The 54,808-nt window shown below is 67.6% G+C and carries 56 protein-coding genes, 1 tRNA gene and 1 pseudogene (1 of these 58 cut by a window edge); 34 read left to right on the top strand and 24 right to left on the bottom strand.

Annotated elements, in window-relative coordinates:
- A protein-coding gene (locus LXN00_RS11685; RefSeq protein ID WP_234508464.1) for an O-antigen ligase family protein crosses the window boundary here: on the bottom strand, nt 1-98 show its start. 1,327 nt of this gene lie to the left of the window's left edge; 98 of the gene's 1,425 nt are visible here — the first part of the coding sequence; it begins with the start codon at nt 96-98; its stop codon lies beyond the left edge, outside the window.
- A gap of 11 nt (nt 99-109) precedes the next feature.
- Nucleotides 110-460 (bottom strand): prepilin-type N-terminal cleavage/methylation domain-containing protein, encoded by a 351-nt coding sequence (locus LXN00_RS11680; RefSeq protein ID WP_234508419.1) that lies wholly within the window; start codon nt 458-460, stop codon nt 110-112.
- Nucleotides 461-611: 151 nt separating this feature from the next.
- Here LXN00_RS11680 and LXN00_RS11675 point away from each other — a divergent pair, with 151 nt between their 5' ends.
- Entirely contained in the window at nt 612-1,739 is a 1,128-nt protein-coding gene (locus LXN00_RS11675) for a VanW family protein (protein WP_234508417.1), read from the top strand.
- Here LXN00_RS11675 and LXN00_RS11670 read toward each other — a convergent pair.
- From LXN00_RS11670 to LXN00_RS11655, 4 genes are read right to left on the bottom strand one after another with little or no spacing between them, the layout of a single operon-like run.
- On the bottom strand, nt 1,681-1,941 hold the full coding sequence (locus LXN00_RS11670; protein WP_234508415.1) for a hypothetical protein: 261 nt from the start codon (nt 1,939-1,941) through the stop codon (nt 1,681-1,683). The two genes, LXN00_RS11675 and LXN00_RS11670, sit on opposite strands and share 59 nt — an antisense overlap.
- On the bottom strand, nt 1,941-4,412 hold the full coding sequence (topA, locus tag LXN00_RS11665; protein WP_234508412.1) for a type I DNA topoisomerase: 2,472 nt from the start codon (nt 4,410-4,412) through the stop codon (nt 1,941-1,943). The genes LXN00_RS11670 and topA overlap by 1 nt, the downstream gene beginning before the upstream one ends.
- A gap of 33 nt (nt 4,413-4,445) precedes the next feature.
- A complete protein-coding gene (locus LXN00_RS11660) occupies nt 4,446-5,774 on the bottom strand; it encodes an acetyl-CoA hydrolase/transferase family protein (RefSeq protein ID WP_234508410.1) in 1,329 nt (442 codons plus the stop codon).
- Entirely contained in the window at nt 5,771-6,832 is a 1,062-nt protein-coding gene (locus tag LXN00_RS11655) for an alanine dehydrogenase (RefSeq protein WP_234508409.1), read from the bottom strand. The genes LXN00_RS11660 and LXN00_RS11655 overlap by 4 nt, the downstream gene beginning before the upstream one ends.
- Nucleotides 6,833-6,918: 86 nt before the next feature.
- Here LXN00_RS11655 and LXN00_RS11650 point away from each other — a divergent pair, with 86 nt between their 5' ends.
- From LXN00_RS11650 to LXN00_RS11600, 11 genes are read left to right on the top strand one after another with little or no spacing between them, the layout of a single operon-like run.
- The gene (locus LXN00_RS11650) at nt 6,919-7,395 is read left to right on the top strand and encodes a DUF456 domain-containing protein (RefSeq protein WP_234508407.1); all 477 of its coding nucleotides are present in this window, start codon (nt 6,919-6,921) and stop codon (nt 7,393-7,395) included.
- Between the two features lie 3 nt (nt 7,396-7,398).
- A complete protein-coding gene (locus LXN00_RS11645) occupies nt 7,399-7,644 on the top strand; it encodes a glutaredoxin family protein (RefSeq protein ID WP_234508405.1) in 246 nt (81 codons plus the stop codon).
- A 15-nt stretch (nt 7,645-7,659) separates the two neighbouring features.
- On the top strand, nt 7,660-8,499 hold the full coding sequence (gene lgt / locus LXN00_RS11640) for a prolipoprotein diacylglyceryl transferase (RefSeq protein ID WP_234508463.1): 840 nt from the start codon (nt 7,660-7,662) through the stop codon (nt 8,497-8,499).
- A gap of 9 nt (nt 8,500-8,508) precedes the next feature.
- On the top strand, nt 8,509-9,870 hold the full coding sequence (glmU, locus tag LXN00_RS11635) for a bifunctional UDP-N-acetylglucosamine diphosphorylase/glucosamine-1-phosphate N-acetyltransferase GlmU (RefSeq protein ID WP_234508403.1): 1,362 nt from the start codon (nt 8,509-8,511) through the stop codon (nt 9,868-9,870).
- A 40-nt stretch (nt 9,871-9,910) separates the two neighbouring features.
- The gene (locus LXN00_RS11630; protein ID WP_234508401.1) at nt 9,911-10,135 is read left to right on the top strand and encodes a TatA/E family twin arginine-targeting protein translocase; all 225 of its coding nucleotides are present in this window, start codon (nt 9,911-9,913) and stop codon (nt 10,133-10,135) included.
- Nucleotides 10,132-10,875 (top strand): twin-arginine translocase subunit TatC, encoded by a 744-nt coding sequence (gene tatC / locus LXN00_RS11625; RefSeq protein WP_234508399.1) that lies wholly within the window; start codon nt 10,132-10,134, stop codon nt 10,873-10,875. Before LXN00_RS11630 ends, tatC begins: the two co-directional genes overlap by 4 nt.
- A gap of 33 nt (nt 10,876-10,908) precedes the next feature.
- Nucleotides 10,909-11,976 (top strand): bifunctional 3-deoxy-7-phosphoheptulonate synthase/chorismate mutase, encoded by a 1,068-nt coding sequence (locus tag LXN00_RS11620; protein WP_234508397.1) that lies wholly within the window; start codon nt 10,909-10,911, stop codon nt 11,974-11,976.
- Nucleotides 11,976-12,920 carry a 4Fe-4S binding protein gene (locus LXN00_RS11615; RefSeq protein WP_234508395.1) on the top strand — a complete coding sequence of 315 codons (945 nt, stop codon included), beginning with the start codon at nt 11,976-11,978 and terminating at the stop codon, nt 12,918-12,920. The genes LXN00_RS11620 and LXN00_RS11615 overlap by 1 nt, the downstream gene beginning before the upstream one ends.
- A 24-nt stretch (nt 12,921-12,944) precedes the next feature.
- A complete protein-coding gene (locus LXN00_RS11610) occupies nt 12,945-14,582 on the top strand; it encodes an FAD-binding dehydrogenase (RefSeq protein ID WP_234508394.1) in 1,638 nt (545 codons plus the stop codon).
- 4 nt (nt 14,583-14,586) lie between these two features.
- Nucleotides 14,587-14,979: a methylmalonyl-CoA epimerase gene (gene mce / locus LXN00_RS11605; RefSeq protein WP_234508392.1), complete on the top strand. Its 393-nt coding sequence runs from the start codon at nt 14,587-14,589 to the stop codon at nt 14,977-14,979.
- A complete protein-coding gene (locus LXN00_RS11600; RefSeq protein ID WP_234508390.1) occupies nt 14,979-15,317 on the top strand; it encodes a VanZ family protein in 339 nt (112 codons plus the stop codon). The genes mce and LXN00_RS11600 overlap by 1 nt, the downstream gene beginning before the upstream one ends.
- Here the strand turns inward: LXN00_RS11600 and LXN00_RS11595 are convergent.
- The 8 genes from LXN00_RS11595 to LXN00_RS11560 form a co-directional block, all read right to left on the bottom strand.
- Complete coding sequence (locus LXN00_RS11595; RefSeq protein WP_234508387.1) at nt 15,271-15,954, bottom strand: SDR family NAD(P)-dependent oxidoreductase; 684 nt, start codon at nt 15,952-15,954, stop codon at nt 15,271-15,273. The two genes, LXN00_RS11600 and LXN00_RS11595, sit on opposite strands and share 47 nt — an antisense overlap.
- Before the next feature lie 4 nt (nt 15,955-15,958).
- Nucleotides 15,959-16,936, bottom strand: coding sequence for a hypothetical protein (locus LXN00_RS11590; RefSeq protein WP_234508386.1), 978 nt, complete (start codon nt 16,934-16,936; stop codon nt 15,959-15,961).
- Nucleotides 16,933-19,401: an LPS-assembly protein LptD gene (locus LXN00_RS11585; protein ID WP_234508384.1), complete on the bottom strand. Its 2,469-nt coding sequence runs from the start codon at nt 19,399-19,401 to the stop codon at nt 16,933-16,935. Before LXN00_RS11585 ends, LXN00_RS11590 begins: the two co-directional genes overlap by 4 nt.
- Nucleotides 19,398-20,441 carry an LptF/LptG family permease gene (locus tag LXN00_RS11580; RefSeq protein WP_234508382.1) on the bottom strand — a complete coding sequence of 348 codons (1,044 nt, stop codon included), beginning with the start codon at nt 20,439-20,441 and terminating at the stop codon, nt 19,398-19,400. Before LXN00_RS11580 ends, LXN00_RS11585 begins: the two co-directional genes overlap by 4 nt.
- Nucleotides 20,438-21,448 carry an LptF/LptG family permease gene (locus LXN00_RS11575; RefSeq protein ID WP_234508380.1) on the bottom strand — a complete coding sequence of 337 codons (1,011 nt, stop codon included), beginning with the start codon at nt 21,446-21,448 and terminating at the stop codon, nt 20,438-20,440. Before LXN00_RS11575 ends, LXN00_RS11580 begins: the two co-directional genes overlap by 4 nt.
- Before the next feature lie 45 nt (nt 21,449-21,493).
- Nucleotides 21,494-21,904, bottom strand: a complete 411-nt coding sequence (locus LXN00_RS11570) for a hypothetical protein (RefSeq protein ID WP_234508378.1) — start codon at nt 21,902-21,904, stop codon at nt 21,494-21,496.
- A gap of 222 nt (nt 21,905-22,126) precedes the next feature.
- Nucleotides 22,127-23,161: an alcohol dehydrogenase family protein gene (locus LXN00_RS12755; protein ID WP_234508376.1), complete on the bottom strand. Its 1,035-nt coding sequence runs from the start codon at nt 23,159-23,161 to the stop codon at nt 22,127-22,129.
- On the bottom strand, nt 23,158-23,550 hold the full coding sequence (locus tag LXN00_RS11560; RefSeq protein WP_234508374.1) for an SCP2 sterol-binding domain-containing protein: 393 nt from the start codon (nt 23,548-23,550) through the stop codon (nt 23,158-23,160). Before LXN00_RS11560 ends, LXN00_RS12755 begins: the two co-directional genes overlap by 4 nt.
- 53 nt (nt 23,551-23,603) lie before the next feature.
- Here LXN00_RS11560 and LXN00_RS11555 point away from each other — a divergent pair, with 53 nt between their 5' ends.
- Complete coding sequence (locus tag LXN00_RS11555; RefSeq protein WP_234508371.1) at nt 23,604-24,056, top strand: hypothetical protein; 453 nt, start codon at nt 23,604-23,606, stop codon at nt 24,054-24,056.
- Here the strand turns inward: LXN00_RS11555 and hrpB are convergent.
- On the bottom strand, nt 24,013-26,295 hold the full coding sequence (gene hrpB, locus LXN00_RS11550) for an ATP-dependent helicase HrpB (RefSeq protein WP_234508369.1): 2,283 nt from the start codon (nt 26,293-26,295) through the stop codon (nt 24,013-24,015). The two genes, LXN00_RS11555 and hrpB, sit on opposite strands and share 44 nt — an antisense overlap.
- Complete coding sequence (locus LXN00_RS11545; RefSeq protein ID WP_234508366.1) at nt 26,296-28,203, bottom strand: DNA topoisomerase subunit B; 1,908 nt, start codon at nt 28,201-28,203, stop codon at nt 26,296-26,298.
- 129 nt (nt 28,204-28,332) lie between these two features.
- On the opposite strand from LXN00_RS11545, the gene LXN00_RS11540 reads away from it, so the two are divergent.
- Complete coding sequence (locus tag LXN00_RS11540; protein ID WP_234508364.1) at nt 28,333-28,719, top strand: hypothetical protein; 387 nt, start codon at nt 28,333-28,335, stop codon at nt 28,717-28,719.
- Here LXN00_RS11540 and LXN00_RS11535 read toward each other — a convergent pair.
- A complete protein-coding gene (locus LXN00_RS11535; RefSeq protein ID WP_234508362.1) occupies nt 28,716-29,930 on the bottom strand; it encodes a TaqI-like C-terminal specificity domain-containing protein in 1,215 nt (404 codons plus the stop codon). The genes LXN00_RS11540 and LXN00_RS11535 overlap by 4 nt on opposite strands.
- Nucleotides 29,931-31,118, bottom strand: coding sequence for a glycine C-acetyltransferase (locus LXN00_RS11530; protein ID WP_234508359.1), 1,188 nt, complete (start codon nt 31,116-31,118; stop codon nt 29,931-29,933).
- A 107-nt stretch (nt 31,119-31,225) separates the two neighbouring features.
- Between LXN00_RS11530 and LXN00_RS11525 the strand changes: the two genes are divergently transcribed.
- From LXN00_RS11525 to trpD, 9 genes and pseudogenes are all read left to right on the top strand, one after another.
- Entirely contained in the window at nt 31,226-32,128 is a 903-nt protein-coding gene (locus LXN00_RS11525) for a DUF4032 domain-containing protein (RefSeq protein WP_234508357.1), read from the top strand.
- A gap of 186 nt (nt 32,129-32,314) precedes the next feature.
- On the top strand, nt 32,315-32,974 hold the full coding sequence (locus tag LXN00_RS11520; protein ID WP_234508356.1) for a CsgG/HfaB family protein: 660 nt from the start codon (nt 32,315-32,317) through the stop codon (nt 32,972-32,974).
- Nucleotides 32,946-33,752 (top strand): hypothetical protein, encoded by an 807-nt coding sequence (locus LXN00_RS11515; protein ID WP_234508354.1) that lies wholly within the window; start codon nt 32,946-32,948, stop codon nt 33,750-33,752. Before LXN00_RS11520 ends, LXN00_RS11515 begins: the two co-directional genes overlap by 29 nt.
- Before the next feature lie 78 nt (nt 33,753-33,830).
- Nucleotides 33,831-34,493 carry a GntR family transcriptional regulator gene (locus LXN00_RS11510; protein ID WP_234508352.1) on the top strand — a complete coding sequence of 221 codons (663 nt, stop codon included), beginning with the start codon at nt 33,831-33,833 and terminating at the stop codon, nt 34,491-34,493.
- Nucleotides 34,490-35,413: a proline dehydrogenase gene (locus tag LXN00_RS11505; protein WP_234508351.1), complete on the top strand. Its 924-nt coding sequence runs from the start codon at nt 34,490-34,492 to the stop codon at nt 35,411-35,413. The genes LXN00_RS11510 and LXN00_RS11505 overlap by 4 nt, the downstream gene beginning before the upstream one ends.
- Before the next feature lie 11 nt (nt 35,414-35,424).
- Entirely contained in the window at nt 35,425-36,975 is a 1,551-nt protein-coding gene (pruA, locus tag LXN00_RS11500) for an L-glutamate gamma-semialdehyde dehydrogenase (RefSeq protein ID WP_234508349.1), read from the top strand.
- 140 nt (nt 36,976-37,115) lie between these two features.
- On the top strand, nt 37,116-38,504 hold the full coding sequence (gene trpE, locus LXN00_RS11495) for an anthranilate synthase component I (protein WP_234508346.1): 1,389 nt from the start codon (nt 37,116-37,118) through the stop codon (nt 38,502-38,504).
- The gene (locus LXN00_RS11490) at nt 38,505-39,083 is read left to right on the top strand and encodes an anthranilate synthase component II (RefSeq protein WP_234508345.1); all 579 of its coding nucleotides are present in this window, start codon (nt 38,505-38,507) and stop codon (nt 39,081-39,083) included.
- Nucleotides 39,074-39,993: pseudogene (trpD, locus tag LXN00_RS11485) on the top strand (anthranilate phosphoribosyltransferase). The gene LXN00_RS11490 and the pseudogene trpD overlap by 10 nt, the downstream one beginning before the upstream one ends.
- On the opposite strand, the gene LXN00_RS11480 reads toward trpD, so the two are convergent.
- Genes LXN00_RS11480 through LXN00_RS11455 form a run of 6 tightly spaced genes read right to left on the bottom strand, consistent with a single transcriptional unit; the run spans nt 39,990 to nt 44,801 of the window.
- On the bottom strand, nt 39,990-41,216 hold the full coding sequence (locus LXN00_RS11480; RefSeq protein ID WP_234508343.1) for an adenylosuccinate synthase: 1,227 nt from the start codon (nt 41,214-41,216) through the stop codon (nt 39,990-39,992). The pseudogene trpD and the gene LXN00_RS11480 sit on opposite strands and share 4 nt — an antisense overlap.
- Nucleotides 41,217-41,226: 10 nt before the next feature.
- Nucleotides 41,227-42,114 (bottom strand): aldo/keto reductase, encoded by an 888-nt coding sequence (locus LXN00_RS11475; RefSeq protein WP_234508341.1) that lies wholly within the window; start codon nt 42,112-42,114, stop codon nt 41,227-41,229.
- On the bottom strand, nt 42,111-42,779 hold the full coding sequence (locus tag LXN00_RS11470; RefSeq protein ID WP_234508339.1) for a queuosine precursor transporter: 669 nt from the start codon (nt 42,777-42,779) through the stop codon (nt 42,111-42,113). The genes LXN00_RS11475 and LXN00_RS11470 overlap by 4 nt, the downstream gene beginning before the upstream one ends.
- Nucleotides 42,776-43,312, bottom strand: coding sequence for a hypoxanthine phosphoribosyltransferase (gene hpt, locus LXN00_RS11465; RefSeq protein WP_234508337.1), 537 nt, complete (start codon nt 43,310-43,312; stop codon nt 42,776-42,778). Before hpt ends, LXN00_RS11470 begins: the two co-directional genes overlap by 4 nt.
- A 5-nt stretch (nt 43,313-43,317) precedes the next feature.
- The gene (locus LXN00_RS11460; RefSeq protein ID WP_234508461.1) at nt 43,318-44,013 is read right to left on the bottom strand and encodes a pseudouridine synthase; all 696 of its coding nucleotides are present in this window, start codon (nt 44,011-44,013) and stop codon (nt 43,318-43,320) included.
- Nucleotides 44,013-44,801, bottom strand: a complete 789-nt coding sequence (locus LXN00_RS11455) for an enoyl-CoA hydratase/isomerase family protein (protein WP_234508335.1) — start codon at nt 44,799-44,801, stop codon at nt 44,013-44,015. The genes LXN00_RS11460 and LXN00_RS11455 overlap by 1 nt, the downstream gene beginning before the upstream one ends.
- 45 nt (nt 44,802-44,846) lie before the next feature.
- Between LXN00_RS11455 and truB the strand changes: the two genes are divergently transcribed.
- The 11 genes from truB to fusA all read left to right on the top strand — a co-directional run bounded on the left by truB (nt 44,847) and on the right by fusA (nt 54,680).
- Nucleotides 44,847-45,785: a tRNA pseudouridine(55) synthase TruB gene (gene truB / locus LXN00_RS11450; protein WP_234508333.1), complete on the top strand. Its 939-nt coding sequence runs from the start codon at nt 44,847-44,849 to the stop codon at nt 45,783-45,785.
- Between the two features lies 1 nt (nt 45,786).
- A complete protein-coding gene (gene ald, locus LXN00_RS11445; protein WP_234508331.1) occupies nt 45,787-46,896 on the top strand; it encodes an alanine dehydrogenase in 1,110 nt (369 codons plus the stop codon).
- Nucleotide 46,897: 1 nt separating this feature from the next.
- On the top strand, nt 46,898-47,239 hold the full coding sequence (locus LXN00_RS11440) for an Asp23/Gls24 family envelope stress response protein (protein WP_234508329.1): 342 nt from the start codon (nt 46,898-46,900) through the stop codon (nt 47,237-47,239).
- Nucleotides 47,232-48,797: a DAK2 domain-containing protein gene (locus LXN00_RS11435; RefSeq protein WP_234508327.1), complete on the top strand. Its 1,566-nt coding sequence runs from the start codon at nt 47,232-47,234 to the stop codon at nt 48,795-48,797. The genes LXN00_RS11440 and LXN00_RS11435 overlap by 8 nt, the downstream gene beginning before the upstream one ends.
- A gap of 78 nt (nt 48,798-48,875) precedes the next feature.
- Complete coding sequence (locus tag LXN00_RS11430; RefSeq protein WP_234508325.1) at nt 48,876-49,658, top strand: hypothetical protein; 783 nt, start codon at nt 48,876-48,878, stop codon at nt 49,656-49,658.
- A gap of 195 nt (nt 49,659-49,853) precedes the next feature.
- Nucleotides 49,854-50,279, top strand: coding sequence for a 3D domain-containing protein (locus tag LXN00_RS11425; RefSeq protein WP_234508323.1), 426 nt, complete (start codon nt 49,854-49,856; stop codon nt 50,277-50,279).
- Between the two features lie 13 nt (nt 50,280-50,292).
- Nucleotides 50,293-51,408 carry an ABC transporter permease gene (locus tag LXN00_RS11420; RefSeq protein WP_234508321.1) on the top strand — a complete coding sequence of 372 codons (1,116 nt, stop codon included), beginning with the start codon at nt 50,293-50,295 and terminating at the stop codon, nt 51,406-51,408.
- Nucleotides 51,409-51,448: 40 nt separating this feature from the next.
- A tRNA-Thr gene (locus tag LXN00_RS11415) sits at nt 51,449-51,523 on the top strand.
- 195 nt (nt 51,524-51,718) lie between these two features.
- Complete coding sequence (gene rpsL / locus LXN00_RS11410) at nt 51,719-52,123, top strand: 30S ribosomal protein S12 (RefSeq protein WP_234508459.1); 405 nt, start codon at nt 51,719-51,721, stop codon at nt 52,121-52,123.
- Between the two features lie 7 nt (nt 52,124-52,130).
- Nucleotides 52,131-52,601: a 30S ribosomal protein S7 gene (gene rpsG / locus LXN00_RS11405; RefSeq protein ID WP_234508319.1), complete on the top strand. Its 471-nt coding sequence runs from the start codon at nt 52,131-52,133 to the stop codon at nt 52,599-52,601.
- 3 nt (nt 52,602-52,604) lie between these two features.
- Complete coding sequence (gene fusA, locus LXN00_RS11400) at nt 52,605-54,680, top strand: elongation factor G (protein WP_234508316.1); 2,076 nt, start codon at nt 52,605-52,607, stop codon at nt 54,678-54,680.
- Nucleotides 54,681-54,808 lie beyond the last annotated feature (128 nt).

Raw genomic sequence — 54,808 nt, 5'->3', positions numbered from 1 at the left:
TCGTGCCCCTGGCCCCAAGGGTTGATGGCGGTGAGGCCTGCGAACAGGCTCAGTAAAAGAACCCCCTCGAGGAGGGTAGGCCTCGAGGGGGTGCCCATAGCCACGAGGATCAGTTGATTGCGTAGCTGAGAGTGACGGTCTTGGTGCCTCGGGTGATGGTCAGCGTGTCGTTAGTGGCATTGCAGCTTACACTCGTTCCCCCATCGCTGGAAGTCCAGGTATTTCCGCTGGCTGAGCCACCTTCCAAGTTAGCGAAGATCTGAGCACAGGTGGGGACGCCTTTGGCCTGAACAGTGGCGATAGCGTAAGCGGAGCGCACTGCAGCTGCGGTAGCGTTGACATTGGCTTCGTTGGCTTGGTCGGTGAGGTCCACAAACCGCGGCACGGCGATGGCCACCAGGATCCCGATGATGACGATTACGATAGCGAGCTCTATCAGCGTGAAGCCTTTTGCCTTCATCTCTGCACCTCCCTTACAGGTCCCAGTATGGGCGTGGCGTGTGAAAACGGTGTGAAAGCTGGGACCTAGGCCGGAGATTACCATGGGGTTGCGAGGGGCGCAAGGGGCATCCTTCACAGGGCTTTCACCGGGGGCGTGCTACCCTTGGGGCATGCGCCAGGGGCTATGGCTTCTTCTCCTTCTCGGGCTTGGCGGGGCCTGGGGGCAGGGTTCGCCTCTGGAGGCTCTTTTGGTGCTTCAGGAGGACGTTATAGAGGAGGGGAGGCTTGTGGCCTACACGGGGGTAGAGCGTTACCCCGTGGCCTCGGAGGCGGAGCTAAAAGCCCTCCTCAAGCGCCTCGCCCGCCCACCCCGCCCGCCCCGCTTTGTCTACCAGGAAGGCCGGTGGCGGGGGGTGGAGAAGAAGGGGCTCGCCTTTGACGAAGCTTTGGCCCTACAGGCCTACCGGGAAGCCCTGGGCCAAGGGAAGAAGAGCTTCCGGCTTCCCGTACGCTACACCCCGCCAAGCCCAAGCCTAAAGGACCTTTACGCCCTGGGGGTGCGGGAGCACCTGGCCACGGGAGAGACGGACTTCAGGGGGTCCAGCCGGGAGCGGGCCCATAACCTCCTTCTCGCCTCCAGCAGGCTGGACGGCCTCCTCATCCCCAGAGGGACCTTCTCCTTCAACCAGGCCCTGGGGCCCATCACGGAGGAGGAAGGCTACAAGGAGGCCTTCGTCATCGTGGGGGACCGCACGGAGGAGGGGGTGGGGGGCGGGGTGTGCCAGGTGTCCACCACCCTTTTCCGCGCCTTCTTCTTCGCCGGCCTGCCCATCCTGGAGCGCCACGCCCACAGCTACCAGGTGGCCTACTACAAGCCCCCCGGCCTGGATGCGGCGGTCATCCAGCCCTACAAGGACCTAAAGGCCCTAAACGACACCCCGGGGCACATCCTGGTCCAGCGCTCCGTGGTGGGCACCAAGCTCCGCTTCCACCTTTTCGGGACCAAGGACCGGGAGGTTTCCTGGGAGGGCCCCTTCCTCAGCGAGCGCAAGCCGCCCCTTCCCCCCAAGGAGGTCCTGGACCCGTCCTTGCCCCCGGGCGTGCGCAAGCAAGTGGATTTCGCCGCCGAAGGGGCCCGGGTGGAGGTACGGCGCAAGGTGCGCTACGCCGACGGCCGGGTGCGGGAGGACCGCTTTGTAAGCGTCTACCGCCCCTGGGGGGCGGTCTATCTCGTGGGGCCTAGCCCCACTCCAAAAGCACCGCCCGTTCCACCGGCAGGAGGCGGTGGGGCTCCGTGACCCGGGCGGCTTCCCCTTTTCTGAGGTGCAGGTAGCGCCCCTCGGGGAGGTCTATGACGAGCTCCCCTTCCAAGAGAAGGTAAAAAGCGACCCCTTGGCGCTCTTCCGCCTCGAGGAGGGGGTAGGCCTTGAGGGGGGTGCCCGGCACCTCCACCCTTTCCGCCCGGGCCAGGCGCAGGAGGTGGAGCTTGTAGCTTTCCATCAGGCGGGGGCCACCTCCTTCTTGGCCCGGCCCTTTTGCATCCGGAGCTTAAAGAGGGCCCGCTTGGCCAAGGCGGCTTCCTCTGGGGAAAGCTTCTTCCCCTGGGCTAAGGCCTCCACCGCCTGGCGTTCTTCCTCCTTCAGGCTTGGGAGAAAAGCCTTTAAGGCCTCAAAGTCCTGGGGGAGTTTGGGGGCGCTTGGGGCCTTTCGCTTGCCCTTGGCGGGGCCTGGGGTTTTGGGGGCGGGAAGGAGCTTGGGGTCGTGCGCCGGGCAGCCCGGGTTGATGCAGGCGCCCTCCCCCTTTTTGACCAAAGGCCAGCCGCAGCTTGGGCAGGTTTGGTCCAGGAGGGGATAGAAGGAGAGGAAATCGCAGGCGTTTTCCTCGCACTTGTAGTAGGGCTTGCCCCGCTTGCTCCTTTTTTCCAGTACCCGGCCGCCGCACTTGGGGCAGGTGTGCCCCGTGGGCCGGCCATCGTCCCGGGTGTAGTCGCACGCCGGGTAGCCCGAGCAGGCGATGAAGCTCCCGTAGCGGCCTTCCTTGCGCAGAAGGGGCTTGCCGCACTTGGGGCAGGCTTCCCCTATGGGCTCCGCCTCCCGCTTTTCCAGGGGCTCGGTGTAGGTGCACTCCGGGTAGCCGGTGCAGCCCAGGAACTGCCCGTAGCGGCTCACCTTGAGCTCCAAGGGGCGGCCGCACCGGGGGCAGGTCTTCTTGGGCACCTGGGCCAGTTCCCCCAAGAAGGGCTCGTAGAACTCCCAGACCACCTGGGGCCAAGGGGCCTTGCCCTCCTCCACCTGGTCCAGGCGGTCTTCCATGCGGGCGGTGAACTCGTAGGCCACCACCTGGGGGAAGCGCTCCTTCAGGTAATGGGTCACCTCCCGGCCCAAGGGGGTGGGGAGGAGGGTGCGCCCCCTGCGCTCCACGTACCCACGTTTTTCCAAGGTTTCCAGGGTGGGGGCGTAAGTGGAGGGGCGGCCGATGCCCAGCTCCTCCATGGTCTTCACCAGGCTGGCGTCCGTGTAGCGGGGCGGGGGCTCGGTGAAGCGCTCTTCGGGGGTGATTTCCAGAAGCTGGGCCTCGGAGCCTTCCGGCACCGGGGGCACCGGGGGTTCCTCGTCCTCTTCCTCCTTGCCCCAGGCCTTCAGGTAGCCCTCAAACTTGAGCACCGAGCCCGAGGCACGGAAGAGGAGGCGGGGGGTTCCTTGGCCCTCGAGGACCACCGCCGTCTGCTCGTAGAGGGCGTCCTTCATCTGGCTCGCCAAAAACCGCCGCCAGATGAGGTCGTAGAGGCGGTACTCCTCCTCAGAAAGGTACTTGCGCACGCTTTCCGGGGTGCGCCTTGGGTCGGTGGGACGGATGGCCTCGTGGGCATCCTGCACGCCTTCCTTGCGGTTTTTGTAGACCCGGGGGGCCTCGGGGAGGAAGCTTGGCCCGAAGCGCTCGGCGATGACCTCCCGGGCCAGGGCCAGGGCCTCGGGGGAGATGCGCACCGAGTCCGTGCGCATGTAGGTGATGAGGCCCACGGTGCCCTCGGGGAGGTCCACCCCCTCGTAGAGGCGCTGGGCAATGCGCATGGTGCGGCTTGCCGTGTAGCCCAAGCGGCTGCTTGCCGCTTGCTGGAGGGTGGAGGTGGTGAAGGGGGGCGGGGGGGACTTGCGCCTTTCCTTCACCTCCACCCGGACCACCCGGTAGGGGCGCTTCCGGGCCTCCTCCGCCAGGGCCTTGGCCTCCGCCTCCGTCTTGAGGTGGAGCTTCCCCTCCTTCTCCCCTTGCCCCGCCCAAAGGCGCTTGCCGTCCACCTCGTGGAGGAGGGCGGGGAAGGTCTTTCCCGCCGCCTGGAAGAGGCCTTTGAGGAGCCAGTACGCCTCCCGTTGGAAGGCCTCAATCTCCTCCTCCCGCTCCACCACAAGCCTCAGGGCCACGCTCTGCACCCGGCCGGCGGAGAGGGCCCGCTTGCGGAACTCCAGGGAGAGGAGGGGGGAGAGGTTGTAGCCCAAGAGGCGGTCCAAGACCCGGCGGGCCTGCTGGGCGTCCACCAGGTTCTGGTCAATGGGGCGGGGGTGTTCCACCGCTTGGCGCACCACCTTGGGGGTGATCTCGTGGAACTCCACCCGGATGGGCTCTTGGGGGTTGCGGCCCAAAAGCCTCGCCACGTGCCAGCCGATGGCCTCCCCTTCCCGGTCGGGGTCGGTGGCGATGAGGAGGCGCTTGCCCTGGGCCGCCCGCTTGAGCTCCTCCACCACGGGCTTCTTGTCCTTCTTCACCTCGTAGGTGGGGGCGAAGTCCCGCTCCACGTCCACGCCCAAATCCCGCTCGGGGAGGTCGGCCACGTGGCCGCGGCTTGCCCGCACCTCGTAGGCGGGGCCCAGCATCTTCTGGATGCTCTTGGCCTTGGCGGGGGACTCCACCACCACCAAGGTGGTGGCCCCGCCCTTGGCCGGTGCGCTGGTCCCTTGCGTGCGCTTCTTCGGCATCGCCCCCTATTTAGGGGGGTGGGGGCGGGGTTGTCAAGAGTTGGGCCCGCTTTTGCCCTTCAGGTCGGCGCCGGGGTAGCTCCGGGGAAGGAGCTTCCTTTCCCAGGCGGCCCGGGTGAGCTCTTCCCGGAAGTCGGGGTGGGCGACCTCTATGAGGGCCTTGGCCCTTTCCCGCAAGGAGCGGCCGAAAAGCTCGGCGATACCCCACTCCGTCACCACGTAGTGCACGTCGGCCCGGGTGGTCACCACCCCCGCCCCTGGCCGGAGGTAGGGGACGATGCGGCTATGCCCCTTGGCGGTGGAGGGGAGGGCGATGATGGGCTTGCCCCCCTCGCTCCGGGCCGCTCCCCGGATGAAGTCCAACTGGCCGCCGAAGCCCGAGTAGATGCGGGTGCCGATGGAGTCCGCCACCACCTGGCCCGTGAGGTCCACCTCAATGGCGGAGTTGATGGCCACCATCTTGCGGTTTTGCGCCACCACGAAGGGGTCGTTCACGTAGTCGGCGGGGTGGAGCTCAAAGAGGGGGTTGTCGTGGACGAAGCGGTAAAGCCTTTCCGAGCCCAGGACGAAGGTGCCGATGATCTTGCCCGGGTGGAGGGTCTTCTTGGCCCCGGTGATGAGGCCCTTTTCCCAGGCCTCGAGGACCCCGTCGGAGATCATCTCCGTGTGCACGCCCAAGTCCCGCCGCCCCGAGAGGCTGGCCAAGACGGCGTCGGGGATGGCCCCGATGCCCATCTGCAGGGTGGCCCCGTCCTCAATGAGGCTCGCCACGTGCTCCCCGATTTTCCGCTCCACCTCGCCGAAGCCTTCCCGCTTTAGCTCGGGCAGGGGCCAGTCCACCTCCACGATGGCGGTGAGGCGGGACACGTGGACGAAGGTGTCCCCCAGGGTTCTCGGCATCCTGGGGTTCACCATGGCGATCACGATGGGGGCCGCCTCCACCGCCGCCTTGGTGGCGATCACCTCCACCCCCAAGGAGCAGAAGCCGTGCTCGTCCGGCGGGGATACCTGGATGATGGCGGCGTCCAGGGGCAGGATGCGCCTTTTGAAGAGCCAGGGCACTTGGTGGAGCATGATGGGCACGTAGTCCGCCCGGCCCTGGTTCACCGCTTCCCGGTCCGCCGGGCCCACGAAGAGGGAGCGGCGGCGGAAGTGCCCCTCCATCTCGGGGCTTGCGAAGGGGTCTTCCCCCATCTGGAGGAGGTGGACGAGCTCCACCCCTTCAAGCTCGTCCTTGCGGGCGGCGAGGGCCTTGAGGAGGGGCGTGGGGGTGGCGGCGTTGCCGGAAACGAAGACCCGCATCCCCGAGCGGATGAGGGTCACGGCGTCCTCGGGGGAGGTGAGCTTCTTGCGGTAGCTCATTCTAGGTGGCCTCCTTTCTGGCCCAGGAGGAGGTAGGCCCCTTGGCGCAGGGCGGGGACCTTAAGGGGGTCCTCCTCCACCTGGAGCAGGAAGGGAAGGAGCGTGGCGGTGAGGGCGTGGCTCGCCGTGCGGGGTACCAGGGCGGGGACGTTGGGCAGGCAGAAGTGGGTGACGCCGAGCTCCTGGTAGATGCCAAGTCGGCTCGTTTCCGCCACGCCCCCTTGGTCAATGGCGAAGTCCAAGAGCACCGAGCCCCGGCGCATGCGGGAAAGGAGCTCCCGGCTGAGGAGCACGGGGGCCCTTTCCCCCGGCACCGCCACCGCCCCCACCAGGACGTCGGCGAAGGCCACGTACCGCTCCAGGCGGCTTTGGGTGACCAGGGCGGTGATGGCCCCGGGGGCCTCCCGGCTCGCCTCCTCCAGGGCGGAAAGCTCCTTGTCCAGGAGGTAGACGGAAGCCCCGGCCCCCAGAAAGGCCCGGGCCGCCGCCCGGCCCAGGGTGCCCGCCCCCAGGATGACCACGTCCGCCGGGGGGATGCCGGGGAGGCCGGAGAGGAGCATGCCCGGGCCCAGGGGGGCCTCGAGGAGCCTCCCCGCAATCTGCGGGGCCATGCGCCCGGCGATCTCGCTCATGGCCTTGAGGATGGGGCGCTTGGCGCCTTCCCCGATGAGCTCGTAGCCGATGGCGCTAAGGCCCTTTTCCGCCATGGCCTCCAGGAGACCCGTTTCCGCCACCGCCAGGTGCAGGAAGCCCATGAGGGTGGCCCCGGGGCGCAGGAGGGCGATCTCCTCGAGGGTGGGCCGCCCCACCTTGAGCACCACCTCGCCCCGGCCGAAGGCCTCCTCCCGGCTCACCAAGGTGGCCCCTGCCTCCTCGTAGGCCTCGTCCGGGAAGCCCGCCCGTTCCCCGGCCCCCCGCTCCACGTAGACCCGGTGGCCCCGGGCCACGAGCTCCCGCACCCCTTGAGGGGTGAGGGCCACCCGGCCTTCCCGCACCTCCTCCCCAAGCGAAGGGGGGATTTTTAGGCGCGTCCGTTCCTTGGGTAGGCCAAAGTCCATACCGCCTCCTACCCCTGAGCTTACGGCCTTTAGGGGTGGCGGATGTCCCTTGCCCTTCTCATCTCCCCTTGCCCTAGGCTTGGGCCGTGGAGGCCTTTGCGGACTGGCTCTTCGTGGTCCTTTGGGTGGCGGGGGTTCTCCTCACCTTCGTGCCCTTCGTGCCCGCCACCTTGGTGATCCTTTTCGCCGCCTTCGTGCACGAGCTCCTCTTGGGTTTCCGGGAGCTTTCCCTGGGGCTTTGGCTTGGCCTCGGTGCCCTGGCCCTTTTGGCCATGACCCTGGACAACCTGGCGGCCCTCTGGGGGGCCAGGCGCTACGGGGCGGGCCGGGCGGGGTTATGGGGGGCCTTTCTGGGGGGCGTCCTGGGCCTTTTCCTGGGGGTGGTGGGGGTCTTGGTGCTCCCCTTCCTCCTGGCCTTTTTCTTGGAGTACCTGGCGGGCCGAAAGCCGGAGGAGGCCCTGAGGGCCGCCTGGGGCACCCTGGTGGGCCTCATGGGGGGCGTGGTGGCCAAGGTCCTCGTCCACCTGGCCATGGGCCTCTTGGTGGTCCGGGCCGTCTTCTAGCGTATGCTTGAGGGCATGGAGCTTGTCTTCGTCACCCGCCAGGGGTGCGGGCTTTGCGAGAAGGCGGAAAGGGCCCTCTGGACCTTGGGAGTGCCCTACGTCCGCCGGGATGTGGACCAAGACCCGGAGCTTTTCCGCCTCTATACCTTCCGGGTCCCCGTGCTCCTCCTAGGGGATGAGGTGCTTTTGGAGGGGGCTTTTGGGGAAAAGGAGCTCGTGGCCCTGATAAAAGAGCGCCTAAAGGGGTGAGCCATGGACCCCACGATGATCCAGATCGGACCCTTGCGCATCCAGTGGTACGGCTTCCTCCTGACCCTCGCCATCTTTATCGGCTTTGAGCTCGCCAAGCGCCGCCTGAAGGCGTGGGGCTTGGATGCGGAGCGGTTTGAAACCGTGGCCTTTTGGGCGGTGGTCTTTGGGGTGGTGGGGGCCAGGCTCGGCTACGTCCTCACCTCCCCCGGCTACTTCCTGCAAAACCCCCTGGAGGTCCTTTACGTCTGGCATGGGGGGCTTTCCTTCCACGGGGCGGTTTTGGGCGGGGCGCTGGTCTTCTTCTACTACCACCGGAAAAAGGGCTACCCCCTTTGGCCCTACCTGGACGCCGCCACCCCCGGGGTGGCCTTGGGGATCATCGCCGGGCGGATCGGCAACCTCATGAACGGCTCGGACACCGTGGGCCGCCTGACCACCTTGCCCATCGGCTTCACCTGGCCGGAGTGGGCCAAGGGGTTTCCCGGGGTCTGCCCGGGGGTTGACGACATCTCCCAGGTCTACCGGTGCGCCGAGCTCTTAAGGGGGCCCGTCCACCTCACCCAGGTCTACGGGGCCTTGGTGGGGGTTATCCTCCTCCCCCTTTCCCTCTACTGGCTGCGGAAAAACCCCTTCCCCGGCTACGCCTTCTGGAACTTCCTCCTTTGGTATAGCGTCCTCCGCTCCGTCTTGGAAGAGCCTTTCCGCCTGAACCCCCTTTGGCTTCCCGTCTACCGCAACGACGAGCTGGGCATCGGCCTCTTCACCGCCACCCAGGTGGTGAGCCTGCCCCTCATCCTCTTGTCCCTCTACATGCTTAGGCGCCTGGGCCAGGGAAAGGTGGCCTCGGGGTAGCATAGCCTTATGCATGCGCACGTGATCCTGGCCGCAGGGCAGGGGACCAGGATGAAGTCCCGCCTGCCCAAGGTCCTGCACCCCCTTTTGGGCAAGCCCATGCTCCTATACGCCGTGGAAACCGCCTTGGCCCTGGGCCCGGAAAGGCTTGTGGTGGTGGTGGGCCACGGGGCGGAGGAGGTGGAGGCGGCCCTAAGGGGCTACCCGGTGGAGACGGTCCGCCAGGAGGCGCAGCTCGGCACCGCCCACGCTCTCTTGCAGGCGGAGGCTCTCCTTAAGGACTTCGCCGGCCCCTTTTTGGTGACCCAGGGGGATACCCCCCTCCTTTCCCCGGAAACCCTAAAGGCCCTACTGGCCAAGGTGGCGGAAGGGGCGGGGATGGCCCTCCTCACCGTGGAACTGGAAAACCCCACGGGCTATGGCCGCATCCTCAGGGATGGGGAAGACGTGGTGGCCAACGTGGAGGAGAAGGACGCTTCCCCCGAGGTCAGGGCCATCCGGGAGGTGAACGCCGGGGCCTACGCCTTTGACGGCTTCCTCTTCCAGGCCCTCAAGGAGGTGAAAAACGAAAACGCCGCCCAGGAGTACTACCTCCCCGACCTCATCGCCATCTACCGGGCCCACGGCAAGCGGGTGGTGGCGGTGCGGGGCGAGGCGGCGGAGGCTTTGGGGGTGAATACCCGCGAGGAGCTGGCCCGGGTGGAGGGGGTGCTCTTGGCCCGCCTGCGCGCCGAGTGGATGCGAAGGGGCGTGCGCATGGTCCTCCCCGAAACCATCTACCTGGAGCCCTCGGTGGAGCTCGCCCCCGACGTGACCCTCTGGCCTGGGGTGGTGCTTAAGGGGAGGACGCGGATCGGGGAGGGGTGCGAGGTGGGGGCGTACGCCCTCCTGGAGGACACCACCCTGGAACCCGGGGCCAAGGTCCACGCCCACACCGTGGTCCAGGGGGCCCACCTCTTCCCGGGAGCCGACGCCGGGCCCTTGGCCCGGCTCCGCCCCGGGGCGGTGCTCAAGGAGGGGGTCCACGTGGGGAACTTCGTGGAGGTGAAGAATAGCCTCCTCCACCCCGGGGTCAAGGCGGGGCACCTGGCCTACCTGGGGGATGCGGAGGTGGGGGAGGGGACCAACGTGGGGGCGGGGGTCATCACCGCCAACTACGACGGCAAGCGCAAGCACAAGACGCTGATCGGCAAAAACGCCTTCATCGGCTCCAATAGCGTCCTGGTGGCCCCGGTGCGGGTGGGGGATGGGGCCATGGTGGGGGCGGGGAGCGTCATCACCCACGACGTGCCGGAGGACGCCTTGGCCGTGGCCCGGGGGCGGCAGCGGAACCTCGAGGGCTACGCCAAGCGGAAGCGGGAGGAGGGCTAGGGCTTCATTCCTCCTTCAGGAGGGGTGCTAAACTGGGGCTATGAACCTGGGCATGCCGGAAATCCTGGTGATCCTGGTGGTGGCCCTCCTCATCTTCGGGCCCAAGAAGCTTCCTGAGCTGGGCCGCTCCTTGGGCCAGAGCATCCGGGAGTTCAAGCGGGGGGCGCAGGAGATCCGCGAGGAGCTGGAGAAGGCGGTGGACGTGAAGGAAGAGGTGAAGCCTAAGGCGGAGCCCGCCCCGGCCAAGGAGGAGCCCAAAGCTTGAAGGAAGCCCCGTTGGTGGAACACCTGGAGGAGCTTAGGGCCCGGCTCCTCTGGGCGCTTTTGTCCTGGGCGGTGGGCACGGGGGTGGCCTGGTCCTTCCGGGTGCAGCTTTTGGACTGGCTCAAGCGCCCCTTGGACCTGGCGGCCAAGCAGAACGGCATCCAGGTGAACCTCATCGTCCTGGACATCACCGAGCCCTTTTTGGTCTCCTTGAAGGTGGCGGCCTTCGGCGGCCTGGTCCTGGCCTTGCCCTTCATCGTCTACCAGGTCTGGGCCTTCATCGCCCCGGGGCTATACGAGCACGAGAAGCGCTTGGCGGGCCCTTTTCTCTTAGGGGCGGGGTTTAGCTTCGCCCTGGGGGCCCTTTTCGCCTACTACGGCTTCCTGCCCTTCGCCATCCCCTTCCTCTTGGGCTTTCTGGGGGATGTGGTCACCCCCCAGATCTCCATCGGCCGCTACATGGGCCAGGTCCTCATGATGATGACCGTCATGGGCCTGGTCTTTGAGATGCCCGTGGTGAGCTACCTCCTGGCCCGCTTGGGCCTCCTCTCCTCCGCCTTCCTGGCCCGGAACTGGCGGGTGGCCGTGGTCCTCCTCCTCAGCCTGGCGGCGGTCATCACCCCCACGGTGGACGTGGTTTCCCTCTCCATCGTCACCCTGCCCCTTCTCGTCCTCTACTGGGTTTCCGTCCTGGTGGCCCGCTTGGCCGAGCGGCAAAGGCCCAAGGAAGAAGCCGCTTGACACCCGAAGGGGCTTTGCCCCATAGAATAGCCCATGGACGAGCGCATCCTGGCCCTGCGCAAAGAGGTGGACCGGGTGAACCGGGAGTTGCTTCGCCTCCTTTCCGAGCGGGGAAGGCTGGTGCAGGAGATCGGCCGCATCCAGACCGAGCTTGGCCTCCCCCACTACGACCCCAAGCGGGAGGAGGAGATGCTTGCCTACCTCACGGCGGAAAACCCCGGCCCCTTTCCCAACGAAACCATTCGCAAGCTCTTCAAGGAGATCTTCCAGGCGAGCCTGGACCTGGAAGAGCGCCAGGACCAGAAGAAGTTCCTCTACTCCAAAAAGCACAAGCCCGAGCCCACCCGGGTGCGGGTGAAGGGGGTGGTCTTTGGGGAGAGGCCGCTCCTCATCGCCGGGCCCTGCTCCATTGAGTCGGAGGAGCAGATGATGGAAACCGCCCGCTTCCTGGCGGGCCGGGGGGTTAGGGTGCTCCGGGGCGGGGCCTTCAAGCCCAGGACGAGCCCCTACGGCTTCCAGGGCCTGGGCCTCGAGGGCCTAAAGCTTGGCCGCAAGGCGGCGGACGCCTTCGGCATGGTCTTCGTCACCGAGGTCATGGACACCCGGGACGTGGAGCTCGTGGCGGAGTATGCGGACATCCTCCAAGTGGGGGCCCGCAACATGCAGAACTTCGCCCTCCTCAAGGAGGTGGGCCGCGCCGGGAAGCCGGTCCTCCTCAAGCGGGGGCTTTCCGCCACCATGGAGGAGTGGTTCTACGCCGCCGAGTACATCCTTTCCCAAGGAAACGAGCAGGTGATCCTGGCGGAAAGGGGCATCCGCACCTTTGAGCGCTGGACCCGGAACACCCTGGACCTCTCCGCCGTGGCCTTGGCCAAGCAGGAGACCCACCTCCCCGTCGTCGTGGACGTGACCCACGCCGCCGGGCGCACGGACCTCCTCGCCCCCTTGGCCCGGGCGGCCTTGGCCGTGGGGGCGGACGGGGTGCACGTGGAGGTGCACCCGAACCCCAAGGTGGCCCTCTCGGACAACCAGCAGCAGATGGACTTCGCCCAGTTTGACCGCTTCCTGGAGGCCATCCGGGACCTCCTCCCCGAGGGCTAATGGGCCTTTTGGACAACCTCCTCAACGCCTTCCTCAAGGCCACGGACCCCAGGCCCCGCTACACGGAGGCCCGCTGCCTCCTCTACAAGAACAGCGTGGGGGGGTGCGACCGCTGCTACCAGGCCTGTCCCAAGGGGGCGGTGCGTTTGGAGGGGTGGCGGGTGGAGCTGGACGAGGTCCTGTGCACGGGCTGCGGCCTCTGCACGGGGGTCTGCCCCGGCCTCGCCCTGGAGTACCCCTTGGGGGCCATCCAGGAGGCCCTGATCCGAGGGAAGGGACAGCTTCGGTGCTCCAAGGCGGAGGGGAAGGGGGAGGAGGTCCTTTGCCTGGGCCGGCTCACCCCCGGGCTTCTCGCCGAGGCGGGAAGCCGTTTCGGCCGGGTGGTCCTCGCCCGGGGGGACTGCGCCCGTTGCCCCATCGGGGGGCCCTCGGTGCCCGAGCACCTTAGGCGGATGGCGGAAGAGGCCCAGCGCTACTTCCCCGTGGTGGTGGAGGTGCGGGAAGGGGAGCTTCCCGGGGAGAAGGTGGGGAGGCGGGAGCTATTCCAGGCCCTTTTGGGAAGCGCCAAGCGCACCGCCGCTGACCTCGTCCCCGAGCTTCCCCTGCCCCAAGCGCCCGAGGAGGAAAAGGGCCTGCCGGCGGAGCTTCGCCTTCGCCTTCTCGCCGCTTCCCGGGCGGAGGCGGTGGCCTGGCCCAGCATCCGGGTGGAGGAGGGGTGCACCCTCTGCCCGGTCTGCACCAACGTCTGCCCCACGGGGGCGGTCTACCGGGTGCGGGAAGGGGAGGAGTACGTCCTGAGGCTCAGGGTGGAGGCCTGCACCGGGTGCGGGGCCTGCGTGGAAAGCTGCCCGCCCCAGGTGATCCGCCTCGAGGCCGCCCCCAAGGAGGCGCTGGGCCAAGAGCTAGAACTTTTCCGGGGCAAGCCCCCTTGGTACGACCTTTGAACCTGGTATAATCCCCGCCAAGCTATGGATGCGGACGTGGTGGTGGTGGGCGGGGGGCTCGCCGGTCTGGTGGTGGCCACGGAGGTGGCGGCCCGGGGGAAGCGGGTCTTCCTCCTGGAGCAGGAGCCCCACCTGGGGGGGCAGGCCTTCTGGTCCTTTGGGGGGCTTTTCCTCGTGAACTCCCCCGAGCAACGCCGGCTCGGCATCCGGGACTCCGTGGAGCTCGCCTTCCAAGACTGGCTGGGCTCCGCCGGCTACCACCGGGAGGAGGACTACTACGGCCAGCTTTGGGCCCAGGCCTATTTGAGCTTCGCCGCCGGGGAGAAGCGGGCCTGGCTCGCCTCCTTGGGCGTCCGCTTTTTCCCGGTGGTGGGCTGGGCGGAAAGGGGCGGGGGCTTGGCCACGGGGCACGGCAACTCCGTGCCCCGCTTCCACATCGTCTGGGGCACGGGGCCTGGGCTTTTGGAGCCCTTTCTCCGCCGGGTGGAGGCCTTTGCCGCCGAGGGGCGCCTGAGGGTCTTCCTCCGCCACCGGGTGGAGGAGGTCCTGGTGGAAGGGGGGAAGGCGGTGGGGGTGGCGGGGGTGGTCCTGGAGGAGGACCCCAAGCCTCGAGGGGTGCCCACGAGCCGCAAGCCCCTAAGGGACTTCGCCTTCCGCGCCCAGGCGGTGGTCCTGGCCACGGGGGGGATTGGGGCCAACCTGGACCTGGTGCGCCGCTACTGGCCCGAGCGCATGGGGAGGCCCCCAGAGAGGATGCTCGTCGGCGTGCCCGACCACGTGGACGGCTCGGGCCTCTTCCTGGCGGAGCGGGCGGGGGCGCGCCTGGTCAACCTGGACCGCATGTGGCACTACCCCGAGGGGGTGGAGAACCACACCCCCATCTGGACGGGCCACGGCATCCGCATCCTCCCCGGTCCCTCGGCCCTCTGGGTGGACGCCACAGGCAAGCGCCTCCCCCCGCCCCTCTTCCCCGGGTTTGACGCCCTGGAGACCCTGCGCCACCTGCGCCATACCGGTTTTGACTGGAGCTGGTTCATCCTGGACCTGCGCACCCTGAAGAAGGAGTTCGCCCTCTCGGGGTCCGAGCAGAACCCGGACCTCACCGGCAGGCGCTGGCTCCAGGTGATCCAAAACCGCCTTCTGGGCCCCGCCGCCCCCGTGCGGGCCTTTTTGGAGCGGGGAAAGGACTTCCTCGTGGCGGACCACCTTTCCGACCTCCTGCGGAAGATGGACGCCCTGGCTCCCGGGGTTTTGGACCCCGTGCGCCTCGAGAGGGAGGTCAAGGCCCGGGACCTAGAGCTCCTAAACCCCTTCGCCAAGGACAGCCAGATCCTCGCCCTCCACGCCTTCCGCCGCTACCGGGGCGACCGGATTTTCCGGGTGGCCAAGCCCGCCCCCTTCCTTTCGGGGAAAAGCCCCTTGGTGGCGGTGCGCCTTTGGACGCTTACCCGCAAGACCCTGGGGGGCATCCAGACCGACCTCAAGGCCCGGGCCCTAACGCCGAGGGGCGAGCCCCTTCCCGGGCTCTTCGCCGTGGGGGAGGCGGCGGGGTTCGGGGGCGGTGGGTTCCACGGCTATAAGGCCTTGGAGGGCACCTTCTTGGGGGGGTGTCTCTTCACGGGGCGCCAGGCGGCCAGGGCGCTTCTGGAGGGGCTAGAATAGCCCCATGCGGCTTCACCACGTGGGCATCGCCGTGGAGGACCTGGAGAAGGCCAAGGGGCGCTACCTCCTTTTGGGCTACCGGGTGGTGGCGGAAGGGGAGGTTCCGGCGCAAGGGGTGCGGGTGGCCCTCCTTAGGGGGGAAGGGGAGGCCCTTTTGGAGCTCCTCGCTCCCCTGGGGCCCGAAACCCCCGTGGGCCGCTTCCTGGCCAAGCGGGGGCCTGGCCTCCACCACCTGGCCTTCGCCACGCCCGATATTGAAGGGGAGCTCGCCCGGCTGAAGGCGGCGGGGGCGAAGCTTATTGACGAGGCGCCTAGGCCCGGCTTTGGGGGGCACAGGGTGGCCTTCCTCCACCCCTCCTTTGGCCTTGGGGTCCTTTGGGAGCTGGTGGAGGCCTAGTGCGCCCCCTTTTCCTCCTCTTGGCTCTCCTCCACATGGGCCTCCTCTGGTGGCTTTCGGACCAGCCCCAAACCGGGCTTGGGCTTCCCCACCCCTGGGACAAGGGGGCCCACTTCCTGGCCTACGCCCTCTTGGGCCTTCTCCTGCGCTTGGGCCTAGGCCGCTTTCCCTGGGCCTTTCTCCTGGGGGCGGCCTACGGGGTGGTGGACGAGTACCACCAAAGCTTCATCCCCGGCCGGGAGGCCTTCGGCCTAGACCTGGTGGCGGACGCCTTGGGGGCCTTTTTCGGGGCTAAAGCGGGGGGTAGATGGGAAGCTCCAAAAACCTCCCGCCCCTAGCCGAGGCGGCCCGCACGATGGCCTCCGCCACCAGTTCGGGGGCGATCCAGCGGCTCGGGTCCGCCTCGGGCATGGCCCGGCGGTTGGCCTCGGTGTCCAGGGTGCCCATGGGGTAGACCACGAGGAAGCGCACCCCCTCCACCTCCCCTTGGAGGGATTTCAGAAGGCTCGCCAGGGCGGTTTTGGCCATGGCGTAGAGGGCCCGGCCGGGGCCCGCCCCCGTCCAGGCGGGGCCGGCGGCGATGGCGGCGAAGAAGCCTTCCCCCCGCCTTTCCATGTAGGGGAGGACGGCCTTTAGGAGGTTGTAGGCGGTGCGGAGGTTGAGGTCTAGCATCCAGTCGTAGAGTCCCGGGTCGGAGTCCAAAAAGCGCCCGGCGGCGAAGCCGCCCACGGTGTGGACCACGCCGTAAAGGGGAGCTTCCCGCTCCACGAAGCGGGCCAGGGCCTCGGCTTCCTCGAGGCGGGTGAGGTCGGCCACGAAGGTCTTAGCCCCCACCTTCTCCGCCCTCTCCGCCATGCGCTCAAGCCGGGGGTCGGAGAGGAAGAGCCTCGCTCCCGCCTGATGGAGGGCGGGGATAAGGGCCCGGGCCAGGGCCCCGCCCGCTCCCGTGACCAAGAAGGCTTTTCCTTGGAGCATGGCTTCATTCTACGGGGATGAAGGCGAGGGCGTTGGGGCTAAACCCCATGGAGGCGGTCGCTTGGGGATAGGTGGGGAGGGGGTTTTGCTGGAGATCGTAGACCTCCAGGAAGCTCCCCCGGGCCAGGTAGAGGTAGGCGTCCTGGCCCACGGCGGCGGCGGCGTAGGCGGTATAGGCGTTCCGCGCCCCCGAGTCCCGGGGGGAGAGGACCCGGAAGCCTTGGCCATAGGCCACCAGGCCCTGCACGGGGTCCAGGGCCAGGCGGACGGGGCCTGGGAAAAGCCCGAGGCTTTGCGAGGTGGGGTTTTCCACCCCGTTCCAGGCGAGGAAAAGGGTGTCCGTGGCCGTGCGGCCCGCCCCTAAAAGCCTTCCCCCCGGGTCCAGGCGGAGCTCGGTGGGGGTGAGGCTCGGGAGGGAAACCTCTTGGAAGGGGGTGCCCGTGGGATCTGCGGCGGGGCGGTAGCCCAGGGTCCCTTCCGCGAGGTAGGCGAGGAGGTCTAACCCCCCTTGGGGGAAGAGGGCGAGGCGCACCCCAGAAGGAAGCCCCGTGAGGTCGGCCTCCCTTGGGCTTCCCAGGTCGGGGAGGGCGAAGAGGAAGGCCCGGTTGGCCCCTGGGCAGTGGGCCAGGGCCTGGTTCGCCCCCAGGCGCAGGTAGCCCCCGGTGCAGTCCACCCCCAAGGAGGCCGTGGCCGGGGTGCCCTGGGGGGCGGCGCTTTCCGTGAAGCCCGCCGTGGGGTAGGCCTCGAGGCGGTCGGGGAAGAGGAGGAAAAGCCTTCGGAAGGCGTTGCTGTAGGCCAGGTCTTGGAGGTTCGGGGCAGTCCAGGTGGCCACGGGGCTTCCCGTGCCCCGTTGCAGGTCCGAGGCCTTATAGAAGTGCACCTCCCCGCTTCCTCCCGCCGCCACCAGGGCGGGCAAGGGGGGTTCTTGGCTTCCCGTGCAGGCGGCCAGGACCAGGGTTAGGAGGAAGAAAAGCCTTCTCACGGAAGACCTCCCAAGCGCACGCCCTCCTCGCCCATGAGGACCTCCGCCGCCTGGCCCCCGTAGAGGAAGGCCAGGCGCACCTCGCCCTTGGCGGCGTCCAGGGTGTAGCGCAAGGCCCAGCAACACCGGTCTAAGGTAAGGATAAACTTGGGCCTTAGCGTTTCTCCCGGCAGGTCCTGCGTGAGGAGGGCGGTGAGGTGGAGTTTGGTGTTCTCCCGGCCCAGGAAGGTGAGGGTGGGGCCGAAGGCCCTTAAGGCCAGGGTGTACCCTTCGGGCCTAGTGGGCTGGCGGAGGTAGCTTAGGCTTCCCGAGAGGGAAAGCCCCGGAAGCACCCCTTCGTCCAGGGGGATGGGTTGCCAAAGTTCCACGCCCCCGCTAAAGGTGGCGTCCTTCAGGTAAATCTCCCGATCCTGCACCTCCGGGAGGTGAAGGTTCGCCCCAAAGCGAAAGCCTGCTTCAGGCAGGGCCTGGGAGAGGGAAAGCCGGAGGTTGGTCCCTCGAGGCCCCTCCTGGAAGCGGCCCGAAAGGAGAAGGTCCAGAAGGGGCCCCGGGGCCACCCCCGTGCGGAAGCCCAGGGCGTAGCCCAGGGCCTCCCGGTCCAGGGTGGCCTGGAGGGAGAGGCTTTGGGGGCCCAGGATGGCCTGGCCTTGGAGGGAAAGGGTATCCTTCTGCCAGTCCCGCCGGCCCTGGAGGGTGTAGGCGTCCCCGCTTTCCCTGAGGGCGAAGGTGAGGTCGGTGGTGAGGGCTCCTTCCCCGTTTAGGCCGTGGCGGTGGGTGAGGGAGAGGCTTCCCGCCGGCAGGGCGTAGGCCCCCTGGAGGGTGAGGGGGTCAAAGCGGGCCTTGGCATGGTCGTAGCGGAGGCTTGCCCGGAGGGAGAAGGGGTAGGGGGTGAGGCTGGCCTCGGCCTGGGTTTCCAGGGGGCCTTCCTCCTCCAGGCCCCGCTTGTGGTAGAGCCGCAGGGCGTACCCCGGGTCCTGGAGCCTCGCCTCGGCCTCGAGGGGGAGGTACCTGTTCCCCTCCAGGTCCCGCCCCCCCTTGAGGCTTAGGGAAAAGGGCCTTTCCTGGAAGCCCAGGGCCAGGGTGGCCTGGTGGCTTCGCCGGGTGGGGAGGGCGTCAAAGCGGAAGGGGCTTTCCCCCTCCTGGACGCTCCGCCCGTAGGCCCCTTCCAGGCTAAAGCCCCCAAGGGTTTGGCGGAGGCTAACGCTTAGGCTCCAGTCCACCTGCCGCTCGTACTCCCCATCGGGGTTTTGCGTGGTGTAGTAGAAGCCCCGGAAGCGGCCCTCCGCCCGGAGCGCGCCCCCAGGCCAGGGGCTCAAGGCGAGGCTTTCCGCATGGGCAAAAAGGGCCCTCCCCGCCTCGGCGTAGGGCCCTAGGGCGCGGGCCGAGCGGTTTAGGGGGTTGGTCTCCGCCAGGTAGCGGCCCACCGTAAGGCTTGCCTGGAGGCTAAAGGGGCCTTCCCGGAAGGTGGGGGACTGGACCTCGAGCTCGGGGAGGCGTTGCAGGGTGCGGGGGGGCGGGGTGCTTTCGTCGTGGTCCAGGAAGCCCTCGAGCCTTAGGGCGTAGCGGAGGTCCTGGGGGGTAGGGGTGCCGGGAAGGAGGGCTTCTAGGCGGAAGCGGGAAAGCTTCTCCCGGGTGTCGTCCCGCTCCAGGAGGGCCGTGAGGGAAAACTCCCGCTTCTTCAGGGCGTACTCCCCCCGGTACTGGAAGGTGTCCGGTGGGGTGTGGAGGAAGAAGTAGCGCTCCTTGGCCTCCCCCACGCCCTGGTGGTCAAAGCCGAGGCCAAACCCCCGTCCCTGGTAGTAGCGGAAAAGGGTGTACCCGAGGCCGAAGGCGGCCACATAGGGTAGGTCGGCCTTGAAGAAGAACCCCCCCTCGTCCTGGCCCACCTCCAGCCGGGGCCGCCTTTCCGAGAGGTAGAGGAGGAGCACGGGAAGCTCCAAGAGGGGTTCTTCCCGCCAGAGGAGGACCACCCCCCGGGCCACCACCCGGTCCCCCGGGTACAGGACGATCTCCCGGGCGCGGAAGGCGTAGTCCGGCACCTCCTGGCCGCAGGAGGCGCAAGGGGTGGCGTAGCCCCTTTCCAGGAGGATGGCCCCCGCCGCCCGTTGGCAAAGGGGTCCGGTGAGGAGGAGGTCCTTGGCCTCTATGCGCACGGAGAGGGCGTCAAAGCTCTCGTCCTTCAGGTCCACCTGGAGCTCTTCCGCCTCAATGAGCCGGCCCTCCTTGTCCCGGTAGCGCACCTTCCCCGAGAGGTAAAGGAGCCTCCGGGCGCGAAAGTAGGTGACCCGCTCCGCCTCTAAAGCCTCCCCGTTCCGCTCCAGGCGCACGGGGCTTCCTACGAGGACGTAGACCTCCTCTCCCCCTTCTTCCCGTAGCTCCAGCCTCTCCGCCTCCAGGACCTTGAGGACGTTCTCCTCCGCCCAGGCGAAGGGGAGGAGGAAGAGGAGGAGGAGGGCCCACCTCACCTTCTACCCCCGAGGAAAAGGAGGAGCCCGAGGAGGCCGTAGACCAGGATGGGCCCCCAGGCGGCGAGGATGGGGTCCAGGGCGTTCTGCTCCCCCATGATGCGCCCCACGCTCCAGGTGGCGTAGTAGAAGAAGGTGAGGACCGCCACCCCCACGAGCCCCAGGCTCCGGCTCCCCCCGAGGAGGTAGAAGGCGAGCCCCGTGGCGAAGAGGGCGAAGACCAGGGCGGCGGCGGGCTCGGCGAAGCGGCGGTAGTAGGTGGTGGCCTCGAGGCCCGCCCGCACCCCCTGGGCCCGAAGCCTCTGGACCTCCTGCCGGAGCTCGGCCAGGGTCATCCGGTTCGCCGGGTTCTGCCAGGGCTCAAAGGTGAGGTCCTTGAGCACCAGCTCCCCCCGCCGGAAGCGGGTCAGGGTGCGGGGGCGGTCCCCTTCGTAGGTGAGGCGCTTCCCCTCCTCCACCCTTAGCACCCCCCCTTGGAAGCTCCCCTTTTCCGCCAACAGGACCTCCTCCCGGGAAACCACCCGGAGCTTCCCAATCCTATCCCCCGCCACCTCCCCCACGTACACCACCCGGCCCTTTGCGTCCTGGAAGGTGGCCCCGGGGGTGAGGAGGGTGCGGGGCCTTTCCAGGACCTGCCGCCTCAGGAGGTCCTGCCCCTGGGCGAGCGCCCTAGGCACCAGGCTTTCCCCCAGGAGAAAGGTGAAGAGGGCCACGCCGCTTCCCAAAAGCAGAAAGGGTAAGAGCACCCGCTCCCGCCGCACGCCTAGGGCCAGGAGGGCTTTGAGCTCCGAGTCCTCCGCCATACGGGAAAGGAGGAGCAAAAGGGCGAAGAGGTAGGCCACCGGGGCCCCCCGGGCCACGGCCTCCGGGGTGCGGTAGAGGAGGTAGGCAAGGAGGGTGTAGGGGTCAGCCCCCTTGGCCACCAGGGGGGCCAGGACCTCGTAGACCGCCCCCGCCAGGAAGAGGAGGACGATGAAGAGGAGGCCCAGGCCGAAAAGCCCCAAGGCTTCCCGGAGAAGGTAGCGGTCCAGGGTCTTCACCGTAGCCTCCAGGTGAGGAAAAGGGCCAAGGCCCCGTAGAAGAGGTTGGGCAGGTGGGCCAGGAGGGGGCTCACGTCGTAGCGGGCGAGCTGGGCGCTCAGGGTCCAGAGCACGTAGTAGCCGAAGATGAGGAGGACCACGGCCAAAAAGGCCCAGGCCGCCTCCCGGAAGGAAAGGCCCAGAGCCGCTGCCACCCAGCCCAGAAAGAGGGCCCCCAGGGCGTCCGCCAGGCGGCGGTGCAGGGCGAAGCGGGCCGAGGCCTCCACCTTCCCCCGTTCCCAAAGCTCCCTTAGGGTGGTGGTGTCGTAGGGGTCGCGGGAGCCCAGGCTTTCCTTGGGGCGGAAGCTTGCGGGGAAGGGGAGGGTGCCCTGGAAGGCCCGCACCTCCTCGCCCTCCAGCACGTGGCCCTTGAGGTGCCAGCCCGTGTTGTCCCACACGCCTTCGGCGGCGCTATAGACCCTGCCCTCCCCGTCCACCACCCGCACCCCATACAGGCGGTTCGCCGCCCCCTCGGGGTGGATCTCCTCGGTGTAGTACACCCCAAGGCCCGGGGGGGCGTAAAGCTCCTTGCGCAGAACCCCGCTTAGGGCTCCTTCCCCGTAGAGGAGGCGGGAAAGCGCAGCGTCGTAGGCCTCGAGGGCCCTGGGCCTCACCTCCGCCAGGTTCGCCAGGTTCAAAAGGGCGATGAAGAGGGAAAGGAGAAGGAGGGGCCGGAGAAGGGCCCAAGGGGGCACCCCCCCGGCGTAGGCCGCCTTGAGCTCCGACCCCCGGATCAGGCGGGATAGCCCCACCAAGAGGGCGAAGACGAGGCCCAGGGGCAAGGCCAGGCTCAGGGTCCAGGGGAGACGGAAGAGGATGAGGCGGAGGATATCCTCCGCCCCCGCCCCCCGGCTGAGGAGGACCCCCGAGAGGCTGGAGAGGAGGTCAAAGGTGAGGAGGGCGACGAAGAGGAGCACCCCCACCAGGAAGGGGAGGAGCACCTCCCGCAGCACGTAGCGGCCCAACACCCGGCCAAGTATACGGAAAGAGCATGAGAAAGGCGAAAGAGGCCCCTAGGGATGGGCGATCACGTGGATCACGGGGAGGCCAAAGCGCTCAGCCTGGGTGTGCACGTCCAGCCTGAGCCAGCGGGATAGCCCCGGGGGCAAAGTGGCGAGGACGATGGCCTGGTAGGCCCCCGGGTGGGTGGCGAGCTCTTCCTCGAGGGCGAGGAGGGGGGAAACATCCCCCGCCTTGGCCTCGGCGATGGGGATACCCTGGGCTTCCAAGGCCCTTTTGGCCGCCTCCGCTTCGGCCTCCGCCCGCCTTTTCACCTCTTCCTCCTCGTACACCCAGCCCGGCGGGGGCACGGCGGGCACCAACAGGGTGAACTGGGCCTCGGGGTCTTGGGCCAGGATTTCCCGGAGTTTGGCCGCCAACGCAGGGCTTTTGGCCGTGCGGTGGGCCACCACCAAGTACCGCATGGTACCACCCCCTTTCCCTAAGCCTAGCCGGGAAAGCCCGGGGGCGTGGGGCGAAGGCGCACAATGTACCGGGAATGGTTCTCAAAAGCTTCGCCGCACCCCACAGGAACCCCCTCCGGGCCGGGTTTTTCTGCATAGCACTTTACATATCGGCAAAGCGTGGTATACTAAAGGAGTCAGACGAAGAAGGAAGGCCGCCCGCAAAGGCAGCGGGTTTGTTTTTTAGGGCACCAGGGCCACCTTGGTGGCTTGGCGCTCGTGGAAGAGCCGGTAACCCTCCGCCGCCTCCGCCAGGGGAAGGCGGTGGCTGAAGACGAAGCTTCCCTTTAGCCTCCCTGCCCTTTGCAGGGCCAAGACCTCGCCGATGTAGCGGGGGATGTTGGCCAGGGCGCTCCGGAAGGTGATGCCCCGGCTGAAGGCGGAAAGCCAAGGGTACTCCACCTTCTCCGCCGTGGGTACCCCGAGGCTGGACACAGTCCCTCCAGGCCCCGCCAGGCGGAAGGCGAGGCGCAACGCCTCCCCATCCCCTCCCACCGCCTCCACCACCAGGTCGGCCCCCTGGCCCTCCGTGTCCTTGCGCAGGCGGGCCACGGGGTCTTCCGCCTTGGGGTTTAGGGGGAGGCTTCCCAGGGCCTTGGCCTTTTCCAGGCGGCTTTCCTCGGGGTCTATGGCGTAGACCACCCCCGCCCCCAGGGCGTGGGCCACCATCTGGGCCATGAGGCCCACGGGCCCCGAGCCCACCACCGCCACCACCATCCCCGGCTCCAAGAAGGGCCTCACCCCCCCGTAGGCGGTGGTGAGGATGTCCCCCGCCAGGATGGCCTCCTCCGCCGGGAGGTCCCCGATGGGAAAGAGGCTTGTCCGGGCGAAGGGGACCCTTACCCGCTCGGCCTGGGCCCCTTGCAGGTTGCCCAGGGCCAGGCCGAAGCCGTAGACGCCGCCCTTCAGGCAGGCGAAGAAGCGCCCCTTGCGGCAGGCCACGCAGTCCCCGCAGGCCACCTGGAAGCTCCCCACCACCCTTTCCCCTAGGGCGAAGGGCACCAAAGGCCCCTTCTCCACCACCCGGCCCACGAACTCGTGGCCGAGGACGGTGCCCGGCAGGACCCCGGCGATCTTGCCGTGGTAGATGTGGAGGTCCGAGCCGCAGATGGCGGCGAGTTCCACCTCCACGATGGCGTCGGTTTCCGCCTCCAGCTTGGGCTCCGGGACCTCTTCCACCGCCACCTGGAAGGGCCCCTGGTACACCACCCCTTTCACGCTACCTCCTGGGCCACCTTTACCAGCTCCTGGGCCGCTTGGGCGTAAGGGGCCAAGGCGGCGAGGGAGCCTTTTTTGAGCTCCAAGAACCCCCGCATGAGGGCGGTGAGGGGCTCAAGCCTCCCCTCCAAGACCTCCTGCCAGGTGGCGAGGTCGGCCTCTATGACGAAGTCCGCCTCCGGTTCGCCCTCCACCACCCTCGCCCCCCGGCAGGCCCCGTGCCAGAGGTCCAGGACCACGGCGACCCCCTGGGGCAGGCCCGCCCCTGGGTCGGGGCGGACGCTAAGGGCCAGGCTCCCCTCCCAGGTGGCCGCCGCCTTGCGGTAGGCCTCGCTTTGGGAAAGCTTCTCGCAGTACGCCTTCGCCCACGCCTCGCTAAAAAGCTCCATGCCCTACCTCCGTTTGCACCGAGTATAACCCTAGAAGGCTTAGGCTAGGAGGCGTGGTCTACCTCTTGGACCTCTCGGGGGTGTACTGCGAGCCGGTGGAGCCCCGCCTCATCCGGCTCCTGGCCGAGGCGGGCGGGGAAAGCCCCTTTTACGTGTCCCAGGCCTTCTATGACCTCCTCCCCCGCCTAAAGGAGGAAGGCCCAGGGGTCCTGGACACCCTTTTCCCGGGGGCCTCGAGGCTCTACCCCCGGGCCTTCGTCCCCCGGCCCCTGGCCTTCCCCACGCCCTTTTACCTGGTTTCCGACCTGCCTCCTCCGGAAGGGCTTGCCGCCTTCTTCCACCCAAACAAGCTAGAGGCTTTGGCCCAGGCGGTGGCCGTTTTGGGCGAGGAGGCCCTTTACCTGGACGATAACCCCCTCCTGGTGGAGCGGGCGAGGGAACGGGGCTTTCGGGCGGAGCTTTTTAGGGGTTTTCCGGCCACGGGTGCTTGGGGTAGCGGCGCATGAGCTCCCGCCGCACCTCGGGGTAGCGTTTTTCCCAGAAGGACTGGAGGTCCTGGGTCACCTGCACCGGGCGCCGGGCGGGGGAGAGGAGCTCCACCGCCACGGGGACCTTCCCCCCCAGGACCCTGGGGGTTTCCCTGAGGCCGAAGGCCTCTTGGATGAGGAGGGAGAGGAGGGGTGGGGCGCTCTCCCGGTATTGGAGGCGCTTTCGCTTGCCGGAAGGGAGGGTGAGGGTTTCGGGGGCCAGGGCCTCGAGGGCTTTCCTCGCCTCCCCTAGAAGGCTAAGGAGGATCTCCTTCCAGGGGAGTTCCCGAAGCTCTTCCACCCGCCTAACCCCTTGCGTCCAGGGGAGGAGCCAGGTGAGGTCCTGAAGGAGGGTTTCTTCCGTGAGCTCGGGCACCTCCACCCCGTGGTCCCTAAGGAAGGCGAGGCGGAGGAGGACCTGCCGGGCCTCCTCGGGGAGGGGGAGGCCCTCTTTGAAGACCTCCCTTAGCTGCGCTGGGGTGGGGGGGCCGGGGTCGGTGGGAAGCCTCTCCAGGAGAAGGGCCCCGTACCGCCTCTCCAGGTACCCCCGTAGCCGCCCCTCCTCCCATCCCGTCCAGGCGCCCACCTCCGCCCGCTCCAGGAGGTCTTCCCGGGCCAAGGGGGCGTGGAGGAGGACCCGTCCCGGTAGCTCCGCCCCCACCGCCACCAGGTACGGGGGGCCGTCCCCTTCCAGGTGGAGGAGGGGGCCGGTGCACAGGCGGTAGCGCCCGGGGCCTACCCGCATGGCCGCCCGGTCGGGGTAGGCGAAGAGGAGAAGCCGCCCCACCGCTTCCGGGTGGGGGAGGCTTTCCAAAGGTTGGGTGCCGAGCCGCCTTCGCCAAAGGGCCGAGGCCCGCTCCACCCCCAGGAAAGCCCCCCGCCCCTCCTTACGGGCCAGGAGGAGGGCTTCCAGTTTGGCGAGGAGGTCCCTTTCCCCTTCCAGGGGGTCCCGCTCCTCCAGGAGGGCCATGAGGTCCGCCGCCAAGGGGAGGAGGCCGAGCTCCTCGGCCGCCAGGGCCATCCGGGCCAGGCGGGGGTGGGTGGGGAGGCGGAGCATCCGCTGGCCCAAGGGGGTGAGGCGGCCTTCCCGCACCGCCCCCAGGAGGTGGAGGAGGGCATGGGCCGCCTCCAGGGCCCCCTTAGGGGGCGGGGTGGGGAGGGGGAGGTCTTCTAGCCTTTCCCCGAAGGCCAAGGCCAGGAGGACCGCCCGGGAGAGGTCGGCCTCGAGGATCTCGGGCCGCTTGGGGGGGAAGGGGCCCATGGGGTAGAGGCGGTACACCTTCCCCGGGCCAAGCCGCCCCGCCCGCCCCGCCCGCTGCCGGGCGGAGTCCTCGGGGATGGGGGCGAGGGCCAGGCGGGTGAGGCCCGTCCTCGGGTCAAAGCGGGGTTTCTTGGCCAGGCCCGTGTCCACCACCGCCCGCACCCCGGGCAGGGTGAGGCTCGTTTCCGCCACGTCCGTGGCCAGGACGATCCTCCGGGGCCCCGGCCTGAGGAGGGCCGCCTGCTCCGCCAAGGGAAGCCCCCCGTGGAGGGGAAAGGCGGGAAGGTCCAGGAGGAGCTTGCGCGTCCTCTCTATCTCCGCCTTCCCCGGCAGGAAGACCAGGACATCCCCTTCCCCTTCCAGGAAGGCTTTCCGGGCGTAGCGGGCTACCAGGGCCTCTAGGGGGCCTTCCGGCACCCTTTCCAGGTGAAGGATCTCCACGGGGTGGCTTTCCCCTTCCACCGCCAAGGTGGCCCCGGCCAGGGTCCTTTCCAGGTCGGGGTCGGGGGTGGCGGTGAGGAGGGCGAGCTTGAGGTCGGGCCTTAGGGTTTCCTGCACCCTTAGGAGGAGGGCGAGGGCCAGGTCCCCTTCCAGGTGGCGCTCGTGGGCCTCGTCCAGGAGGACGGCGGAAACCCCTTCCAGGGTGGGGTCCTCCAGGAGGAGCCGGGTGAGGAGGCCCTCCGTCATGACGAGGAGCCGGGTTTCCGGGCTCTCCCTGGCCTCGAGGCGCACCCGGTAGCCCACGGTCTTGCCCAAGGGTTCCCCCAGGTTTTCCGCAAGCCTCGCCGCCACCGCCCGGGCCGCCACCCGCCTGGGCTCAAAGAGGAGGATCCGCCCGGGTAGGGCCTTGAGAAGCCTCAGGGGGAAGAGGGTGCTCTTCCCCGCCCCAGGGTAGGCCTTGAGGAGAAGGCGGCCCCTTTGGAGGAGCAGGGCCACCGCCTCGTCCAGCCACGCCATCTAGATGTCCAGCTCGGCGTAGCGGGCGTGCTCTTCAATGAAGTCCCGCCTGGGGGCCACGTCCTGGCCCATGAGCTTCTCAAAGAGCTCGCTGGCCTCCAGGGCGTCTTGGAGCTCCACCCGCTTGAGAACCCGCTTTTCCGGGTTCATGGTGGTTTCCCAAAGCTGCTCGGGGTTCATCTCCCCCAGGCCCTTGAAGCGCTGCACCTCGTAGCTTTTGCCCTCTAGCTCCTTGAGGCGCTCTGCTAGCTCCTCCTCGGAGTAGAGGTACTCCACCTTCTTCCCCACCTGGAGGCGGTAAAGGGGCGGCTGGGCGATGTAGACGTGCCCCCGCTCAATCAGGGGGCGCATGTAGCGGTAGAAGAAGGTGAGGAGGAGGGTGCGGATGTGGCTCCCGTCCACGTCGGCGTCGGTCATGATGATGATCTTGTGGTAGCGGAGGCCTTCCAGGTCAAAGTGGGCCTCGTCCCCCGTGCCCCCAATCCCCGCCCCGATGGCCGCCACCATGGCCCTGACCTCGGCGTTCTTTAGGGCCTTGGAGAGCCCCGCCTTCTCCACGTTGAGGATCTTCCCCCGAAGGGGCAGGATGGCCTGGAAGCGCCTATCCCGGCCCTGCTTGGCGCTTCCCCCGGCGGAGTCCCCCTCCACGATGAAAAGCTCCGCCTCCTCGGGGTTTTCCGTCTGGCAGTCGGCGAGCTTCCCCGGGAGGTCGTCCGACTCCAGGGGGTTCTGCCGCCGCACCAGTTCCCGGGCCTTCCGGGCCGCCTCCCGGGCCTGGGCCGCCCGCAGGGCCTTCTCGTAAAGGGTCTTGGCAATGCGGGGGTTCTCCTCCAGGAGCTCTAAGAGCTTCTCGTAGACCACCTGGCTCACGGCGCTTCCCGCCTCGGGGTTTAAGAGCTTCCCCTTGGTCTGCCCTTCAAACTGGGGCTGGGGGAGCTTCACGCTCACCACGGCGTAGAGGCCCTCCAGGAGGTCGTCCCCCGTGGGCTGGGGGCCTTTCTCCTTGTTGAGGCCCGCTTTTTTGGCGTACTGGTTTAGCGCCCGGCTATAGGCGGTCTTGAAGGCGGTGAGGTGGGTGCCCCCGTCCCGGGTGGGGATCATGTTGGCGTAGGTGAGGATTTCCGCCGTGTAGCCCTTGGTGTGGATGAGGCCCACCTCCACCTCCACGTCCCCTTCCTGGCCCCGGATGAGGAAGGGCTTCTCGTAAAGGAGTTCCTCCCCTTCCGCCAAGGCCTTGGCGAAGGAGGCCACGCCCCCCTTGTCCAGGAAGACCTCCTCTTTGCCGTGCTGGAGGTCTTTGAAGACGAGCTTGAGCCCCGCCACCAAATAGCTCACCTCCCGCAGGCGGGTCCGGATTTTGCTCGGGTCAAAGGCGAGGGCGCCGAAGATCTCGGGGTCGGGCTTGAAGGTGACCCGGGTCCCCGTCTTGCCCTTGGGGGCCTCGCCCACCACCCGGAGGGGTTCGGTCACCTCGCCCCGGCTAAAGGCGATGCGGTGGTGCAGGCCGTTTCGGAAGACCTCCACCACGGTCCACTCGGAAAGGGCGTTCACCACACTCGCCCCCACCCCGTGGAGGCCGCCCGAGACCTTGTAGGCCCCGCTTTCAAACTTCCCCCCGGAGTGCAAGGTGGTGTAGATGACCTCCACGGCGGGCTTCCCCTCCTCGGGCATGAGGTCCACGGGGATGCCCCGACCGTTGTCCTCCACGGTGAGGGAGCCGTCGGGGTTCAGGGTGGTGACGATCTCCGTGGCGTAGCCCGCCAGGGCCTCGTCCACGGCGTTGTCCAGGATTTCCTTAAAGAGGTGGTGGTACCCCTCCACCCCCGTGCCGCCGATGTACATGGCGGGGCGGTGGCGCACCCCTTCTAGCCCTTTGAGCACCTTAATGGCGGAAGCGTCGTAGCTCACCCCTCCAGTATACCACACCTAGCCGGGCGGGGATTTTGCCCTTGCGCATGGGCAGGACGGCGGCCTTGGGGTAGGGGTGTTTATGGAGGGAATATAACTAGCTCCCTCTTTCCCCGGTATGATGCGGCCATGCCGGTCCTGCTCTTCCTCCACGCCCTTTTGGGCCTCCTTTTGCTGGTAGCGGTGCCCGCTTTGGCCCTGGTGGGGCTAGCGGGGTTTTTCCGCCCCTTGCCTTCCCGCTTTTATGCGGCGCTCCGGGGGGTGGCCTGGGTGGCTATCCTCCAGGTGGCCTTGGGTTTTTGCCTTCTCCTCTTGGGCCTGAGGCCCAAGGAGGGGCTCCACCTCCTCTATGGCCTTCTCTTGGCGGCGGGGCTCCACTACCTGGGGGGCCTCGAGCCCGGGGGGTGGTTCCACCGGAGCCTCAAGGACCCCCCCAAACGGCCCGAGGTCTTCGTGGCCCTGGGGCTTCTCTTCGCCGTGGGGCTCGTGCTTCGGGTCTATCTCACGGGGCGCTAGAGGAGGTGGGGCGGTACGGGAAGCCTCTCCAGCATGGGCCGGGTGAGGTGGGGGACCATCTCCCGGTAAAGCCCCCGGTAGTAGGCCTGGACCTCGGGGCCGTTCAGGTAGTCCACGAGGCCCGCCAGGTCCACCTTCACCCCATCCTTGGGCACCAGGTGGAACTCCTCCCGCCACGGGTAGGCCCGCTCGTCCAAGGCCGCCACCACCCGGTAGTGGCGGGTGTGGCCCACCACCAGGTGGGGGAAGGCGTAGAAGGGCTTGAGGAGGGGGGCGGCTTCCTTGGGGAAGTAGAGGCCGGAATGGGGGGTTTCGTAGTCCACCCTCCCCGGCAGGAGGTTCCGCCCGGTGAGGACGGGCACCAGGCCGGGCCCCGGCTCGAGGCGGGTCAGGGGGTGGGCCTTCACCTCGGGGCTGCGGGCGGCGAAGTGGAGGTGGAAGAGGCTTCCCAAAGGCAAGCCCTTTTTTTCCAGGGCCAGGGCCTCGGGGTGAGGGAAGCGCACCATATCCCCTTGCCAGAAGGGGTCTTCTAGGAGAAGGGCAGGGGGCTTACCCGCGGCGAGGCCTTCGGCATCGTAAAGCGCAAGGCCCCTCCCCCCCTTGCGGAAGCGGAGGACCGTGGCCCGCACCTTGAGCCTGGGAAAGGCCCGCCCCAGATAGAAAACCTCCAAGGCGCCTTCCTCGGCCAGGAAGCGGCGGAGCTTTTGAAACTCTTCCAGGACCATCCACCCCGCAGGCACCACATAGACCAGGCTTCCGCCTTCCCGAAGGAGGCGCACGCCCTGTTCGAGGAAAGCCCCATAGAGGTTGTACCGCCCCCGCCACGTGGCGAAGCGTTTCCGGTAGAGGCGGCGAAGCTCTCCAGGAAGGCGCGCCCCTGCCCCTAGAGCGCCGTAAGGGGGATTTCCCAAGATCAGGTCAAACGCCTCCCTAGGCTCCAGGAGGAGGAAGTCCGCCAGGAGGCCCTCCGCCCAAGGGGGGAGGTCCAGGGCGCTTGGGTCTATCTCCACCCCATAGAAGCGGTAGCCCGTGCCGTGGGCCTCCCGGAAAGCCTTGAGGAAGGGCCCGTGGGCGCAGGCGGGCTCTAGGACCTTTCCCCCTAGGGGGGCTTCGGCCAGGCCCACCATGAAGCGCACCACCTCGGGGGGGGTTTCCACCCGGCCCAGGCTCTTTCCGGTGGCTCCTTGCGGGAGGGGAGGGGGAAGGAGCATTTAGCGGATTATACCGAGCCTCCGCCCCACCTTGGCGTAGGCCTCGAGGGCCTTGTCCAGCATCTCCTGGGTGTGGGCGGCGGTGACGATGTTGCGGATCCTGGCCTTTCCCCGAGGCACCGTGGGGAAGCCGATGCCCACGGCGAAAACCCCTTCCTCCAGGAGGAGGCGGCTCGCCTCAAAGGCCAAGGGCGCTTCCCCGAAGAGGACGGGGGTGATGGGGGTTTGGCTTCCCAGGGTGTCGTAGCCCAGGCGGGCGAGCTCTTCCTTGAAGTAGCGGGTGTTCGCCCAAAGCCTATCCACCCGCTCGGGCTCCTTCTCAATGAGCTCCAAGGCCCCGAGGAGGGCCCCCACCACCGCCGGGGGGTGGCTCGTGGAGAAGAGGAAGGGCCTGGCCTTGTTGATGAGGAGGTCCTTGAGCTCCAAGGCGCCGGCGGCGTACCCCCCCACCACGGCCCAGGCTTTGGAGAGGGTGGCCACCTGGATTACGTCGGGGTCCTGGTGGAAGCCGAAGTGGTGCACGGTGCCCTTGCCCTTCTCCCCCAAGACCCCGGAGCCGTGGGCGTCGTCCACGTAGACCACCGCCCCGTACTTCTTGGCCAGGGGCACGATGCGGTCCAGGGGAGCGATGTCCCCGTCCATGGAGAAGACCCCGTCGGTGACGATGAGCTTGAGGCCCTCGGTGTCGTGGGCCTTGAGGAGTTCCTCCAGGTGCTCCACGTCGGCGTGGCGGTAGACGAGGCGGGTGGCCTTGGTGAGGCGCAGGCCGTCAATGATGGAGGCGTGGTTGAGCTCGTCGGAGAAGACCAGGTCCCCCTCCTGGAGCAAGGCCCCCAGGACCCCCTGGTTGGCGGTGAAGCCGGACTGGAGGACCAGGGCGCTTTCCGTGCCCTTGAAGCGGGCGAGGGCCTCTTCCAGCTCCAGGTGGTAGGTGAAGGTGCCGGCGATGGTGCGCACCGCCCCGCTTCCCGCCCCCCACCGCTCCAGGTACTGCTTGGCCTTTTCCTTGAGGTAGGGGTGGTTGGCGAAGCCCAGGTAGTTGTTGGAGGCTAGGTTGACCACCTCTTTCCCCTCCACCCGGGTCACGGGCTCCTGGGGGGCCTCGAGGACCTTGGGGCTGATGTAAAGCCCCTCGCGCTTTAGCCGCTCCAGCTCGCTTTGCACCCTGGCACGCAAGGAAAGGCTCATGCCCCTATCTAACCCCTTGGGTTTCGCCTTTGTCCAGGCCTTGGTCCTTTCTTCACCTTCTTCTGACCCGAAGGGGCTACCCTAAGGGAAGGGGTGGTAGCGGTTCCATGCGGGGCTTCCTACAGGCGGAAACCGAGGCGGAGCGCCTAGAGCGCCGGGCTAGGCTTTTAGAACTCCTGGACCGCTTCCGGGGGGAACCCTCGGAGCTTTTGCCCTTCCACCAGGTCCTGGCGCTCAGGCCCAAGGGGGAGCACCACCTGGGGCTAAAGACCATTGAAGTGGACAAGGTGGTGGGCTCGGTGGACCGCTACGAGGACTTTGACCGCCGTTTCCTGCCCAAGACCCCGCACACCCTGGAACGCTGGAAGCGGCTTAGGGCCTTGCAGCTAGAGGGGTACGAGTTTCCCCCCATAGAGGTCTACCAGGTGGGGGAGGTCTACTTTGTCAAGGACGGCAACCACCGGGTGGCCCTGGCCAAGGCCACGGGGCAGAAGTACATAGACGCCTACGTGATCGCCCTGGATGTCCCCGTGCCCGTGGAGGCCAAGGACACCTTGAAGGACCTGATCCTGAAGGCGGAGTATGCCAACTTCCTAGAGAAGACCCGCCTGAAAGCGCTCGTGCCCGAGGCGGAAGACATCCTCTTTTCCACCCTGGGCCGCTATGACATCCTCCTGGACCACATCGCCACCCGGCGGTATTTCCGGGGCCTCGAGGAGGGCCGGGAGATCCCGTGGGAGGAGGCGGTGGTGGACTGGTACCAAAACCTCTATAGGCCAACCCTAGAGGCCATCCGGAAGCTTGGGCTCCTGGCGGAGTTCCCTGGGCGCACGGGGGCGGACCTCTACCTCTGGATCATGGACCACCGGTACTTCCTGGCCCAGGAACTTGGGGTGGAGCTATCCCCCGAGGAGGCGGCCCGAAGCTACGGGGCCCGGTTTGGGCCCTGGTGGAAGCGGATGGGGAGCGGGCTCAAGGCCTGGTTAAGCCATAGGGGGAAAAACCCTTAAGCTTAGCCTCAGGCAGTTGTAAGCCGCGTGCATTTGCACTTGACCCTATTTGTTCCGTGGCAATAAGTTAGGATCGGGCGCCTAGAGACCCCTTAGGTGCCTAGAAGTGAGGTGAAACCTATGAGAAAAAGCTTTGCTCTGCTTGCTCTTGCCCTATTGGCGTCTTTGACAGCGTGTGCCCCCAGCGTGACCACCAAGACCTCTTCGGGTTTGGAGGGGGAAAACCCCTATGCCAACTACACGGGGCCACGGGCTAAGGCGGTGGTGGCCAACTTTATCTGCGCTGCTGCCCAGTGCCCTGCGGGGGTGGGGGCTTCCATTTCGGAGCTTTTGATGACCGCCCTCATCAACACCAACCACTTCATCCTTTACGACCGTTCTGTGTTGGCGCAGATCCAACAGGAGGCTTACCTCGGGGGTAAACCCCTCAACCTCCAGGGGGCTGAGCTTCTGGTTGTAGGCTCCATTACAGCCTTTGAGCCCGATGCCGGTGGTACCCGGGGAGGGGGCGGAGGGATTTTGGGAGGCCTCCTGGGTGCCTTTGGCGGGGGGCAGAAGCGCTCTTACGTGGCGGTGGATATGCGCATCGTGGATGCCCAAAGCGGCGCCATCATTTCCGCTTTCCGCGTGGAGGGGGAGGCTACGGATGTGGACTACGGGGGGCTCCTAGGCATTCTGGGGCCGGGGGCTGCCCTTGTGGGTGGGTTGAAGCAATACGAGAAGACCCCCATGGGTAAGGCGTTGGCTGTGATGACCTCCAAGGCGGTGGAGGAGATCATCAAGCGCACGCCTAGGAGTTACTTCAAGTATGCTCCGGATGGGAAGCCTTACCAGCAGCAGCCTTAGGCGCTTCGTTCTTCTCCTGATCCCCCTTGTTCTAGGGGTCACCCTTGGCCAAGGGCCCAAAACCCTAATCCTGGTGAGCCAGGGAGAGTACTGGTGGGATGAAGAGGCGGGTCTTTACGAGGCGGCCTTGCGGGAGGAGCTTCTCCAGGGGGGGTTTCGGGTGCTGGACGCTGCGCAGGTGCAAAAGGTAGCGGACCGCCAGCTCCTCACCCGCTTGGTGCAGGGGGATGCTTTGGCAGCCATTACCCTGGCCACCAACTTTAAGGCCGATGCCGTGGTGGTGAGCCGCGTCTTCACCTCCCGCGTCCTGGCCACCCGCACCAACGTGGCCACCTTCTACACCTATAAGGCCACGGCGGACGTGCGGTTGGTGATGGCCAGCACGGGCCAGGTGGTGGGGAGTTGGAGCCCTTCGCAGACGGGGACAGGCACCTCTGAGCGGGAAGCGGCCTTTGCGGCCCTGCGCAACCTGGGCAAGCAGGTGGGGCAGGAATTGCGCAAGCAGAACTTCGCTGCCGCCGGGGCTAGCCCCGTGGTCCGCCTGACGGTGACCGGCCTTAAGAGCTTTACGGACGCTTCGGTGTTGCTAAGGGAACTGGGAGCCCAAAAGGGTGTGGTTTCGGCGGAGCGCAAGAGCTTCGCCAACGGCGTCCTCGAGGCCGAGGTGGTTTTCCAGGGGTCCGTGGACGAGCTTGCGGCGCTTTTAGAGGGCCTTCGGCTTCTTCCCTTGGAGGTTACGGAGGTGAGCGGTTTTGCCATAGAGGCGCGGGTCCGTTAGGCCGATCCAGCCTAGGGCCGGGGGCGGGGGAAACCCCGCCCTTGATTGTGGCCCTGGGTCCCCTATATTGTATACAGGATGCAGACCTTGGGCTTCCGCCGACCCAACCAGGTGCGCGAGGCGGTCTACAGCCACCTCAAAGACCTCCTCCTCTCCGGGCGTTTCGCCCCTGGGGAAAGGCTTTCCGAGCCCCTTCTGGCCCAGGAGCTCGGGGTTTCCCGCACCCCGGTGCGGGAGGCCCTGATGCGTCTCGCCGAGGAGGGCCTTGTAGAGCTGGTGCCGGGCAAGGGGGCGAGGGTCAAGGCCTTCACCCCGGAGGAGGTGGAGGAGGTCTACGGGGTGCGGGCCCTTCTGGAGGGGGAGGCAGCGCGGGAAGCGGCCCTACGGGCCGCGCCTTGGGAGCTGGATGCCCTGGAAGAAAGCCTCCGGGCCATTGACGAGGCCCTCCCCGAGGACTACCCCGAGCAGATGCGCCGGGATTTGGAGTTCCATCGGGCCTTGGTGCGCCTTTCCGGGAACCGGACCCTGTACCGGCTTTACGAGGACCTGCTCTCCACACTGGCCCTGGCCCGGAGCGCCCTCCCCACCCTTTCCCAGGACGAGGCCACAAGGCGGGAGCACCGGGCCATCCTCTCGGCCCTGAGGCGGAAGGACCCCGAAGGCGCCAAGCGGGCGGTGGAGGCCCACGTGTACCGCTTCCGCGACCTGGTGGTGGCGAAGCTTCGGAAAGGAGGCGTATGAACCTGGACCTCATCTATCGGCAGACGGTGCTCTCCGTGGCGGGAAACCCCCGGGTGGAGGCCCTCATCAAGGGGCGGGCGAGAAGCCTGGTGCGCCGCTATGTGGCGGGGGAGACCCTGGAGGAGGCGCTTGAGGTGGCGGAGGCCCTCGAGGCCCAAGGGGTCCACGCCATCCTGGACCTCTTGGGCGAGATGGTGCGCTCGGAGGAGGAGGCCCGGGCCTTCCAGGAGGGGATTCTGGGCCTGGTCCGGGCCCTTGCCGAAAAGCCCTGGCCCAAGTACGTTTCCGTCAAGCCCACGCAGCTCGGCCTGGACCTTTCGGAGGGCCTCGCCCTGGAGCTTCTAAGGGGCATCCTGCGGGAAGCGGAGCCCAAAGGGGTCTTCGTCCGCCTGGACATGGAGGACTCCCCCCGGGTGGAGGCCACCTTGCGCCTCTACAAGGCCTTAAGGGAGGAGGGGTTTAGCGGGGTGGGGGTTGTGCTCCAAAGCTACCTTTTCCGCACGGAGAAGGACCTTTGGGACCTCCTGCCCTACCGCCCCAACCTGCGCCTTGTCAAAGGAGCCTACCGGGAGCCCAAGGAGGTGGCCTTCCAGGACAAGCGCCTCATTGACGCCGAGTACCTGCACCTGGGGAAGCTCGCCCTAAGGGAGGGGCTATACGTGGCCTTCGCCACCCACGACCCCAGGCTCATCGCCGAGGTGAAGCGCTACACCGAGGCCTTCGGTATCCCCAGGACCGCCTTTGAGTTCCAGCTCCTCTACGGGGTGCGCCCGGAGGCGCAGCGGCGCCTGGCCCAGGAGGGCTATACCGTGCGGGCCTACGTGCCCTACGGGAAGGACTGGTACCCCTACCTAAGCCGGCGCATCGCCGAGAGGCCGGAGAACCTCTTCTTGGTGCTAAGGAGCCTCTTGGGAGGCTAAAGGAGGAAGCCATGACGGTGGAGCCTTTCCGCAACCAACCCATAGAAACCTTCCAGACCGAGGAAGCCAAGCGGGAGATGAAGGAGGCCCTAAAGCGGGTCCGGGCCGAGTTTGGCCGCCACTGGGGCCTCTACATTGACGGGGCTTGGGTGGACACCCCGGCGAGGATCCTCTCCCTAAACCCCTCGGCCCCGAGCGAGGTGGTGGGGAGCACCGCCAAGGCGGGGCGGGCGGAGGCGGAGGCTGCCCTCGAGGCCGCCTGGCGGGCCTTCCGCGCCTGGAAGGACTGGCCCCAGGAGGACCGGAGCCGCCTCCTCCTCAAGGCCGCCGCCCTCATGAAAAGGCGCAGGCGGGAACTGGAGGCCACCTTGGTCTACGAGATCGGCAAGAACTGGGTGGAGGCCAGCGCCGAGGTGGCGGAGGCCATTGACTTCCTGGAGTACTACGCCCGCCAGGCCCTCAAGTACAAGTACCCCTCCGTGGAGGTGGTGCCCTACCCTGGGGAGGACAACGAGAGCTTCTACATCCCCTTGGGGGCCGGGGTGGTCATCGCCCCCTGGAACTTCCCCATCGCCATCTTCACCGGGATGATCGCCGGGCCCGTGGCGGTGGGGAACACCGTGGTGGCCAAGCCCGCCGAGGACACCGTGGTCATCGCCGCCAAGGTCTTTGAGATCTTCCACGAGGCGGGCTTCCCCCCGGGGGTGGTGAACTTCCTGCCCGGGGAAGGGAAGGAGGTGGGGGCCTACCTGGTGGAGCACCCCAGGACCCGGTTCATCAACTTCACGGGGAGCCTCGAGGTGGGGCTTTGGATCCAGGAGGCGGCGGCCAAACTGGCCCCTGGGCAGCGGTGGATCAAGCGGGTCTTCCTGGAGCTCGGCGGCAAGGACGCCATCATCGTGGACGAGACCGCCGACCTGGAGGCGGCCACGGAGGGCATCCTGGTTTCCGCCTACGGCTTCCAGGGGCAGAAGTGCTCGGCGGCAAGCCGCCTCATCGTCACGGAGAAGGCCTTTGAGCCTTTGATGGAGCGGGTCTTGGCGCGGGCGAGCCGCTTGGTGGTGGGCCCGGCGGAGGAGAACCCCGACCTCGGCCCCGTGGCCTCCAAGGCCCAGGAGGAGAAAATCCTTTCCTACATTGAAATCGGCAAGGGGGAAGGCCAGCTCGTCCTCGGGGGTAAGCGCCTGGAGGGGGAGGGCTACTTCATCGCCCCCACGGTCTTCACCGAGGTGCCGCCCAAGGCCAGGATCGCCCAGGAGGAGATCTTCGGCCCGGTGCTCTCCGTGATCCGGGTGAAGGACTTCGGCGAGGCCCTGGAGGTGGCGAACGATACCGTCTACGGCCTCACGGGCGGGGTCTACTCCCGCAAGCGGGAGCACCTGGAAAGGGCCAGGCGGGAGTTCCACGTGGGGAACCTCTACCTCAACCGCAAGATCACGGGGGCCCTGGTGGGGGTGCAGCCCTTCGGCGGCTTCAACCTCTCGGGCACGGACACCAAGGCCGGGGGGCCCGATTACCTCCTCCACTTCCTGCAGATGAAGACGGTGGCCGAGCGCTTCTAGCCCCCTAGACCCCAAGGGGCCCTTTGGGCTATCCTTGGGGCATGACCCTTCCCTCCGTCCTCTGGTGGCCCGGCTAGGCCCCGGGGCGGAGGCGGTCTTTCCCCCGGGGTACACCCGGGGGGCTTTTTGTAGGAGGTGGGATGGAGACCCTAAGGCCCTTTCGCAAAACCCTGCTCGCCGACCTGGAAACCCCCGTGACCGCCTACCTCAAGCTCGCCGAGAAGGCCCCGGTGAGCTTCCTCCTGGAGTCCGTGGAACGGGGGCGGCAAAGCCGCTTCTCCATCGTGGGGGTAGGGGCGAGGCGCACCTTCCGCCTGAAGGACGGGGTCTTTACCGTAAACGGGAAGCCCTTGCCCACCCGAGACCCCTTGCGCACCCTCTACGAGGCGGTGCACGCCCCCCTGGAGCGCCACCCGGACCTTCCCCCCTTCTTCGGGGGGGTGGTGGGGTACGCCGCCTACGACCTCATCCGCTACTACGAGCGCCTTCCCGCCCTCAAGCCCGACGACCTGGGCCTGCCCGACCTCCTCTTCGTGGAGCCCGAGGTGGTGGCGGTCTTTGACCACCTGAAAAACCTCCTCCACCTGGTGGCCCCGGGGGTGGACCCCGAGGAGGCGGAGGCCCGCCTAGCCTGGGCCGAGGGGCGGCTTAAGGGGCCCTTGCCCGGGGTCCCGGGGGAAAGGCCCGGGGGGCGGGCCCGGTTCCAGGCGGACATGACGGAGGCGGCGTACCTAGAGGCGGTGGGGCAGGCTCTGGAGTACATCCGGGCCGGGGATATCTTCCAGGTGGTCCTCTCCCTACGGCTTTCCTCCCCCCTTACCGTCCACCCCTTTGCCCTCTACCGGGCCCTGAGGAGCGTGAACCCAAGCCCCTACATGGGCTATCTGGACCTGGGGGAGGTGGTTCTGGTTTCCGCCAGCCCCGAAAGCCTCCTGCGCTCCGATGGCCGCAAGGTGGTGACCCGGCCCATCGCCGGCACCCGGCCCCGGGGCAGGGACGAGGAGGAGGACCGGCGGCTTGCGGAGGAGCTTCTACAGGACGAAAAGGAGCGGGCGGAGCACGTGATGCTTCTGGACCTTTCCCGCAACGACATCGGCCGGGTGGCGGCCTTTGGCAGCGTGCGGGTGGTGGAGCCTTTGCACGTGGAGTATTACTCCCACGTGATGCACCTGGTGTCCACGGTGGAGGGGGTCTTGGCGGAGGGGAAGACCCCCTTGGACGCCCTGGCCAGCGTCCTCCCCATGGGCACGGTTTCCGGGGCCCCCAAGATTAGGGCCATGGAGATCATTGAGGAACTGGAACCCCACCGCCGGGGGCCCTACGGGGGGAGTTTCGGCTATCTGGCCTACGATGGGGTCTTGGACGTGGCCCTCACCTTGCGCACCTTCGTCATCGCCCACGGGCGGATGCACGTGCAGGCGGGGGCGGGGATCGTGGCGGATTCCGTGCCGGAGAGGGAGTACCAGGAGTGCCTGAACAAGGCCAAGGCGCTATTGAAAGCGGTGGAGATGGCGGAGGAGGGGCTTTAGATGCGGGTTTTGGTGGTGGACAACTACGATAGCTTCACCTACAACCTGGTGCAGTACCTGGGGGAGCTTGGGGCGAGCCCCGTGGTCTGGCGGAACGACCAGTTCGCCCTCGAGGACGTGGAGGCCCTGGACCCGGACCGCATCCTGATTAGCCCCGGGCCCTGCACCCCGTTGGAGGCGGGGCTTTCCCTGCCCCTCATCGCCCGCTACGCCCCCCGCTACCCCATCCTCGGGGTCTGCCTGGGCCACCAGGCCATCGGCATGGCCTTCGGGGGGAAGGTGGTGCCGGCTCCCCTCATCATGCACGGCAAGGTGAGCGAGATCCACCACGACGGCACCGGGGTCTTCCGGGGGCTCCATAGCCCCTTCCCCGCCACCCGCTACCACTCCCTGGTAGTGGTGGAGGTGCCCGAGGAGCTTCGGGTGAACGCCTGGGTGGAGGAGGCGGGGGGGCGCACGGTGATGGGCTTTCGGCACCGGGCCTACCCCACCCACGGGGTGCAGTTTCACCCGGAAAGCTACCTCACCGAGGCGGGTAAACTCATCCTCAAGAACTTTTTGGAGGACCCATGGAAGTAGTGCGGAAGGCGCTTCTGGGCGAGGTGTTGGAGGAGGAGGAGGCCTATCGCCTCATGCAGGCCCTGATGCGGGGGGAGGTTTCCCCGGTGCGGGCGGCGGGGGTGCTCACCGCCATGGCCCTAAGGGGGGAAAGGCCCCACGAGATCGCCGCTATGGCCCGGGCCATGCGGGAGGCGGCGAGGCCCTTGAGGGTGGGCCGGAGGCCCCTTCTGGACATCGTGGGNTGGCGGTGGCCAAGCACGGGAACCGGGCGGCGAGCTCCCAGGCGGGGAGCGCCGACCTCTTGGAGGCCTTGGGGGTGGACCTGGAGGCCCCGCCCGAAAGGGTGGGGGAGGCCATAGAGGCCTTAGGCTTCGGCTTCCTCTTCGCCCGGGTCTTCCACCCCGCCATGCGCCACGTGGCCCCGGTGCGGGCGGAGCTTGGCATCCGCACTGTCTTCAACCTCTTGGGCCCCCTCACCAACCCCGCCGGGGCGGAGGCCTACGTCCTCGGGGTCTATAGCGAAAGGTGGCTTTCCCCCATGGCCGAGGCCTTGGAGCGGCTTGGGGCCCGGGGGCTCGTGGTGCACGGGGAAGGGGCGGACGAGCTCGTCCTCGGGGAGAACCGGGTGGCGGAGGTGGGGAAGGGGGTCTACACCCTCACCCCGGAGGCGGTGGGCTTGGAGCGGGCCCCCCTCGAGGCCCTCAAGGGGGGCACCCCCAAGGAGAACGCCGAGCGGGCCCGGCGCCTCCTGAAGGGGGAGGAAAGGGGCCCTGCGGCCCAGGCGGTGGCCCTAGCGGCGGGGGCGGGGTTGTACGCCGCCGGCGCGGTGGGGAGCCTCGAGGCGGGCGTGCGCCGGGCCCAGGAGGTCCTGGCAAGCGGCGAGGCCTACCTCCTCCTGGAGCGGTACGTGGCCTTCCTTAAGGCCTAGACCCAGCTCACCGCCCCGAAGGTATCCTCCCGGCGGGGGCTCGTGGAGAAGAGGACCACGGGCACCCCCGTGTGCTCCTCAATGAGCTCCAGGTAGCGGAGGAGGCTTCCCGGGAGGTCCTCCCGCCCCTTGACCCCCGAAAGCTCCCCCCAGCCGGGAAGCTCCAGGTAGCGCACCGCTTCCGGCCTCGCCTCCCCAGGGCGGGCCCCGTCCAGGTACTCCACGGCCACCTTCACCTTTTCCAGGCCCGAGAGCACGTCCAGCTTGGTGAGGGCCAGGCCGTCAAAGCCGTTCACCTCGCAGGCGTACTTCAGGGCCACCAGGTCCAGCCAGCCCACCCTGCGGGGCCTGCCCGTGGTGGTGCCGTACTCCCCCCCCTTTTCCCGCAGGTGGTGGGCCAACTCCCCGTGGATCTCCGTGGGGAAGGGGCCTTCCCCCACCCGGGTGGCGTAGGCCTTGGCCACCCCGTAGACCTTGGTGATGGCCTTGTGGGGGAGGCCGGTGCCCACCAGGATGCCCCCCACCGTGGGGTGGGAGCTCGTCACGTAGGGGTAGGTGCCGTAGTTCAGGTCCAAGAGGGTGGCCTGGGCCCCTTCAAAGAGGAGGCGCTTCCCCTTGCGCCAGGCCTCCCGCAGGAGGGCCCCGGTGTCGGCGATGTAGGGCCTCAGGATCTCCCGCATGCGGTGGAGGTCGGCGAGGGCCTTCTCCTCCGTGTCCCAGCCCGCCTCCCGGGTGGAGTTGGGCTTCTCGTGGAGGAGGCGGCGCACCCTCTCCCGCAAGACCTCCTCGTCCAAAAGGTCCCCCGCCCTAATCCCCACCCGCCTGGCCCGGTCCGAGTAGGCGGGGCCGATGCCCCGGCCCGTGGTGCCCACGAAGTTGTGGCGGCTTTCCACGTACTTGTGGTGGGGTAGGACCAGGTGGGCCCTTTCCGATACCAGGACCCTGGGGTCAAACCCTTCCTTCCTTAGGCTTTCCAGCTCCTCCTGGAAGCGGAAGGGGTCTATGACCATCCCGTCCCCCAGGACGTTCACCGCATGGGGGTGGATGACCCCGGAGGGCAGGAGGTTGAGCTTGAAAACCCGGCCCTCCGCCACCACGGTGTGCCCGGCGTTGGCCCCGCCCTGGTAGCGGACCACGTAGTCCGCGTCCCGGGCCAAGGCGTCCACCACCTTGCCCTTGCCCTCGTCCCCCCACTGCGCCCCGATGATGGCGATCCCCGGCATCCCCTTAAGCTTACGATGCCCCCTCCAAAAGGGCCATCTCCTCCGGGGTTAGGGAGATCCGCAGGGCGTCGGCGTTTTGCCGGGCCTGGTGGGCGTTTTTGGCCCCGGGGATGGGGAGGGCCCCCTTCTCCATCAGGTAGCGGAGGGCGATGGCGGCGGGGCTTGTCCCCTTGGCCTCGGCAAGCCCCTTGAGCACGGGAAGAAGGCGGCGCACCCGGCCCAGGATGGGGCGGTACTTGCTCCCCCGGTAGCCCCTTGGGGGGCGGTCGGGGTCCAGCTTGCCCGTGAGCCAGCCCATGGCCAGGGGGCTATAGGCCATGAGGGCGATGCCCTCCCGCCGGAGGGCGGGCAGGTGGGCCTCCCAGTCCCGCTTGAGGAGGCTAAACTCCACCTGGTTGGCCCAAAGGGGTACCCGGTGGCGCTCCAAGACCCCCTTCACCGCCTCCAGTTGGGCCAAGGAGCAGTTCGCCACCCCCACCCCCCGGGCGAGGCCCCGCTCGTAGGCCTCCGCCAGGGCCTCGGCCCAGACCCTGAGGGGCACGGGGGGCCAGGGCCAGTGGAGGAGGTAGAGGTCCACCGCCTCCACCCCAAGCCGCCCTAGGCTTCCCTTCAGGGCCTTTAGGAGGCTCTTTCTGGAAAGGCGCCAGGGGTAGGGGAAGAACTTGGTGACGAGAAAAGGCCTTTCCCCCGTCTCGGCCATGAAGCGGCCCAAGAGCCTTTCCGAAAGGCCGAACCCGTAGAACTCGGCGGTGTCAAAGAGGCGGAGGCCTGCCCTTAAGCTTTCCCGGAAGGCCTCCTTGAGCTCGGCTTCCCCATAGGCCTCGCCGTAGCCCCAGAAAAGCCGGTCCCCCCAGGCCCAAGTGCCCACGCCCATGGGGTGTTCCCAAAGGGGGTTCATGCCAGGCGGAAGGGGTTGAAGTCCGTGTCCTTGTCGTAAACGTCCAGCCCTTCGGCCCGCTTGAGGAAGCCCACCACGCCGTAGGTTATGGGGAGCATCAGGGCCTCCACCCCCACCTTGAAGACGTAGTTGGAGAGGAAGACGGCGAGGAGCACCTCGCTTGGGAGGACGCCGTAGAAGGCCACGAGGAGGAAGAGCCCCGTGTCCAGCCCCTGGCCCACCAGGGTGGAGCTTAGGGCGCGCAGCCAGAAGAAGCGCCCCCCCGTGCGCACCTTGAGCTTGGCCAGGACGTAGGCGTTGGCGAACTCCCCGGCGAAGTAGGCGAGGAGGCTTCCCAGGACGATCCTGGGGGTGAGGCCGAGGAGGAGGCCGAAGGCTTCGCCAAAGCGGCGGCTTTCCCCGTCCTCTGGGGTGGGGAGGGCGGCCACCCATTGGAAGGTGAGGGTGGCGAGGACCAGGGCCAAGAACCCGATCCAGATGACCCGCCGGCTTTTGCGGTAGCCGTAGACCTCCGTGAGGACGTCCCCGAAGATGTAGGCCAAGGGGAAGAGGAGGGTTCCCCCGTCAAAGGTGAAAGGCCCCAGGACCACGAGCTTGGTGGAGGCCACGTTGGAGACGAGGAGCACCGTGGCGAACAGGGCGGTGATGAGGTCCAGGTACCTCATTCCTCCTCCGGGCGGATGGACGTGATGAAGGGCAGGTTCCGGTCAAACTGGGCCCGGTCCAGGCCGTAGCCGTAGACGTAGGCGTCCTCAATCTCAAAGCCCAGGTAGTGGATGGGGACCTCCACCTGGCGGCGGGAGGGCTTGGAGAGGAGGGCGGCCACGCGGATGGAGTTGGGCTTGCGGGCCTCGAGGTAGTCCAAAAGATAGGAAAGGGTAAGCCCCGTGTCCACGATGTCCTCCACCACGATGACGTCCCGGCCGTGGATGGGTAGCCTCAGGTCCTTGATGAGCTCCACCTCCCCGCTGGAGCGGTAGGCGTTGCCGTAGGAGCTGATGGAGATGAAGTCCAGGGTGAGGGGGAGGGGGATGGCCCGCACCAGGTCGGCCATGAAGATGAAGGCCCCGTTGAGCACGCAGATGAGGTGGGGGGTCTTCCCCTGGTAGTCCTGGGCGATCTGGGCCCCTAGCTCCGCCACCCGTTGGCGTATGGCCTCGGCGCTGATCTGCACGGGTCCGTTCCCCGGCGCGAACATGCCCCTTATTCTAGCCCCACCTGGCGCAAGAGGGCCTTCTCCTCCTCTGGGGAAAGCCTGCGCCACTTGCCCGGGGGCAGGTCCCCGAGCCGGATGGGCCCCACCTGGACCCGGAGAAGCCGCCGCACCGGGTAGCCCACGGCCTTGAGCATCCGGCGCACCTCCCGCTTCCGCCCCTCCCCTAGGGTGAGGAGGGCGCCGCCCGGGGCGGGGCGGCAGGCGAGGGCCTTGGCGGGGCCGTCCTCCAAAAGGACCCCCTTCAAGAGCCTCCGGCAGACGGCTTCCGGCAGGGTGCCCCTTTCCGTCCAGACCCGGTAGACCTTTTTCACCCCATGGCGGGGATGGGTGAGGCGGAAGGTGAGCTCGCCGTCGTTGGTAAAGAGGAGAAGCCCCTCGGAGTCCCGGTCCAGGCGGCCCACGGGGTGGAGGCCGGGGATCTCCGGTAGGAGCTCGTACACGGTCTTTTCCGCATGGGGGTCAAAGCGGGTGGTGGCGTAGCCCTTGGGCTTGTGCAGGGCGAGGACCACCCGCTCGGGCAGGGCCACCCGCCGGCCCGCCACCTCCACGAGGTCCTCGGGCCCCACCTTCTGTCCCAGGCGAGCCACCTCCCCATTCACCCGGACGAGGCCCTGTTGGATCAGGGCCTCCGCCTTCCGGCGGCTCGCCACCCCGGCCCGGGCCAGAAAAGCCTGTAGCCGCATCATGGAAAGTGGGGTTCCCGTTTTTCCTTCAGAGCCTTCAGGCCTTCTTCCAGTTCCTTTCCGGAAAAGCCCAAAAACTCCAAGGCCAAGGAGAGCTCAAAGTGGGGGAGGAAGGTGCGGAGCCAGTGGTTGAGGGCCCGCTTGGTGTGGCTTAGGGCTTCCTTGGGCCCCTTGGCCAGGCGCTCCGCCACCTCAAGCGCCTTTGCGTAGACCGCCTCGTCCTCCACCGCCAGGGCCACCAGGCCAAGCCTTTCCGCCTCCTCCCCGGTGAGGGGCTCGTTGAGGAAGAGGTGGTACTTGGCCTTGGCCAGGCCCACCAGAAGGGGCCAGAGGAGGACCGCATGGTCCCCCGCCGCCACCCCGAGGCGGAGGTGGCCGTCCAGGAGGCGGGCTTGCTTTCCCACCACGGCGATGTCCGCCGCAAGGGCCAGGGCGAGCCCCGCCCCCACCGCCACCTTCTCCACCGCCGCCACCACGGGCCTGGGGAAGTTGAGGGGGCCTAGGACCAGGTCCCGCGCCTCCTCTAGAACGCGCATCAGGGCCTCGTGGGAGGCGCGCATCTCCTCAATGAGGGCAAAGGACCCCCCGGCGGAGAAGACGCCCCCTTCGCCGCGAAGGAGGACGGCGCGGAGGTGGGGGAGGGCCTCGAGGTCCCGCCATACCTGGGAGAGGGCCCGGTGAAGGGGAGGGTCCATGGCGTTGAGCTTTTCCCCTCGGAAGGAGATCTCCAGGACCCCGGGCCTGGGCCAGGCGAAGCGCAGGGAGGGGTACCGTTCGGCTAGGTCCATACGTCCATTCTTCCCGCCCCTTTCCGGTGATACAATCCCCTAGGCATGGCCCTCTACGCGGTGGACAAGCCCCTCCACCTCACCTCGCACGATGCGGTGGAGGAGGCGAGAAAGCGCCTCGGCACCCGCCGGGTGGGGCACACCGGCACCCTGGATCCCTTGGCCACGGGGCTTTTGCTCCTGGTATCCGAGGAGAGCACCAAACTGGTGCCCTTCCTCTCCGGGGAGGACAAGGAGTACATCGCCTGGGTTTCCTTCGGGGCCACCACGCCCACCTTGGATGCGGAAGGCCCCGTGAGCGAGGAGGCCCCGGTGCGCTTTGACCGCAAGGACCTGGAAAGCGCCCTCCCTTCCTTCCTGGCCCTAAAGGAGCAGGTGCCGCCCCTCTACTCCGCCATCAAGGTGGGGGGCAAGCGGGCCTACGAGGCGGCCCGGGAGGGGAAACCCCTGGAGCTCGGCCCGAGACCGGTGCGGTATGTGGAGGTGGAGCTCCTCGCCTTTGACCCCAAGCCCATTCCCCACCCCATCGCCCCCTCGGCCAAGGGGTGGCGGCTTGCGGAGAAGGGCGGGCGCAAGGTGGAGCTCCCGAAGCCCCTTGGGGACTATCCCACGGCGGTCATCCGCCTGGTGGTGGGCCCGGGCACCTACGTGCGGGCCTTCGCCCGGGACCTGGGGGAAAAGCTCAGGACCAAGGCCTTCCTCTCGGGGCTCGTGCGCACCCGCATCGGCAAGGTGGGCCTGGAACGGGCGGTGCGGCTTTCGGAGCTTTCCCCGGAGAAGGCCATCCCCGAGGTGGACGTCCTGCCCTTCCCCGTGGTGGAGCTTTCCCACACCGAGGCCAGGCGGGTCTTGGAAGGGGTGCCCCTTCCCATCCCCGCCCTGGGATACGTGACCCTGGTAGACTCCCGCAGGCGGCTTCTGGCCATCGCGGAGGGCGACGGCTTCAAGCTTAAGATCAAACGGGTGTTCGTAAAGGAGGCGTGAGATGACCATCGGCGTACCCAAGGAGATCAAGACCCTGGAGAACCGCGTGGCCCTGACCCCGGGCGGGGTGGAGAGCCTGGTGAAGCGGGGGCATACCGTTTTGGTGGAGCGGGGGGCGGGGGTAGGCTCGGGCCTATCCGACGCCGAGTACGAGCGGGCCGGGGCCCACCTGGTAAGCCGCGAGGAGGCCTGGAAGGCGGAGATGGTGGTGAAGGTGAAAGAGCCCCTGCCCGAGGAGTACCCCTTTTTGCGGGAGGGGCTCATCCTCTTCACCTACCTCCACCTGGCGGCGGACCGCGCCCTCACCGAGGCCATGCTCCGAAGCGGGGTCACGGGCATCGCCTACGAAACGGTGCAGCTTCCCGATGGCTCCTTGCCCCTTCTCGTTCCCATGAGCGAGGTGGCGGGGCGCATGGCTCCCCAGGTGGGGGCGCAGTTCCTGGAGAAGCCCCACGGGGGGCGGGGGGTGCTTTTGGGTGGGGTGCCCGGGGTGGCCCCGGCCAGCGTGGTCATCCTGGGGGGCGGCACCGTGGGCACCAACGCCGCCAAGATCGCCTTGGGGATGGGGGCGCAGGTGACCATCCTGGACGTGAACCACAAGCGCCTCCAGTACCTGGACGACGTGTTTGGCGGGCGGGTGGTGACCCTCACCGCCACCGAGGCCAACATCAAGAAGAGCATCCAGCACGCCGACCTCCTCATCGGGGCGGTCTTGGTGCCGGGGGCCAAGGCGCCCAAGCTGGTCACCCGGGACATGCTCCCCCTGATGAAGGAGGGTTCGGTCATCGTGGACGTGGCCGTGGACCAGGGGGGGTGCGTGGAGACCATCCGCCCCACCACCCACGCCGAGCCCACCTACGTGGTGGACGGGGTGGTGCACTACGGGGTGGCCAACATGCCCGGGGCGGTGCCCCGCACCTCCACCTTTGCCCTCACCAACCAGACCCTGCCCTACGTGCTCAAGCTGGCGGAGAAGGGCTTGGAGGCCCTCTGGGAAGACGGGGCCCTCCTCAAGGGGTTAAACACCCACAAGGGCCTCCTCACCCACCCGGGGGTGGCGGAGGCCTTTGGCCTCCCTTACACGCCTCCCGAGGAGGCCTTAAGGAGGTAGCGTGCAAGGGCGCGTGACGGTGACGGAAGCCGCCTTGGCCTCCCTTCTGGCCCTGGCGGCCCACGAGGTGCCGGGGGTGGTGGGCATGGCCCCGGCGGGCCTTAAGGAGCAGGTGGTGCGCATCCTGGGGCGGCAGGAGGCGAGCGAGGGGGTGGTGGTGCGCCCGGACCCGGCGAACCCGGGGAAGTACGCCGCCGACTTCTACGTGGTGGTGGCTTTGGGGGCCCGCATCCCCACGGTGGTGGAGTCCTTGGCGGAACGGGTGGCCTTCGCCGCCAAGCATCTGGCGGGGGTGGAGCTTTCCCAGGTGCGGGTGCACGTGGTGGGGGTGGGGCGTGCGTAGCTGGGCCCCGGGCGAGCTGGCTGAGGCCTTCCGCTACGCCACGGACTGGTTCCGGGTGTACGTGGAAGAGCTCAACGCCTTGAACGTCTACCCGGTGCCCGATGGGGACACAGGCACCAACATGCACCTAACCCTGCAGTCCGCCCGGCGGGAGCTGGACCTGGCCGACACCTCCCAGATGGCGGAGGTGGCCCGGGCCATCGCCTATGGGAGCCTCTTGGGGGCCCGGGGGAATAGCGGGGTCATCCTTTCCCAGATCCTCAAGGGCTTCGCCGAGGCCCTTCGCAAAAAGGAGGCCCTGGACCCTCCCACCCTGGTGGAAGCCCTGCGCCTGGGGGCGGAAACGGGCTACAAGGCGGTGATGAAGCCCGTGGAGGGGACCATCCTCACCGTGGCCCGGGCGGCGGGGGAGGGGGCCAGGGGGGATACCCTCGAGGCCGTCCTCACCTCCGCCCTTCAGGCGGCCCGGGAAGCCTTGGCCCGCACCCCAGAGCTCCTTCCCGTGCTCAAGCAGGCGGGGGTGGTGGACGCCGGGGGGGCGGGGTACGTGCGCTTTTTGGAGGGCATTCAAGGCTATGCCCTAAAGCTCCCCCTCCCCGAGCCCCCCAAGGTGGAGCGCTACGCCCAGACCGCCTTCGCCACGGAGGCGTTCGGCTACTGCACCGAGTTCCTCATGGAGGGGGTAGAGGTCCCCATAGAGAAGATCCGGGAGGTGGTGGCGCCCTTTGGGGACTCCCTCTTGGTGGTGGGGGCGGAGGGCTACGTGAAGGGGCACATCCACACCGACGACCCCGATGGCCTTCTCTCCGCCGTGGCCCGCTTTGGCCGCATGGTGCGGACCAAGGTGGAGGACATGACCGAGCAACACACGGAGATCCTGGCCATGGCCGGGGCCTCCGAGGTGCCCCCGCCCCCCACGGGCCTGGTGGCCGTGGCCTTGGGCCATGGGGTGGCCCGGGTCTTCCGCAGCCTAGGGGCGCGGGTGGTGGCGGGGGGGCAGACGCAAAACCCTAGCGTGGAGGACCTGCTTTCCGCCATCAGGAGCGTGCCGAGCCCCAAGGTGATCCTCCTGCCCAACAACCCCAACGTCTTCCTGGCGGCGGAGGAGGCGGCCAAGCTAGCGAAGGAGGCGGGCAAGGAGGTGTACGTCCTCAAGACCCGTACCCTGGGCCAGGGGTTGGCGGCGGCGGTGCGCTACCTCCCTGAGGCGGAGCCCGAGGAGCTCCTTCCCGAGATGGAGGAGGCGGCCAAGGGGGCTACTACCCTCGAGGTCACCTGGGCGAGCCGGGATGCGGAGGTGGATGGGGTTAGGGTCCTCAAGGACAAGCCCATCGGCCTTCTGGACGGGAAGCTCGTCCTGGTGGGGGAAACGCCGGAGGAGGTCTTGGAGGGCCTCGTGCGCCTGGCCCAGGAGGGGAAGGAGGTCCTCACCCTCTTCCTCGGCCCCAACACCCCCAAGGAGAAGGCGGAGGAGGTGGCCCAGAGGTTCCCCGAGCTTGCGGTGGAGATCCTGCCGGGGGGGCCGGACCTCTACGCCTACCTGGGGGTCTTAGAGTAGCTAAAGGAAGCCCTAAGCCTTCCCCCTTTTCCTCGGGTTATCCTGAAGGGAAAGGGGGTTTCTAGGTTGCGTACCGGTTTGGGACTCCTCTTGTTGCTGGCCTTGGCGGGGTGTGGCCTCGAGGCCGCACCCCCGGTGAGCGGGGACCTTCCGGTGGGCGGCTACGCCATGGCCGACCTGCCCCCGGCCCAGGAAAGCGGGAGCACCTTAAGGCCCGGGGTAAAGGTGTACCGCATCGCCCCTTCCGCCACCCAGGCCCTCCAGATAGCGGCGGTTTCCTCCACCTTGGGGCTTAGCGCTCGCCTCCGCCTCGTCCTTCTGGACGATAGGGGCGTGTTCCAGGCGGTGAGCGTAGCCCGGAACTGGTTCGCCGCCTCTTCTGAGCTTACCCCCCTGGCCCTCCGCCCCCAGATTACCCTGGACCCCGGCTACCGCCTGAACTTTAAGGGCGAGGGGGGGCGGTTCTACTACCTCCGGGTGGAGAACTACGCCCTAAGCGGGGACCGGGTGACCCTTTACGCCCAAGCCTTCACCCCCAATCCCGCAGGGCAGGGGGAGGCTTTCTCTTCGGGAACGAAAACGGGGGCCATAGAGTTCGTGGGCGAGTTTGACCGCTACAACGTGAACTCGGCCACGGGCTACCTGCGCTTCGCCTACGCGGGCCCCTTGGACCTGGTGGCCCTTCTCTATAACGGCCACGGGGACCTGTACCCCAGGGTCCTGGACCCGGTGGTGAACTGCGCCCCCGTTTCCCCGGCCACGCTTTTGGTGGTGCGGGACCGGGGGTGGGCGCGGGCGGGGTTTGACGAGGAGGGAAGCGGGCGGTACACCCTCACCCTCTCCGACACCCCCTGCCCTTAGGCTGTTTGAAGGGAATGAGGCTAAGCTAAAGGTCCTTTAGCGATTTCTAATCGCACCCCGCCAGAACTTGTCCCTGTCTGGCGGGGTTTTTAAGACATTAGAGCTACCCTAAAGTGCTCAGCGCCGCGCTCCATGAGGGAAGCCCCTCATGGTTCTCAGAGACCTCCTGGCTTTCCACGCATACTTGGGGGCGCTATGCGGGGTTTAGCCATGACGCTCCTCCTCGCCCTCGCCATTGCGGGGGGCTTCGCCCAGGAGGCGAAAAAGGTCCTGGTCCTCCAGGCCACGGCCTACACGTCCAGCGTTCGGGAAACCGACGCCACCCCCTTCGTCACCGCCACGGGGATGCGCACCCGGCTTGGGGTGTTGGCGGTGAGCCGGGACCTCCTCAAGGTGCTCCCCTACGGGACCAAGGTGCGCCTACGGGATCTGGGGAGCGTGTACGGGAGGGGGAAGGGCCAGTTTGATTACCTCTTCCAAGGCCGCATCTTCGTGGTGGCGGACGTGATGCACCCCAGGATGCGGGAAAAGGTGGACGTCTGGCTTCCCGACCGGGCCACGGCGGTGCGCTTCGGCCGCCGCTGGGTGGCGCTGGAGGTGGTGGAGTACCCCCGGCGCTAGGTATCCTGGCCTCGTGCGCTTCGCCCTCTTCCTCGCCTGGGCCCACCTAAAGCGAAGACCGCTTCAGACGGCCTTGGCCCTTCTCGGTATAGGGGTGGGGGTGGCGGTGCTCCTCGCCGCCCTTTCCCTCACCAATGGCTTCGTGAGCGGCCTGGTCCGGGCCACGCTCAAGGCGTACCCCCACCTCGTCCTCTTTAGCCTAGGGGAGGCGCTTCCGCCCCTCCCTCCCCACCCCGAGGTGGAGAGGGCGGCGCCCTTCGCCGCCACCAAGGCCCTCCTCACCCGCCCGGCGGAAGGGGCCCGGGGGCCTGGGGTGGACTTCGCCACCTTGGTGGGCCTAGGGGAAGGGGGGGAGGCCCTCTATCCCGAGCTCGGCCTGAGGCTGGAGCCGGGGGGCATCTACCTGGGCTCGGCCCTGATGCAGTCCTTGGGGGCGGTGGTGGGGGACCGGATCTATGCCCTCTCCGCCACCCAGGAGCGGGTGGCGCTTCGGGTCCTGGGGTCCTTTCGCACAGGGAACTATCTCCTGGACTCCGGTTACGCCTTCGTGGACCTGGGCGCCGTGGAAAAGCTTTCGGGCCTAAAGGCCCAGGGCTACCAGGTGCGGCTTAAGGACCCCTGGCGGGCCAAAGAGGTGGGGCTCGCCCTGGCGGGTACCCGCTTCTTCCCCCAGGCCTGGCAGGACACCCAGCGCACCCTCCTGGAGCAGCTTTCCCTGCAAAAGCGGGTTTTGGGCATCCTGGTCTTCCTCATCGTGGCCGTGGCCGCCCTGGGGGTGGCGAACCTCTTGGTGCTCAAGGTGGTGGAGAAGACCCCGGAGATCGCCCTCCTGCGGGCCATGGGCGCCTCGAGGGCCACCGTGGGCTTGGTCTTCGCCCTGGAGGGGGTCTTTTTGGGGGCGGGGGGCGTTCTCCTGGGCAACCTTCTCGGCTACCTCCTCTGCCTCTACCTGGCCCTTCGGCCCTTGGACCTCCCGGGGGAGCTATACTTCCTCACCCACCTGCCGGTGGAGATGCGCCCAGGGGATTTCCTGGTGGTGAGCGGGGCGAGCCTTCTCGCCACCTTCCTCTCCTCCCTCCTTCCCCTTTTCCGCGCCCTCCGGGTCCAGCCCGGGGTGGTCCTAAGGTAGTTGCACAAGCGGGGCCTGTGCCCTAAACTCTTCTGGGCGGGCCGGTGTAGCTCAGCGGTAGAGCAACCGCCTCGTAAGCGGTAGGCCGCCGGTTCAAATCCGGCCACCGGCTCCAAACCTCCCCGCCTGCGGGCGGGGGTCTTTTTTGCGCTTGCCAAAAGGTCCAAGGCCCTGTACACTAGGCAAGTTGAGGGCCCTCAGGGCCAGCCCCTGGTCCTGAGGGTGGTGCCCTGTGCGGGCTAAACCGGGAACCTTCCCGGGTGGATCTTGAGAACACGGGGGCAAGTCCAAGAAGAAGGGAGTGGTGGCACTGCCGACGATCAACCAGCTAGTCAGAAAGGGCCGCGAGAAGGTCCAAAAGAAGAGCAAGGTTCCGGCCTTGAAGGGCTCGCCCTTCCGCCGGGGAGTGTGCACGGTGGTGCGTACGGTCACCCCCAAGAAGCCCAACTCCGCCTTGCGGAAGGTGGCCAAGGTGCGCCTGACCTCGGGCTACGAGGTCACCGCCTACATTCCCGGCGAGGGGCACAACCTCCAGGAGCACTCCGTGGTCCTCGTCCGGGGCGGCCGTGTGAAGGACCTTCCGGGTGTGCGCTACCACATCGTCCGTGGGGTTTACGACGCCCAGGGCGTGAAGGACCGGAAGAAGAGCCGCTCCAAGTACGGGACCAAGAAGCCCAAGGAGACCAAGGGCGCGGCCCCGGCCAAGAAGAAGTAGGTGAACTATGGCGCGGAGAAGAAGAGCAGAGGTACGCCAACTCCAGCCCGACCTGGTCTACGGGGATGTGGTGGTGTCGGCCTTCATCAACAAAATCATGCGGGATGGGAAGAAGAACCTGGCCGCCCGCATCTTCTACGAGGCCTGCCGCATCATCCAGGAAAAGACCGGGCAGGAGCCTTTGAAGGTCTTTAAGCAGGCGGTGGAGAACGTGAAGCCCCGCATGGAGGTGCGTTCCCGCCGCGTGGGTGGGGCCAACTACCAGGTGCCCATGGAGGTTCCTCCCCGCAGGCAGCAGTCCTTGGCCCTGCGCTGGCTGGTGCAGGCGGCCAACCAACGCCCCGAACGCGGCGCTGCGGTGCGCATCGCCCACGAGCTCATGGACGCTGCCGAGGGCAAGGGCGGGGCGGTCAAGAAGAAGGAGGACGTGGAGCGCATGGCCGAGGCCAACCGCGCCTACGCCCATTACCGGTGGTAAGCCATGGCGGTTAAGGTAGCTTACGATCTAAAGAGGCTCCGCAACATCGGCATCGCCGCGCACATTGACGCCGGCAAGACCACCACCACCGAGCGCATCCTCTACTACACCGGCAAGATCCACAAGATCGGTGAGGTCCACGAGGGCGCGGCCACCATGGACTTCATGGAGCAGGAGCGGGAACGGGGCATCACCATCACCGCCGCCGTGACCACCTGCTTCTGGAAGGACCACCGGATCAACATCATTGATACCCCAGGCCACGTGGACTTCACCATTGAGGTGGAGCGCTCCATGCGGGTGCTGGACGGGGCCATCGTGGTCTTTGACTCCAGCCAAGGGGTGGAGCCCCAGTCGGAAACCGTCTGGCGCCAGGCGGAAAAGTACAGGGTGCCTCGCATCGCCTTCGCCAACAAGATGGACAAGACGGGGGCCGACCTTTGGCTGGTGATCCGCACCATGCAGGAGCGCCTGGGGGCGCGCCCGGTGGTGATGCAGCTTCCCATCGGCCGGGAGGACACGTTCTCGGGGATCATTGACGTGCTCCGGATGAAGGCCTACACCTACGGCAACGACCTGGGCACGGACATTCGGGAGATCCCCATCCCCGAGGAGTACCTGGACCAGGCCCGGGAGTACCACGAGAAGCTCATTGAGACCGCCGCCGACTTTGACGAGAACGTCATGCTCAAGTACCTCGAGGGCGAAGAGCCCACGGAGGAAGAGCTGGTGGCGGCCATCCGCAAGGGCACCATTGACATCAAGATCACCCCGGTGTTCCTGGGCTCGGCCCTGAAGAACAAGGGGGTCCAGCTCCTCCTGGATGCGGTGGTGGATTACCTGCCCTCCCCCTTGGACATCCCCCCCATCAAGGGGACCACACCGGAAGGGGAGGAGGTGGAGATCCACCCCGACCCCGATGGCCCTCTGGCGGCCCTGGCCTTCAAGATCATGGCCGATCCCTATGTGGGCCGGCTTACCTTTATCCGCGTCTACTCTGGCACCCTTACCTCCGGCTCCTACGTGTACAACACCACCAAGGGGCGCAAGGAGCGGGTGGCCCGGCTCCTGAGGATGCACGCCAACCACCGGGAAGAGGTGGAGGAGCTCAAGGCCGGTGACCTGGGGGCGGTGGTGGGCCTGAAGGAAACCATCACCGGGGACACCCTGGTGGGCGAGGACGCCCCCCGGATTGTCCTGGAGTCCATTGAGGTGCCTGAGCCGGTCATTGACGTGGCCATTGAGCCCAAGACCAAGGCGGACCAGGACAAGCTCTCCCAGGCCTTGGCCCGCTTGGCGGAGGAGGACCCCACCTTCCGCGTGTCCACCCACCCCGAAACCGGCCAGACCATCATCTCCGGGATGGGGGAGCTCCACCTGGAGATCATCGTGGACCGGCTCAAGCGGGAGTTTAAGGTGGACGCCAACGTGGGCAAGCCCCAGGTGGCCTACCGGGAGACCATCACCCGCCCCGTGGACGTGGAGGGCAAGTTCATCCGCCAAACCGGCGGCCGCGGCCAGTACGGCCACGTGAAGATCAAGGTCGAGCCCTTGCCTCGAGGCTCCGGCTTTGAGTTCGTCAACGCCATCGTGGGCGGCGTGATCCCCAAGGAATACATCCCCGCCGTGCAGAAGGGCATTGAGGAGGCCATGCAGTCGGGTCCCCTCATCGGCTTCCCCGTGGTGGACGTCAAGGTCACCCTCTACGACGGCTCCTACCACGAGGTGGACTCCTCGGAAATGGCCTTCAAGATCGCCGGCTCCATGGCCATCAAGGAGGCGGTGCAGAAGGGGGACCCGGTGATCCTCGAGCCCATCATGCGGGTGGAGGTCACCACGCCCGAGGAGTACATGGGGGACGTCATCGGCGACCTGAACTCCCGCCGGGGCCAGATCCTGGGGATGGAACCCCGGGGCAACGCCCAGGTGATCCGGGCCTACGTCCCCCTGGCGGAGATGTTCGGCTACGCCACCGATCTAAGGTCCAAGACCCAAGGACGGGGCTCCTTCGTCATGTTCTTTGACCACTACCAGGAGGTCCCCAAGCAGGTGCAGGAGAAGCTCATCAAGGGGCAGTAAGGACGCTTTAGGGGTGGGCCCTGGGGCCCACCCGTGTTTGCCGAAAGGAGAGCGAAGATGGCCAAGGGCGAGTTTATCCGGACGAAGCCTCACGTGAACGTGGGGACGATTGGGCACGTGGACCACGG

The sequence above is a fragment of the Thermus brockianus genome, assembly GCF_021462505.1.
In the GTDB taxonomy this organism is placed as follows: Bacteria; Deinococcota; Deinococci; order Deinococcales; family Thermaceae; genus Thermus; species Thermus hydrothermalis.
Note: the sequence above shows the minus strand (reverse complement) of the source record. Positions and strands in the feature narration are given on the sequence as shown.

Bases quoted from the DNA above. Each gene is read 5' to 3' on its own strand.
- LXN00_RS11680 (WP_234508419.1), bottom strand. From the start codon at position 460: ATGAAGGCAAAAGGCTTCACGCTGATAGAGCTCGCTATCGTAATCGTC.
- LXN00_RS11675 (WP_234508417.1), top strand. From the start codon at position 612: ATGCGCCAGGGGCTATGGCTTCTTCTCCTTCTCGGGCTTGGCGGGGCC.
- LXN00_RS11670 (WP_234508415.1), bottom strand. From the start codon at position 1,941: ATGGAAAGCTACAAGCTCCACCTCCTGCGCCTGGCCCGGGCGGAAAGG.
- topA (WP_234508412.1), bottom strand. From the start codon at position 4,412: ATGCCGAAGAAGCGCACGCAAGGGACCAGCGCACCGGCCAAGGGCGGG.
- LXN00_RS11660 (WP_234508410.1), bottom strand. From the start codon at position 5,774: ATGAGCTACCGCAAGAAGCTCACCTCCCCCGAGGACGCCGTGACCCTC.
- LXN00_RS11655 (WP_234508409.1), bottom strand. From the start codon at position 6,832: ATGGACTTTGGCCTACCCAAGGAACGGACGCGCCTAAAAATCCCCCCT.
- LXN00_RS11645 (WP_234508405.1), top strand. From the start codon at position 7,399: ATGCTTGAGGGCATGGAGCTTGTCTTCGTCACCCGCCAGGGGTGCGGG.
- lgt (WP_234508463.1), top strand. From the start codon at position 7,660: ATGATCCAGATCGGACCCTTGCGCATCCAGTGGTACGGCTTCCTCCTG.
- glmU (WP_234508403.1), top strand. From the start codon at position 8,509: ATGCATGCGCACGTGATCCTGGCCGCAGGGCAGGGGACCAGGATGAAG.
- LXN00_RS11630 (WP_234508401.1), top strand. From the start codon at position 9,911: ATGAACCTGGGCATGCCGGAAATCCTGGTGATCCTGGTGGTGGCCCTC.
- LXN00_RS11620 (WP_234508397.1), top strand. From the start codon at position 10,909: ATGGACGAGCGCATCCTGGCCCTGCGCAAAGAGGTGGACCGGGTGAAC.
- LXN00_RS11615 (WP_234508395.1), top strand. From the start codon at position 11,976: ATGGGCCTTTTGGACAACCTCCTCAACGCCTTCCTCAAGGCCACGGAC.
- LXN00_RS11610 (WP_234508394.1), top strand. From the start codon at position 12,945: ATGGATGCGGACGTGGTGGTGGTGGGCGGGGGGCTCGCCGGTCTGGTG.
- mce (WP_234508392.1), top strand. From the start codon at position 14,587: ATGCGGCTTCACCACGTGGGCATCGCCGTGGAGGACCTGGAGAAGGCC.
- LXN00_RS11595 (WP_234508387.1), bottom strand. From the start codon at position 15,954: ATGCTCCAAGGAAAAGCCTTCTTGGTCACGGGAGCGGGCGGGGCCCTG.
- LXN00_RS11570 (WP_234508378.1), bottom strand. From the start codon at position 21,904: ATGCGGTACTTGGTGGTGGCCCACCGCACGGCCAAAAGCCCTGCGTTG.
- LXN00_RS11560 (WP_234508374.1), bottom strand. From the start codon at position 23,550: ATGGAGCTTTTTAGCGAGGCGTGGGCGAAGGCGTACTGCGAGAAGCTT.
- hrpB (WP_234508369.1), bottom strand. From the start codon at position 26,295: ATGGCGTGGCTGGACGAGGCGGTGGCCCTGCTCCTCCAAAGGGGCCGC.
- LXN00_RS11540 (WP_234508364.1), top strand. From the start codon at position 28,333: ATGCCGGTCCTGCTCTTCCTCCACGCCCTTTTGGGCCTCCTTTTGCTG.
- LXN00_RS11535 (WP_234508362.1), bottom strand. From the start codon at position 29,930: ATGCTCCTTCCCCCTCCCCTCCCGCAAGGAGCCACCGGAAAGAGCCTG.
- LXN00_RS11530 (WP_234508359.1), bottom strand. From the start codon at position 31,118: ATGAGCCTTTCCTTGCGTGCCAGGGTGCAAAGCGAGCTGGAGCGGCTA.
- LXN00_RS11525 (WP_234508357.1), top strand. From the start codon at position 31,226: ATGCGGGGCTTCCTACAGGCGGAAACCGAGGCGGAGCGCCTAGAGCGC.
- LXN00_RS11515 (WP_234508354.1), top strand. From the start codon at position 32,946: ATGGGAAGCCTTACCAGCAGCAGCCTTAGGCGCTTCGTTCTTCTCCTG.
- LXN00_RS11510 (WP_234508352.1), top strand. From the start codon at position 33,831: ATGCAGACCTTGGGCTTCCGCCGACCCAACCAGGTGCGCGAGGCGGTC.
- LXN00_RS11505 (WP_234508351.1), top strand. From the start codon at position 34,490: ATGAACCTGGACCTCATCTATCGGCAGACGGTGCTCTCCGTGGCGGGA.
- pruA (WP_234508349.1), top strand. From the start codon at position 35,425: ATGACGGTGGAGCCTTTCCGCAACCAACCCATAGAAACCTTCCAGACC.
- trpE (WP_234508346.1), top strand. From the start codon at position 37,116: ATGGAGACCCTAAGGCCCTTTCGCAAAACCCTGCTCGCCGACCTGGAA.
- LXN00_RS11490 (WP_234508345.1), top strand. From the start codon at position 38,505: ATGCGGGTTTTGGTGGTGGACAACTACGATAGCTTCACCTACAACCTG.
- LXN00_RS11480 (WP_234508343.1), bottom strand. From the start codon at position 41,216: ATGCCGGGGATCGCCATCATCGGGGCGCAGTGGGGGGACGAGGGCAAG.
- LXN00_RS11475 (WP_234508341.1), bottom strand. From the start codon at position 42,114: ATGAACCCCCTTTGGGAACACCCCATGGGCGTGGGCACTTGGGCCTGG.
- LXN00_RS11470 (WP_234508339.1), bottom strand. From the start codon at position 42,779: ATGAGGTACCTGGACCTCATCACCGCCCTGTTCGCCACGGTGCTCCTC.
- hpt (WP_234508337.1), bottom strand. From the start codon at position 43,312: ATGTTCGCGCCGGGGAACGGACCCGTGCAGATCAGCGCCGAGGCCATA.
- LXN00_RS11460 (WP_234508461.1), bottom strand. From the start codon at position 44,013: ATGCGGCTACAGGCTTTTCTGGCCCGGGCCGGGGTGGCGAGCCGCCGG.
- LXN00_RS11455 (WP_234508335.1), bottom strand. From the start codon at position 44,801: ATGGACCTAGCCGAACGGTACCCCTCCCTGCGCTTCGCCTGGCCCAGG.
- truB (WP_234508333.1), top strand. From the start codon at position 44,847: ATGGCCCTCTACGCGGTGGACAAGCCCCTCCACCTCACCTCGCACGAT.
- ald (WP_234508331.1), top strand. From the start codon at position 45,787: ATGACCATCGGCGTACCCAAGGAGATCAAGACCCTGGAGAACCGCGTG.
- LXN00_RS11425 (WP_234508323.1), top strand. From the start codon at position 49,854: ATGCGGGGTTTAGCCATGACGCTCCTCCTCGCCCTCGCCATTGCGGGG.
- rpsG (WP_234508319.1), top strand. From the start codon at position 52,131: ATGGCGCGGAGAAGAAGAGCAGAGGTACGCCAACTCCAGCCCGACCTG.
- fusA (WP_234508316.1), top strand. From the start codon at position 52,605: ATGGCGGTTAAGGTAGCTTACGATCTAAAGAGGCTCCGCAACATCGGC.